Below are 57,671 nucleotides of genomic sequence, written 5' to 3'. Positions count from 1 at the left end.
TTCCACGGCTGACACGATCGTGGCCGGGTTGTCGTCGGCAAGGACGAGATCGGCCGCCTGGCGGGCCACCTCAGTGCCGCGCCGCCCCATGGCGACACCGATGTCGGCGTGGCGCAGCGCCGGGCCGTCGTTGACGCCGTCCCCGGTCATCGCCACCACATGCCCGGCGCCACGCCACGCCTGGACGATGTCCAGCTTCTGCTCCGGGGTGGTTCGGGCATACACCCGCACGCCGGTCAGCTCGCCCGCCGTGTTCTCCCGGATCCTCTCCCCCGTGGTGACGTCCTCGTCCCGGGCAGCGATCCCCAGACGCCCGGCCACGGCACGCGCCGTCATGGGGTGATCGCCGGTGATCAGCACGGGGACGATCCCGGCCCGCTTGCAGGCGGCGATGGTCGCCTTCGACGCGCTGCGCAGCGGGTCCAGGATGCCGACAAGGCCCAGCAGCGACAGGCCCGACTCCCACGTTCCCCGCGGTTCCACCGCCTCGTCGTGGTCGGCCGAGGCAAGTGCGAGCACCCGGTACCCCTCGCGGGCCAGCACCGCTGCCTGAGCCACCGCACGGCGGACCAGGGCCGGCGGATCGGCCAGAATCTGCGGCCGGAGCAATGCTTCCGGGGCCCCTTTGCAGGCGACCCGCACTCCTCCCTCAGGACGGCGATGCACGGTCGTCATCAGCTTTCGGCCGCTGTCGAACGGAATCTCGGAGACCCGCGGCAGTTCGCGGTCCAGCGTTGTCCGGTCCAACCCGAGGCGGGCTCCGGCCACGAGAAGGGCGGCTTCCGTGGGGTCCCCCAGCGCGCGACACTCCTGAGAGCGGTCCGACGGAGGTTCCAACGCCGCGTCGTTGCACAGCATCGCAACACCGAGCAAGGCCGCCAGATCGGGCGCATCGCCTTTTGTGATCGTCTCGCCACCGCGGATCACACGGCCCTCGGGCTCATAGCCGGCACCCTGGACGACGGCCTCCCCGTACGGCGTCCACAGTCGTTCGGCCGCCATCCGGCCCGCGGTCAGGGTGCCGGTCTTGTCAGTGGCGATCACGGTCACGGAGCCCAGAGTCTCCACCGCCGGCAGCCTGCGAACAATGGCGTGCCGGTCCGCCATCCGCCGTGCCCCCAGTGCCAGAGCGAGCGTCACCACGGCAGGCAGTGACTCCGGCACGGCGGCGACGGCGAGGCTGATCGCCGCCACGATCATGAGCTCCACGGGCGCCCCACGCGCCAGCCCCAGAGCGAGGACCAGGGCACACAGCACCACGATGCCGACGGCCAGAACCCTGCCGAAGTTCGCCAGGCGACGCTGCAACGGTGTCATGCCCGGCGCCGAGCCCATAAGGGACGCGATCTGTCCGAGTGCGCTGTCCGCACCCGTGGCCGTGACCCCTATGCGCCCCCGCCCTCGGACGATCACCGTGCCCGCCGAAACCGTGGCATGCGACGGATCACGGTCGGGCGCCTTGTCCACGGGCACAGACTCACCTGTGAGCGAGGACTCGTCCGCCAGCAACATCGCTGCGGCCACTACGTCTCCGTCCGCCGGGACGATGTCGCCCTCGCCGACCAGGACCAGGTCACCGGGCACCACATCGGCGGCCCGAATCGAGCGTTCCTGCCCGTCCCGCACCACCCTGGCCGAGGGGGCACTCAGCTCGGACAGTGCCATGACCGCCTGTTCCGCCCTTACCTCCTGCACCACCCCGACCACGGTATTCACGGTGATCACGAGAAGGATCACAGCGGCATCGGAGAGATCACCGGTGGCGATCGTCAGAACCGCGGCCACCAACAGCACCAGGATCAGCGGATCGCGCAACTGCTGCACGACCCGTCGCCACACCGAGGCCCGCGGGGCCGGGGGAACCTCATTGCGCCCGTAGACCGTGAGGCGACGTGCCGCTTCGGCCGACGACAACCCGGCCGGAGATGGTGTCGCGTCCGGGAGTCCGCCCGTGTACGCATCAGGGCGTCCCCGGCCCCTCCGCTGCTCGCTCACGCGCCCGAAGGAGCTTGTCCGCTGTATGCCATCGCCACTCCCGTCGCGCACAGACCCGTGGGCAGGACCCATTCGCCAGGATGCCACCGCGACGGCCGACCGGCGGCGCTCGGACGCCAACACGGTCAAGGACGGCACGCACGACCGCGCTCGACGACAGACCGCTTCACTCGCCCCTTCTCTCAAGGCAGTTGGCGAGTGAGCGAACCGCCCGGTCTCAGTCTCGCTGCGGCACGACGGCCACCGGGCACGCGGCGTGATGCAGCAGGGCATGGGCGACCCCGCCGAGTTGGAGACCGAGGTGATCGTGCTTCCGCACCGCACCCACGACGACCACGTCGGCGTCGGACGAGGCGTCCAGGAGCACCTTGTGAGCGGGGCCCTCGATCGTGCGGCGCTCCACATCGACCTGAGGATGCTCCTCCACGGCGTCACGCAATGCTTCGCCGAGGAGCGTGGAGGCCCGTTCCTCGTGGGCGTGCGCACCGTCGTCCACGATCAGGGGACTGTCCGCGTGTTCGTGGGCGGGGCGGCGCCAGGCCCGTACGGCGTGCAGGACGCAGCCGCGCGCTTCAGCCTCACGGAAGGCGAACCGGACGGCGGCCGAGCCCTCCGTGGAGTCGCCGACACCCACCACCACCCGCCCGAAGGAGCCCTGCCGATTCTGCTCCCCGCCACGGACGACGATGACCGGGCACACCGCACGCGCGGCCACTTTGAGGCTGACGGAGCCCAGCAGGAGCCCGGCGACCTCGCCGCGCCCGCGCGAGCCCGTGACCAGAGCGAAGGATTCATGGGCCGCGTGCAACAGCGCGCTCACAGCATCCTCGGGAAGCGTCTCGCCGGACACCTTCACCCCTGGGTTGCGCAGCGCGGCACGTTCTGTGCCGGACGCGATGATGTGCTCGGCCATGACCTCTTCGGCCGGACGGTCGGTACGGAAGGACGGGCGGCTTCCCTCGTACCGCTCCCACAGCGAGGCATAGACGAGTCGCAGTCGCAGACCGCAGCGCGCCGCCTCGTCCACCGCCCAGTCCACGGCCTGAAGGCTGGATTCAGATCCGTCGACACCCACGACCAGCGGGAGCTCCATGGTCTGTACCGCCCTTCTCCCCGAACCTACGAGAACCCTCTGGAAACACCGTCCCATCGCCCCGGATCCATCGCGACATGTGGACGGATCCTCAGAAGAAGGTCCCGGCCCAGGTTGCGCGGTGCCCGTTCACGACGATCGTGGAGTCATGCGGCCCGAACGCCGCACCGGGTGCCGGCGGGCAACGGCACCGACTGGGCTGGGTCCGAAGGTCCTGCCGGCGACATCCGGCTCAAGGGGGTCCCGGCGAAACGTCGCGGGCGTCCGAATACTGCTCGCCCGGAAGGCCGGGAATTCCGCTTGCGCCCCGACGCACCGCGGGAACGCGCTTTGCCGCAGGGTGCTCAACGGCCCGTCCGGGGGGCCGAGACCGCTCGCAGCTGTTCGCCCCGGAAGGGAGAGACGTCATGCACCACCGTACGGTCGGAGACCTCATGACCCGGGATGTCGTGCGAGCACGGCGTGACATGCCGTTCAAGGAGATCGTGAGGCTGCTCGCGGAGAACCATGTGACGGCCGTACCCGTGGTCGACGAACTCGACCGCCCCATCGGCCTGGTGTCCGAAGCCGACCTGCTGCGCAAGTCCTCCGACCAGACCGATCTGTCCGGCCTGACACCGATTCCGCATCCCGAGGCCTGGGAACGCGCCAAGGCCGAAGGCGCCAGGGCCGAGGAAGTGATGTCGGCTCCCTGCGTGTGCGCCCGTCCGGAATGGACCGTCGTCGAGGCGGCTCGCCTGATGGCGGTGCACGACGTCAAGCGACTGCCGGTCGTGGACGAGGCGGACCACTTGCAGGGGATCGTCAGCCGAGGCGATCTGCTCAGGATCTTCCTGCGCGGTGACGACGCGATTCATGACGAGATCACCGAGGACGTCCTACGCACAACGCTGGGTCCCGCTGCCGCGGATGTCACGGCCGAGGTTCTGGAAGGGCAGGTGAGACTCGGAGGATCCGTCGAGACGAAGACCCTCATCCCGGTGATCGAGCGGCTGTGCCAGAGTGTTGACGGCGTAGTCTCCGTCTCCCAGCACATCGTTTCGCGGTCAGAGGACTCCCCGGGTTCCGCCGCCGGCCGGTGAAGGCTTCGCAGGATCCCGGCTCGGAGCCCGAAGCCGACCGTACGTCGTCCCCGACCGCCTCCGCCGGGGTCTCAGCGCCCACGCGACGACACGCCGTTCCGACCTGGGGGAGGCACGGCCGGCGCCGGACCTCACGGTCGAGGGATGCGGCGTCGTGAGGGCGGTCCCCCGTTGCGGCCACGCCTCTCACCGAGGCGGCGAGTGTGACCGAACGCGTTCGGCGGTGGGCCCCGAAACAGGGACGACCGGCCCCTGGCGTGCACTCGTGGTGCGGCGCTGTTATGAAGAAAGTCCGACCCGAGATTCATAACCCCCGGCACTCAGGTATGCCATGAATGACCGACCGTGCCCAACGGCACGACCACGTCACTCGATCGCGGCGGGTGCGTCGCCGCGGCTCGAACCCGTCCTGCTGACCGTCACCGCGGCCGCCCTGATCGCCGGTGGCATCGCCTGGCTCATGGGAGCCGGCAACCTGGCCGACCTCTTCTGGGGGCTGGGAACCCTCTTTGCCCTCGTCCCCGCGGTGGGATGGGTGGTAGTCGCGCTACGGCACGGACGGACAGGTGTGGACGGCATCGCCGTACTCGCGCTCGGTGGCACCCTTGCCGTCCACGAGTACCTGGCCGGTGCCCTGATCGCACTGATGCTGGCCACCGGCCGTGCCCTGGAGGCGGCAGCCCAGAGGCGCGCCTCGCACGACCTGCGTAGCTTGCTGGCACACGCACCACGCTCCGCACGCCGCCGCACTCACGGCCAGGTGACCACGGTGCCGCTGTCGGAGGTCGCCGCCGGTGACCTGCTCGTCGTCGGCCCCGGCGAGGTGGTCCCCGTCGACGGCCGCGTGGAGAACACCCCCGCGGTCCTCGACGAGTCGGTGCTCACCGGGGAGCCCCTGCAGGTCGAACGGGCAGGCGGGGAGACCGTGCGCAGCGGCGCGGTCAACGCCGGAGGCGCTTTTGAGCTGCGTGCTACGGCCACCGAGCAGGACAGCACGTACGCCGGGATCGTGCGGCTGGCCCAGCAGGCCGGCGCCGAGTCCGCGCCGGTCGTGCGGCTGGCGGACCGGTACGCGGCCTGGTTCCTGCCGCTGTCCCTGGCGGTGGCGGGACTGTCGTGGCTGATCAGCGGCTCGGCCGTACGAGCGGTAGCCGTCCTGGTGGTCGCCACCCCGTGCCCGCTGCTGCTGGCGGCCCCGGTCGCCATCGTCTCCGGTCTCTCCCGCGCTTCCCGCCTCGGAGTCGTCATCCGTGACGGCGGCGCCTTGGAGAATCTGGGCCGCGCCCGCACCCTCCTGCTCGACAAGACCGGCACCCTCACCCGAGGTCGGCCCCGCGTTCTCGACGTCGTCGCCGCCCCCGACGTCAAGCCTACGGAAGTCCTGCGCCTGGCGGCCTCCCTCGACCAGTACTCGCCCCACGTACTTGCCCAGGCCATCGTCGACGCCGCCCTGGCTCGCAAGCTGGAGTTGTCGATCCCCTCCGACGTCGCCGAGGAGCCGGGCCGGGGCACCACAGGCAACGCCGATGGGCACCAGCTCGCCGTCGGCCGTATCGGCGCTGACGTTGACCGGCCGGCCTGGGCCCGGGCGGTCGACAAGCGCGCCCTTCTCGACGGCGCGGCCGTCGCCTGGCTGACCCTCGACGGACACCTGGCCGGCGCCATCCTGCTGCGTGACCCGCTGCGTCCGGACGCACCGCGCACCCTGCGCCACCTGCGGGGGGCGGGCTTCGCACGGCTGCTCATGCTCACGGGTGACCGAACCGCCCCTGCCCGTGAAGTCGCCACCGTCCTCGGTCTGGACGACGTACGCGCCGAACTCTCACCCGCCGACAAGGTCGCCGCCGTACGGGCCGAATGCGAGCACGCGGTCACGGTGATGGTGGGCGACGGTGTCAACGACGCCCCCGCCCTCGCCGCTGCCGACATCGGCGTCGCCATCATGAGCGCACGCGGGTCCACCGCGTCCTCCGAAGCCGCCGACATCATCCTGACCACCGATCGCGTCGACCGCCTCGCCGACGCCGTCGCCATCGCCCAACGAGCACGGCACATCGCCGTCCAGAGCGCCCTCGGCGGCATGCTGATGTCTCTGGCGGCCATGGCCGCGGCCGCGGCCGGCCTGCTTCCGCCCGCCGCCGGCGCGCTGCTCCAGGAGGGCATCGACGTCGCTGTCATCCTCAACGCCCTGCGCGCCCTGCGAGTCGGCCAGGCCGCGCGGCCGGCCCTCGCTCCCACTGCCGAAGCCCTCATACACCGTTTCGCCGCCGAACACGAAAAGCTTCAGGACGTCCTCGAATCCGTCCGCGACACCGCCGACCGCCTCTCCGACCCCCCTGGCCCCGAAGACCTGAAAGCCGTCGAGGAGACCCACCGGCTGCTCATCGAACGGCTCCTCCCGCACGAGTACGCCGAGGAGCACGAGCTGTACCCAGCCCTCGCGCCGACGCTCGGCGGCCCGGAGGCCACCGCCACCATGAGCCGTGCCCACACCGAAATAGAACGTCTCTCCCGCCGCATCGCGACCCACCTGCAACTTGCCCACGAAAGCGGGGGCCTGCCCGCCGAGCAACTCGACGACCTGCGCTCCTGTCTCTACGGCCTGAACACGGTCCTGCGCCTGCACTTCACCCAGGAGGAGGAGAACTACTTCTCCCTCGCTCCCTGAACGACTGCATCATCGCGATCCTTGTCCCGCGCCGGTTCCCTGAGGAAGGCGAGAGCGGCGTCGCGGCGGCGCACGGCCTCCTCGGCGACCGGCTGGAGCGCGTCGAGTCGGGCCAGGGTCACCATCGTCCGCGGATCGAAGGCCCGTCCGGCGGTGCGGTCGCCGTCGGCGCGAACGACATCGGCGGGGGCCTCGCGAACCTGGGTGGCCGGCCCGGCGCCGGACGCCGGAAGCGGGTCCACCACAGGCCGGCGGGCAACACGGGTGCCGAGTGGCCCACGAGCGAGGCCGAAGGGCCCTTGGTGTCCCCGCCCGGCCAAGGCCCACCATGAAGCGAGAGGGTGCTGTTCGAGACCTCGTAGAAGGAGGTGGGCCCTGATGTACTGGAACGGCGGCTGGGCCTGGATGGCATTCATGCCCGTGTTGTGGATCGCACTGATCGCCCTCGCCGTCTGGGCCGTGATTCGCCTGACGCACGGCGCGTCCGACAGAACTGCAGGTCGCACCGGCGGCTGGGCAGACAGCAAGCCCCGGGAAACCCCGGAGGAGATCCTCGACCGACGCTATGCCTCGGGAGAAATCGACACGGACACCTACACCGAAGCGCGCGAGCACCTCTCCGCCCACCGGCCGAGGCCACGGTGACCGGACTTCGCCGGCGCTGCCGCTGGCTTTGTTCGCCACGGTCGCCACGTTGATCGCCGGCACTGGGCCACAGACGGTGGCGCGCCGGGCAGCAGCAGTCGCCGGCGCCCGGCCACGGCCGGGGCCTTCGGCCCGTGTGGGCGGGGCACTCGACCGGAGAACGGACTCGTCAGGACACGGCGCACGGAGAGCGTGCTCAGTCGTGAGGAACCACGGCGACCGGGCAGCGCCCATGATGGACGGCGGCCTGCGCCACCGGACCGAGATGGGGCGCCAGACCGGCACGGCGCCGATGTCGGCCCACGACCAGCAGTGAGGCGCCCTCAGCAGCTTCTACCACGGCCTCGGCGGGGTTTTGGAGACGGAAGCTGTCGGCCACTTCCACCCGCGGGTACTTCTCCCGCCACGGGTGCAGCGCTTTGCTCAACTGCTCGTGCACGTCCCGGGCCGTCTCCTCGCTGAATCCGTGATCCACTCCCCAGGGCGTGCGGGCGCGAAGCGGCACGCTGCGGCCGTGGACGACGAGGACGGGCACGTCCCTGGCCGCAGCGGTATGAAAGGCGAAATCGAGCAGGTCGTCCGAAGATCCGTGCAGCTTCAAGGCCACAACGACACGGCTCGCGGCCGTGCCTGATCTCCCCTGGTCCCCGTCCCGGAGTTCGGCGCGCACCAGCACCACGGGCCGCTGGGCCCGGGCCACGACGGGCATGCTGACGTCCCCGAGGAAGTAGCTCTCGACGGACTGGAGTCCCACGGAGCCCAGGACGACCATCTCCGACTCGGATGCCGCTTGGAGCAGGGCGTGCTGGGCATCGTCGGCGACCAGGTCTATGCCGACGGCCAGGTGCGGGTGGCGTGTCCGAAGTTCTGCCTGCACTGCTTCGACAAGCAGCTTCGCCCAGTAGTTCTGATCGACTTCTGGGGGGAGACAAGCCGGTTCCGGGGCAAGCGTCGGCCACGCGTGCAGCAGGCGGAGACTGAGCTTTCGCCACTCGGCCTCGTCGGCGGCCCAGCGTGCGGCGGCCAGACTCGCGGCCGAGCCGTCGAGGCCCACGGTGACGACTGGTTGCATGGCGGCGGTCTCCGTCTCGTAAGAAGCTGGAGGGGACGGCGAACGACTCCGATCGCGTGGACGGTCCTCAGGCCGCCTGCATACGGGGAGCGACGAGTTTCTCCCCTTCGAGGATCTCCCGTTCCTCGCCACGGCGCATGTGGACCCCAGGGGCGGAGGCGAAAGCGGGGCGTGTGGCAGGAGAGAGACACGCGCGGTGACGATTCCCCTGCCGTGGGGGCGAGTTCGGTTGCCGGGCCCTGAGGGCGGTGATCTACTCGAATGAGCGGGTCCGGCCGTATGGAGCAACCGGCCCGACAGCCGACGAGGCAACGGGAACGGTGCAGCCCGTCGGCCCCCGAAAAGGGGAGCCGGGATCGCTTGACGACGGCCGTCTGCCGTGCGGCCGAGGATCTGGGTCTCCGTGCTGGAAAGGAACGCCGTAATGGCCTCTGCAGCCACCAACAACCGTCCCGGGCAGCGTCTGCATCATCAAGTCACCGGTGTGGCGTCGACGATCGGTAAAGCCGCAGTGGCGACAGGCAAGGTCACCGCGGACGCCGTGCGCCACCCGGGAGCAGCAGCCGAGCGCGTCCGAAAGACATCGCAGGCACTGCCCTCGATGTGGCAGTCGGTCAAGCCGATGCTGACCGGCCACGTGACCGACTGGCGCCGGGAGTACGCCTACACGCTCGGAGAGCAGGCCTTCGTCTACGGATTCCCCTACATCTACAACGCCGGGCTCCGCCACCGGTGGGTGACCCAGGAGCCCGACACCGACGCGACGCCGTACGCCCCCGTCAACCACTTCTGGCACGCCCGGAAGCTCTTCGACGCCTCCGACCGGCAAGGTCTGTGCCCCAACAACGACACGCTGTACTCGTTCGCCTGGGTGAACCTGAGCGAGGAACCCGTCGTCCTCTCGCACCCGGACATGGGGAATCGGTACTTCACCTTCGAACTGGTCGGCATCACCTCCGACAACTACGACTACGTGGGCGGGCGCGCCACCGGCCCGAACGCCGGTGATTTCGCCCTCCTCGGGCCTGGATGGAGCGGAGAGCTCCCCGAAGGGGTGCGTCGTACGGCGACCGCACCCAGCCCCTGGATCCTCATCGTCGGCCGGACCCTCATCGAAGGCGAGCAGGACCTCTCCAGCGTTCATGCACTTCAGGATCAGTACCGATTGGTCCCCCTCCACCTGTTCGGCACCACGGGAGCGCAAGTGCCGGCGCGGCGTGACGTGCTGGAACCGATCGACGCGGCACAAGACCGTCTCGGGCCGTGGAAGACCCTGAACGCCATGCTGGCCGAGAATCCGCCACCACCGCACCACGAGGTCCTGCTCAAGCAGTTCGCGGAGATAGGCATCGGACCCGGGATCGATGTCGAAGCCCAGCCCGAATCCGTCAAGCAGAGCCTGATCCGGGCCGCGGCCACCGGGGCGGCCATGCTCGAACAGCAACTGCTCAGTGGCGAATGGGCCCATCTCGTCAACGGCTGGCGCTACCCACCACCGCAAATGGGACGGTTCGGGGACGATTTCCTGCGGCGGGCCGCGGAGCAGTCCCTGGTCGGTGTCGCCGCCAACGATCCCGAGGAAGCCGTCTACCTGGCCGCCTTCCACGACTCGGACGGCGCCACGTTGTCCACGGGCCGCTACGAACTGAGCTTCGGGCAGAACGCTCTCCCTCCGGTCGACGCGTTCTGGTCCCTCACCGTCTACGGCGAGGACAGGAACCTGGTCGCCAACCCGATCGACCGATACTCCATCGGCGACCGCACCCCCGGACTGGTCACCGACGCGGAGGGAAAGCTGACCATCCGCCTGCAGCCTGACTCCCCGGGATCTGCCGAGGAGCCCAACTGGCTCCCCACACCGGCGCAGGTCACATGGTTCGTGGCACTGCGCATGTACCTGCCACGAGACGAAGTCATCGACGCACGCTGGGAGTGCCCTCCGATCGACCGCGTCGCCTGACGACACTGCGGAGCGTGCACGGCGCCGTCGAGACCGACGTGCGCCGTGCGGGGGCATGACCCCAGGAGCGGGTGCAGGTCAGCGGGACAGGACGACCTCGCCGGGCATGGGAACCACAGCTGCACAGCCCAACTCGTCGTCGATGCGGTCGTCGCGACGGCGGCTTCCCCGCCGGGCCGGTCCCGCAGGATCGCGAAGGCGGCTTCCCCGCCGGGCACGAGGAACGTGGCGCGTCGAATCGCCGAATCGCGGGCAGGATCAATGATCTGGGGCATCGGTCCGGAATCTGGTCCTCACCTGCGAGCGGAGGGACCAGGCCGCGTCCCGGTCGAAGGGTTCGGTGCTGGGTGTGAGCATCGCTGCGGCAGCTGTGGCCACCCCCAGCGCGCAGGCACTGACGGGATCCTCTCCTGCGGCCAGCCGCGTGGTGAGGGCGGCGACCATGCTGTCCCCCGCTCCGGCGTCGCTCAGCGGCTCGCCGGGCAGCGGCGGCGCGTAGAGCTCGGTGTGGCCGTGGCCGGTCGAGCACAGTGCGCCCAGCGCTCCGAGGGTGGTGACGGCGATCTCGGCGGCTCCCGTGGTGAGTAGGTGCTCGTTGATGGCTCGGGCGTCGTCGAAGCCGCTGATGGCCTGACCGGTCAGGCTCTCGGCCTCTGTCCGGTTGCATCTGAGCAGGAACACGCCCTCCTCGAGTGCTCCGCGAAGCGCCGGCCCGGATGTGTCAAGGATCAGCCTGGATCCGGCTTCCTTGACACGGCGGGCGACGGCCGCATAGAAGTCGTCGGGCAAGCCGCCGGGCAGACTGCCGCTGGCCACGACGTACGGGCAGCTGCCAACGGCCTGCTCCAGCACATCCAGGCACCGCCGCCCCTCGCGGTCGTGCAGTCGCGGGCCGGGGGGCACGATGTGATAGCTGCGGTGGGATCCGGCCTCGAACAGCACGAGCGCTTCGCGGGTTTCGCCGTGGATGTCGACGGCGACATGGTCTACGCCCTCTTCGTCCAGCAGCCGGTTCAGGCGCAGGCCGACCTCGCCTCCGGCAGTGTGGACGGCGGTAGCCCGTCCTCCGAACCGCACGACATGACGGGCGACGTTGATCCCTCCGCCCCCGGCGGCCACCGACCTGACCCGGGCGCGGTTCTTGCCGACACCCTCCAGGTACTCGACCTCCCAGCACAGATCGACCGCGGGATTCATCGTCAGGGTGAGGACCATCGGCCTGGCCGCACTCCCCGATCCTCCTGCGCCATCGGTAGTCCCGGCTGTGACGGGGTCCGGCGCCGCGGCCCTGTTCATCGCGGTGCCCTGGTCGTCGTGCAGCCCCCTGCGCGGCGCACCGCCCGCCGGGCACGGCCCCGCACGTGACGGCCTGAGGAGACCGGGGCCTGTTCCCGCGCGCTGCGGTCGATTCCGATCCCGGCCATCGCCAGGGACAGCTTCGGCTCCCGACCACCGGGCGGGGCGTCGAGCGCGTGGGGCCCGGCAACGCCCGCTTTCCTCTCGTGCAGGCTCACGGAGGCCCTTCTCCACCCCGTGCCGTGGCTGCCTGAGCCGCGGGAACGGTGATCGTGAACACTCCGTCGGCCAGGGCCGCACCGACGTCCTCGGTCTTCACTCCAACAGGGAACGTAGCCCGGCACCCGAATCGACCAGGCCGACGTGTGCCGCGACCGTGACACACCGAGGAATTGGTGCGTGCGGCCGAAGAACTCGTCCAGCTCCACCGGTCCACCGGTCCGGCGCCGCACGAAAAACGTCATCGCGCTCACCTCTGTGGACAGCGACACGTCCGACCTGACTTCCATACTGAAACAGCCTGACGTCACGTGCACACCGGCTCACGGCACGGTTCTGTCTCTCTGGTCAGCGTCCGGCCGGCTGAGGTGCCCGCGAGGTGCAGCGCGGCCTGGTAGGCGATCGCGAGCTGGTCCGTTCGCGTGGCCAGGCCGCGCCACCGCTCGAGGCGGTTGATGCACCGCTCGACCGTGTTCCGCTGCTTGTATGCCGCGCCGTCGAAGCCGGGCGGACGGCGGAGGCGACCTCGCCGCAGGCGGTGTCCGACTTGGCCGGAAGCCTGTGGGACGACCGCGCGGATGCCCCTGCGCCGCAGGTGGTGGTTGCGGATGGCGAGAGGCCTGACACCTCCGTCCGCGGCCAGGCGGACCTTGGGTGTTCAGCCCGCCGCGGGCTGTCCGGGCGCGTGATCGGCCGCCTCTCCGCAGCGGGCCGCCCTCGCCCTGGACGGGTGCGAACTGCTGTGCACGGCGCGGATGTTAGCTTCTCTCCCATGGTGCAACACCAGGACGAGACCAGCGCGGCCTACGACGGTGTCGTCGAGCTCTACGCGTCGATGTTCGCTGACCGGCTGGAGACGCAGCCGTTCGCGCGGGCCATGGTCGGCACCTTCGCCGAGCTGGTGCGCGGGACGGGGAACCTGCGAGCAGCCGACGTCGGGTGCGGGCCCGGCCATCTGACGGCCATGCTGCACGACTTGGGGCTGGATGCCTTCGGGCTCGACCTCTCCCCCGCCATGGTCGACCACGCTCGCCGGGCCCATCCGGCGCTGCGGTTCGAGGAGGCACGAATGGAGGCCCTGCCCGTCGAGGACCGCGCGCTCGGCGGAGTGCTGGCCCGCTACTCGATGATCCATACCCCGCCCGGCGAGCTCCCCGCACTGCTCGCCGAGCAGGTGCGTGTCCTGGCACCAGGGGGCCTGCTCCTGGTCTCGCTCTTCGGGACCGAGGGACCGGAACCTGTCCGCTTCGATCACAAGGTGGCACCCGCCTACAGCTGGCCGGTGGACCGCCTCACCGAGTTGCTGGCCGGGGCCGGGCTCGTCACGGTCGCTCGGCTGCTCCACGACCCGGCCTCGGAGCGGGGCTTCCTCGACACCCACGTACTGGCCCGCCGTCCCTAGAGCGTGCACCGTGGCCTGGGAGGGGGTCGTGCAGCTCGTCCGCGTGGATGAAGATCGTCTGAAGTAGGGCGTCGATGTGGTCAGGGTGGTCTACCTCGATCTGCTCGGCACCGACCGCGCCCGCGACGTCCTGCTGGACCATCTGCCGACGGCCTGCGACCACGGCCTCGCCTTCTGCCGGGCCGTCCACCACACCAGCCCGCAGGGCGATGTGGCGGCCGTCGCGGGCGGTCTGGAGGCCGGACTCCCGGACGTGACCGTGCACCCCGACGTGTCCAGGCAGTGAAGGAAGTGGCCCGCCACGAAGGCAACTTGGCCACCTTCATGGCAAAGCCCTTCGGCGGCGCGGACCCAGCGGGGTGTCCGGCCCGTGCGTGGCCGGACGAAGACGCCCGGTCGGGGTCAGCGGAGCATTACGGTGGGAGGCGAGGGCCTCCTGCGGTCGGCGTGCGGATGTCGCAATCCCCACCGAACCCAGAAGGCCCTCACGCGTTCAAACACCCAGCACGCGCGTCACCGACGTCCTGGGTCAACACACTTAGCGCAGTCCGGCGAAGAGGTCGTGTTCGGGCACCGCCGCGCCCGTGGTGTCCTGGACACGTACGAAGGTCTCGACACCCATCAACTCGGTGAACCTCTCCTGGCCCATCCTGAGGAAGAAGATGTTCTCGCCCTGGCTGGCGTGCGCCGCCAGCGCGTCGAACTTCTGACTGCCGAACGCGGTGGTGTCCACCCAGGTGGTGATCTCCTCGTCGGGGAGTCCTATCTCCGCGATCGCGGCGGCCTCAGCGGGATCCGGCTCCTGACCGTCCGCACCGAACTCGCGCATGACCTCGCCGAACCGCTGCATCATCGAGCGTGGCGCCGTCGTCCAGTAGACCTTCGGCGTCATCTCGGTCATCGCCAGTGCCGCCATCGTGATGCGGTTGGCCTGGATGTGGTCGGGGTGGCCATAGAAGCCGTTCTCGTCGTAGGTGACGACCACATCGGGCTGATAGAGCCGCAAAAGCTCCGCAAGTCGGGCGGCGCCCTCCTCCACGGGCGTCTGCCAGAAGGATTCGGAGGCGTCATTGGTCGGCCAGCCCATCATCCCGGAGTCGGCGTAGTCCAGCATCTCCAGATGACTGACCTTCAGGACCTCGCAGCTGGCTTCGAGTTCTTGACGCCGCATCGAAGCGACCGCCGCCGCGTCGTGGCCAGGATCGCCCGGCTTGACACCACCCGGTCCGTCACCGCAACCGCCGTCGGTACACGTCACAAGGACCGTGCGAATACCCTCCGCCGCGTACCGGGCAAGGACACCTCCCGTTCCAGTGGCCTCATCGTCGGGGTGGGCGTGTACCGCCATGAGCGTCAACGGCCAGTCATTCATGAAGCATTCCTCCTGTGTGAAAGGGCCAGGCCTCGGTCCGAGCCTGCGGCAAGCGTATGAGCATTTGCCTCTCGACATATCGGTTGATGACCGGGCATATCGTGCCCTTGAGGGCGCCTGGAGTACGTCGGGACGGCCTGATGGCCTGATGGCCTCCGTGTTCTCCGTCCGTGCGGCGCCGGTTCCCTGCCTCTGCAACAGTGTTGACCGGCCGGGCTGTTCCCGCCGTCGGCGATCAAGACTGCCGGAGCGTCGGTGTTGAAAGCCTGCCAGGTGGAGGCGAGATCGAAGGCACTCCCAGGAGCGACGGAAAGAATCCGGAGGCCGGCAGCGGTCCGTCCTCGCGGCGGCCTACGTTCGACCGTTCGACCGGGCCTTCAGGAGTGCCTCTCCCCCGGCCCCGGCACGACGCCGATGGCGGCACCGGCATCATGGCCACCTGATCCCCAATGGCGCAGCACAACTTCGCAGACGGCGCGGCGGGCTACCAGGCACCGCCACAACCCGCCCCGCCGGCCCGCACGCTCACAGACCGGACGGCCGGGGCCCGCCTGCACCCCTGCCGACCCCTGCGCGCGCGGCCCGGTAGCGCCGTCCGCCGTCCGCGCTGTCGGGCGGACGCGCCGTAGCGATTGCTAGCGCGCCACGCGGTAGTGGAGACAGACGACTCTTGAGCTGAAGGTGCGGGTCTCGACGAGTTCGAGATCCGCCCGGCGCTCGTGCTGCGGAAAGAACGGAATGCCACCGCCTACCAGCACCGGATGGACCCTGATCCGGTACTCGTCGATCAGATCCAACGCTGCCGCCTCGGCGGCGAGAGTCGCGCCGCCGATCGCGATGTCACCCTCACCCGGCTCGGCTCGCAACCTCTCGATTTCCCCCGCCAGGCCGCCGGTAGCCAAGCGGGCATTACCCTGCACCGCGGACAGCGTCCTGGAGAACACCACCTTGGGAAGCGGCTTCCAGAGCGCGGCCCACTCGAGCGTCGAGTCGTCGAGCGACGGATCCTCGTCGGCGGTCTCCCAGTACAGCATCGTCTCGTACAGCCGTCGTCCCAACAGGTGAACGCCGACCTCTCGGATCTCGTCGATCCAGGAGCGAAAGATCTCCTCGTCGGGCCCCGTCCAGTCGAAGTCGCCGTCCGGCCCGACGATGTAGCCGTCAAGTGAGACGTTCATCGAATAGGTCACGCTGCGCATCACAAGCCCTCCTCGGTAGCGGGTTCGACAGTACGACCGCCGGACACCGCAGGACTCATCGCCGCTCGCGAGATCCCTTCAGATCTCCTCGCTCCACGGGAAGAACATCGCCAAGGCCGCGCTCTTTCAAAACACGGTCCAGCTGGGTTTACGGGACACGACAGGAACAAACGATCCCACCGCCCCTGCACCGCCGTGTGCGGCCTCGCGGAACTCCTGGCCCATGCACTGAGCGACGGAGGCCGCCAGGCCGAAGGCGAGCACCCACACCGCCACCTGCCGCGTGTCACCACCATGCACGGCGGCAGGTGACATCTCGCCCGCCTACGCCGGCCATCGGATCCGCTACTTGAGTTCACGCTCGGTGTAGTAGCCGCTCGCGACCAGCACACGCCGGTAGTTGGTCTTGTCGACGCCCTCCGGCTGGAGCAGATACGCGGGTACGACCTTGGAGCCGTTGTTGTAGGTGCTGGTGTCGTTCACGTTCGGCTCCCGGCCGTGGAGCAGGTCGTCGGCCATCGCCGCGGCCACCTCCGCCAGGTGCCGCAGGTCCTTGTAGACGGTCTGCGACTGCCCGCCCGCGATGATGGACTTGACCGAGGCCAGCTCCGCGTCCTGGCCGGTGACAACCGGGAGAGGTTTGGCGGCGGAGCCGTAGCCGTCCGCCGCGAACGCGGCCAGGACACCGATGGAGATGCCGTCGTACGGCGACAGAACGGCGTCGACCCTGCTCCCTGCGTACGAATCGGCGAGGATGCGGCCCATACGCTTCTGTGCGGTGGCGCCGTCCCATCGCAGGGTGGTGACCTCGTCCAGTTTCGTCTGCCCGGACCGGACGACCAGCAGCTTCTTGTCCAGATACGGCTGAAGGAGCTGCATCGCTCCGTCGAAGAAGTACTTGGTGTTGTTGTCGTCCTTGGACCCCGCGAACAGCTCGATGTTGAACGGGCCCTTGCCGTCCTCGATGCCGAGCTTCTCGATGATGTAGCGGGCCTGGAGCCGGCCGACCTGTTCGTTGTCGAAGGAGGCGTAGTAGTCGACGTTCTTCGTGCCGAGGATGAGCCGGTCGTAGGAGATCACCGGTATCTCCGCGTCGGCGGCCTGCTGGAGCACCTTTCTCAGCGACCTGTTGTCGATGGCCGCGACGATGAGGGCGTCGACGTGCTGATCAATCAGATCCTGGATCTGCTCGACCTGCTGCGCCGGGTCGTCATCCCCGTAGACCAGCCGAGTCTTGTACCCGTTGCTCTTCAGGTCCCTGACGATGGTGTTGCCGTCCGTGATCCAGCGCTCGGACGCCCGCGTGGGCATGGCGATGCCTACGGTGTCGCCCTTCGCGGAGTCCCTCGGATCGCTGTTGCCGCAAGCCGACAGGGCGAGGGACACGGAGGTGACCCCAGCGACGACCAGGAGGACGGTTCTTCGGTTGTGCACGGTGATCGTTCCTTGTTCTTCTCGTCGTTGAGAAAACTGACAGGCAATCAGGGCGGGTTCGGTGCGCAAGGCGCGATGGGGCGGTAAGCGGGTACACGGACTCAGGGCCAGTCGGCCGTACCCGTATCTCCGGCTCCGATCCCGGAGTTGCGGCGCAGACCGTTCTCCGGCGCCTCCCCCGGCCGGGACCTCAACCAGGGCGGCATTCGCGCGTCGGGCGGCTCGGCAGCCTCACTCGTCCCTACGCCTGTCGAGATCGTCAGGATGTTGCTGCGCTGCACTGCGGGAGCCGGCCCCTATTCACGTCAACTGCGTTGCCACACCAAGCTGTTGCTCACTAAATGTTCGAAATTTCGTCACACGTTCGAATCGCTGGCGTGACCCTAGGAGTCCGAGTGCAGGGTGTCAACCACGGTGACAGACAGCAGCTTCCGAACCCCTGGTCGCGACGCGCGGTAGATCAACGGCTCGACGCGTCGGTGCGCCGCACGCGACGACGACACAGGCACGCGCGTATGCGCAACGCTCCCGAGGTAGTGTGCCGGTGGCAGATCACACGGGCGGGGCAGCTTGGACGCGGTGAGCGAGACCGTCGATCCGATCGAGGCGGCGTGGGACTTTCGGGCGCGTGCGGCCGAAGCCTGGGACGTACGGTCCCGAACCTCCACCACTACGTGGGTCCACCCATCCTGGCTGTCCTGGTTGCCAGGATGGGTGGAACAACACGCTGGGGCCGGTTCTACCCGTACACCAGCCATGCGGCGCTTGCGTTCAGCACCGGACCTCGTCACTGGCTCGGCGAGGGTGAGGTTCTGCCGGTGGCCACCGAACTCGTTCCTGAGGTGTCCCGCCAATGGGACCGTGCCAACATGAAGCAGCTGGTCGGCCTGGCGGCGTGGCAGGGTTCGTGGGTGCTCGTGCCGGTCGGGTGCGTAGGTGTTCGCGATCCCAGCCGGCCCGGACCTCGTCTCGTGAGCCGTCGTTCAGCACCGTGTGCGTGTCAGGTGACGGATGCTCAGCGATGGCTGGGACCGCCGGTCAGTCGATGCCTTCGATGATGCGGAAGTCTCGCTCGACACTGTCGGAGAGGGCCACCAGCGCCTTCTGGTATGCCTCGCTCTCGTATGCCGCGACGGCCTGTTCAAAGCTGTCGAACTCGACCAGCACGACGCGTTGCGCGATTCCGGCCTCGTGGGCGACGACTCGACCGCCACGGGACAGGACGCGCCCGCCCCCAGCCTGGACAGCCGGACCGGCCAGCGCGTTGTAGGCAGTCAGCCTCTCAGGGTCGGAAATGGCGCGGTAGACACTGACCCAGTAGCCCTTGGCCATGGAAACCTCCTGCGTTCGGCCGGACACGTCCGACTTCGAATTGACACTCAGATCGATCGATCCCGGCGACGGATCACCGGGCATTCGAGAGGACGCGCCGATCAGGCCTGGTTCGGGTCCGCCGGCCGCGGCTGCCGGTTCGCGTCCCGGCGAAGTCTTCCTCAGCGCCCCGGGCGCCTTCGGCGAGGGGGGAATGCGCCGGAGACGGAAGCGAAGTCTTCGGCCAGGGCGCGGCGCACGGCGACCGTCGTCTGGTGCGCCGGGTGCGGGGCTGGGGCACGGCGTCCCGAGATACATAAAGAATTCATATAAATATTGTATGCTTCGCGCATGAGCCGTCAAGACGCCACTCGTGGCGCATCCACTGCGATCGGGTCGGCCCTCTACGGGCTGGCCACCCGGGCTGTGAGACGCCTTCCGCGTGATATGAGCATCACGTCCGCCGCCACCCTGGCCACCCTGCACAGGACCGGCCCGCGACGCATCACCGATCTGGCCGTGATCGAGGGTGTCACCCAGCCCGCGATGACCGTGCTGGTCCGGGTGATGGAGGAGTCCGGACTGGTCGAGCGGAGGGGCGACGCGTCCGACAAGCGGGTCACGCTGGTGTGTCTGACCGAGGCCGGCGCGTCGTACGTTCAGACGCGGCGCCAGGCGGGCGTCGATGCGTTCGCGCGGCTCATCGACGAACTCGCCGACGACGAGGTCGAGGCCCTGGTGGCGGCGCTTCCGGCGCTGGCGCACCTGGCAGAGCTCGAAAGCCAGGACCGCGAAGGGCCGAAGCGGTGACGGGGCGCACCCCGGAGCGCTCCGAGGCGCGGCTGCTGGTCCCCGCCCTGATGTTCATCGCCCTGGTGGTGGCGGCGGTCGCCAGCCTCGGGACGCCGCTGATCACCAGTGTGGCGACCACGTTCCACGTCTCGCTCGACAGCGCGCAGTGGACGCTGACCGTCGCACTGCTGAGCGGCGCCGTCGCCACGCCCGTCCTCGGCCGGCTCGGAGCCGGCCCGCACCGACGGGCCACGATCCTCGCCACGCTGGCGATCGTCGTCGTCGGCAGTGCGCTGACCGTGCTGCCGCTGCCGTTCGCGGGGCTGCTCATCGGCAGGGCGGCCCAAGGCGTCGGGCTCGGTCTGACGGCGCTGATGATGGGCGTGGCCCGGGACCATCTTCCCGAGGAGCGCAGCACGGCGACGATCGCCCTGATCTCGGTGGTCTCGATCATCGGCGCCGGCGTCGGCTACCCGCTCACCGCACTGCTCGCCGAGATCGGCGGCGTAAGGGCCGCCTACGGCTTCGGTCTGTTCGTCACCGCCGTCGCCTTCCTGACCGCGTGGCGTTCCATACCCGCGGCTCCCGAAGGCCGCTCCGCTCACGTGACCGTGGCGGGCGCGCTCGTCCTCGCGGGCGGGCTGTTCCTCGTCCTGTTCCTGGCCGGCCAGCGGAGCCTGTGGAGCCGTCACCTCGCCGTGGCGGTGATCCTCGCCGTCGTCGCCGTGATCCTGCTGTGCGTCTGGACCGCCTCCGAGCTGCGCAGCAAGGCGCCCCTGGTCGATGTCCGGGCGGTACGGCACCCGGCGGTCGCCGGAGCGAACATCGCCATGTTCGTCGGCGGGAGCGGCATGTACCTCCTGCTCACGCTCATCACGCGGTACGCGCAGACGCCGCACAGCGCCGGCTACGGCTTCGGGCTGACCACCTTCGTCGCCGGGCTGGTCCTCGTCCCGTTCTCGGTGCTGGGGTTCGTCGCCGGCAAACTCACGCCCCGGGTTCGGACGCTGATCGGCGCACCCGTGCTCCTGGCCGGCAGCGCCGTCATCGTCGGCGGCGGGTTCGTCCTCTTCGCCGCGGCCCGGTCGAACCTGGCCGAACTGCTCATCGCGATGGGTGTGCTGGGCTTCGGCGTCGGCGGCTTCTCAGCCGCCATGCCCGGCGTCATCCTGGCCGTCACGCCCAAGAGCGAGACGTCGAGCGCGATGAGCTTCAACTACGTCGTCCGCAGCGTCGGGTACTCCCTGGGCAGCGCGATGGGCGGCCTGGTCCTGGCCGTCGGCACCGACACCGGTCATCTCTTCCCGAACGACCACGCCTACACCACCGCAGCGCTGGTCGGCATCGCCGCGATGGCGGTCACCGCCCTGACCGCCATCGCTCTCGCCCGCCAACGCCCGCCCGAGATCAACCCCACCGTAGCCACGGCCGGCGTGCCGGGTCAGGGCGGGTCGAGCCGATGACCGGCTCGGCGGAAGGGCGGCGGCCCCGTCGCCCTGGTCGGCGCCGAGGAGATCACGGACTCAACTGGACGGCGTGACAGGGTTCCGCATACCGAGCCACTGCTCGGTGCCCCAGGCCTCGAACCGCTCCACCTCGGTGAACCCCAGCTTCGCCGCGAGGCGCATCGAGCCGACGTTGGCGGTCTGGGTGGTGAGCACCACCGGTTCGCCGGGGAGCGCGCCGGCAAGCCAGCGGAGTGCCGCCGCGCATGCCTCGGCGGCGTACCCGCAACCCCACGCCCGCGGCAGGAACAGGTAGCCGAGATCGGCCTTGCCCGCGGCAGCCGGGCGACGGTGCCCGGTCGCTCTCCTGAGCAGGATCTGGCCGATCATCGCCCCGTCGAGATCGACGACGAAGCTCCCGGGCCAACGCTCGGACACCTCAGGCATCTCTCGCTCGAGCTCGTCACGCGGTCGAGGCCCGCCGAGGTAGGTGTGCACCTCTGGCGAGGCGAGCAGTTCGATGAACGCCGCACGGTCCCGGGACTCGGGCTCACGGAGCACGAGCCTCTCGGTCCTGATCGGCGCAGGCGGCCAGGCCACTGGTCCCAGATCGTCCATCCGCGCACGCTAACAGGTGGTCACACCAACCGAACGGCAAACGCCTGGCTTGCCCGCCCGCGGAGGCGGCCCAGCCGTGCCCGGAAGGAGCCGCTCAACGGTTACCGGCCGGCGCAATTTGGTGTGGGGGTGTTCGTGGCGTGGGTGTTGTGCCTGACGCAAGCCGGGAAGGAGGGCCTGGGCGTCGCTGCGGTTGACGGCGTGCGGGGTGTCGGCGTCGCAAGCGCATGGTGCAAGCCTGGTGCAAAAGCAGCCGGGACGCTGTAGCCGGGTCATTTCGGTAGGGCCGATGTCAGGCGAAGCTCGCGACACCCGACCGGCCGAAGTGATGTGCGCCTGCCCTCACGACACGAGACAGCGCCCCCCTTTCAAGGTTCCACCAGTCACACCACTGCGGCTGCTGCCGGACCGGGTTCATGACGGAGCCCGCCACCTCGGGTCCGCGCAGCCGCGAGGAGTTCGAGATGCGCAAACTTTCGTCACTGTCCATGGCCACCGCCCTCGTTGCCGTTGTAGGCGCCACGGTCTTCGCCGCACCGGCCGGAGCGGCGCCGACGCCGCGTGGGACCACACTCGCCGACGGTTCCGCAGGGGCGTCCGAGCATGCCTCGCAGGACACGGTGAAGCTCATTCAGGGCTTCTACGCCGCCTTCGCCAAAGGCGACATTCCCGCCGCGCAGAAGTTCGTGACCGACGACTTCATCATGCACGTGCCGGGGAAGGGCCTCAACGCCGGGGAGTACTGGGGCAAGGAAGGCCTTCGCGAGTTCATGGGCCACATCCTCGGCTACAACGGCGGCACCTTCGAACTGAAGGTGCCGCACTTCGCGGTGAACGGCGACACCGCCTTCACCCGCGAGATCGTGACACTCAACCGCAAGAAGGATCCGGCGAAGATCTGGACGCTGCGCTTCACCATGCAGTACAAGATCAAGGACGGCCGGGTCTCGGAGGCGTGGACCATGCCCGAGGAACAGGACGCCTACGACGCCTATTGGACACCGTCGCTCGACACGCCCCGCGGCACACCGGCCTCCTCCCAGCCGGCGCCGTCCCTGCCGGACGGCGCGCACGCCGTCGCCCCCAGGAACACGGGCTTCCTGAACACCTTCTACAACACGTTCTGGAGCGGGGACCTCGACGGGATCCACCGCATGGTCTCGGACGACGTCGAAGTACGCATCCCCGGACACTCCGACATCTCCGGCGTGTACAAGGGGTGGGACGGCTTCCTCGAATTCCGTGAGCGGGTGATGGCCACCGTCGGCAGCCGATACAAGTTGGATGTGTCCGCGATGGCGGGCGACAGTGCCGGGGGCTTCGCGCGCGAGTTCATCCGGATGAACCGCCCCTGGGATCCGGAGGTCAAGTCGGTCGACGTGACCATGTACTACACCGTCCGCCACGGAAAGATCGTGAAGATGGAGGACGTTCCGGTGGACACCAACGCCTGGCAGGACTTCTTCACGAACCCGCACAAGGGGAAGTAACCGCCCGCCGTGCAGCGTCCGGGGCCGGCAACACAGTTGCCGCCCCCGGACATTGAGGCCTGAAGGAGCTTGCCGCGGCGGGGCGCATGTCGTGGCCGGCCGTCGGACGCCACACCCGCCGGGCGGGTCGTGCGACCTGGGCATGCGACCCTGCCCGGGGACAGCGGGCCTGTGCGCGGGCGATGAACCGAGCCATGACCTCCCCTGCGAGGCCGGCCCGGCTCAGCGCCGGCAGCGACCCGGGCGGGCCCCCAGCAGTGCTTCTTTTCGGCCTACCGGGCAGCCGCCGCGCCCGCAGGCAGGAGTGTCGGCCCGGCCGCACGACGAGGTCCCGATATGTGGCATGCATGACCGCTTGGGGCAGCGACCGTGCAAGGCCTACGAGCTAGATTCGGCGATACAGCGTCCCAAGGCGGTACGGCCGACAACACCCCATGGGTCGTGGCGGACGCATCAACGACTGCCCGGCCACTGCCCAGCCGCGGTCATGCCCTTGGACTCCGCCCGCCTGCCGGGGTTCTGCCCGGCAGAGATCGCAAGTCCCCCCCCAGCAGAACGTCGTCATTTGGACGTCGTCCGCACCGTACATACGAAGGACCCGCTATGCCCGCCGTAACCGTCGAGGATCTCCTGGTCCTCCCCCGCCTCCCGCGCCCTGACGCGACCGCCACCGACCGCCCCGTCCGCCACGTGGTCACCGCGCCCCAACAACGGGAAGGGGCCGGCTTCATGGTGCGCCGCCCGTTCCCGAGCGCTGCGTTGCCCGACGCGGACCCGTTCTTGCTGCTCGACCACGTCGGTGAGACCGTCCACCAGCCCTACGAGGCCAAGGGCGCCCCCTGGCACCCTCACCGCGGATTCGAAACGGTCACCTACGTCATCGACGGCACGGTGGTGCACCACGATTCCAACGGTGGCGGAGGCGTCATATCGGATGGGGACACGCAGTGGATGACCGCGGGGTCGGGGATCCTGCACGACGAAGTCCCCAGCGAGGAGGCCCTGGCCAAGGGCGGCCTCAGCCACGGCATCCAGCTGTGGGTGAACCTGCCCCGCACCCGCAAGTGGGCGCAGCCGCGCTACCAGGACGTCCGGGCGGACAGGCTCCGGCTGCTCACCTCCGATGACGGCGGGGCTCTGATACGCCTGATCGCCGGTGGTCTTGGCGGCTACCGGGGACCGGGCGTGACCCACACCCCGATCGTCTATGCGCACGCGAGTCTGCTTCCCCAGGCGCGGGTGCGGACGGGGTGGGATCCGCAGTTCAGCGCGATGGCCTACGTCCTGCAGGGAGCGGGGAGCGTGGGCCCGGACAGGCGCCCCGTGAGGGAGGGCCAACTGGCGGTGTTCGGTGCGGGCGATGTCGTCACTGTGCAGGCGGGGGCCCATCAGCGTGGCCGCACCGGCCGCTTCGAGGTGCTGCTGCTGGGCGGCGTGCCGCTGAGGGAGCCGATCGCCCGCTACGGCCCGTTCGTGATGAACACCGAGGCGGAGATCCGGCAGGCCGTCGAGGACTATCAGCAGGGCAGGATGGGCCACATTCCCGCAGCCCACCTGGGCACGCCGTAGGGGTGCGGCAGGGGGGCCGACGTCCACTACACCGGGGCCGACGCGGCGCCGTCGTTCGGTGGGCACGGCAGCGCCCGCCGATGGGGTGAGGCAACGGCGGGCGCTACTGGGGGTGTTGCCGCCGTCAGCGGGAACGGACGTAGGCGGTGAGGCCGGCGCGCAAGGGGGCGGGCACCGCTCGATACAGGGCTGCGTGGAGCAGCTCGCCGACGAAGGTGAGAGCGTCGCCGTCGGCTGTCAGGAGGCCGACGCGGAGGGCTTGTTCCACCTGCTGGGCTGTTCTCCAGCCGTCCGTGCCCGCGGCTTTGAGCAGTTGCTCGAAGCGAAAGGTGGGGCCGATGAGAGCCGCGGTGCGCAGCAGGTGCGTCATCGGCTCGCCGACGTGGTGGACCAGGTCGAGCGCCGCGTCGATCAGTGTGCCGGGCAGGTGGTCCGGGTCGTCCAGGGGGGCGCCCTCGCGGGCGGCTTGGAGGGCAGCCAGGACCAGGGCGGGGCGGCCGGCGGTGAGGTGGTGGACGCGGTGTGCTGCTTGTGGCACGTCGTGGCGGGCGGCCAGCTCGGCGACGGCGTAGGGCCCCAGCGGTTCAAGGGGCAGCTGGGTGGAGTGGGGCAGATGTCGTGCGATGCGGTCGGCGCCGTCCTCCCGCGCGCCGAGGACCACCATCATCCGGTGGCCGGCGGCGTCCTGGGACAGGTGGTGGAGGGTTTCCAGGGTGCGCGCGTCCGCGCAGTGGGCGTCGTCGACGGCCAGCAGCACGGGGTGGTCGGTGGAGAGTCTGCGCAGGAAGATGGCGGCTGCGTCGGCGTGTCCCTGCGCCGGCGGCCTGGCGTGCTCGTCGCCGTGGTGGGCGGGCCCGGTGATCGCGTCGACGTGCGGTATGACAGCCCGCAGCCGGTGCGCGATGCCGTCGGCCGCGCGAGTGACCTCTTCGGGCCGTGCGGTGCGGCAGAAGTCCTCGATGGTCTGCTCGAGCACAGGGATGTCCAGGAGGCGCTCCGGCCCGGGGCAGCGGGCGGCAAGGACGGTGGCGCCGTGGTGGTGGACGTGGCGGCACAGTGCGGACAGCAGGGCGGAGGTGCCGGCTGCGGCCCCGCCGCGCAGCACGACGGTGGTGGGGTGCCCGGTGAGCGCCAGCCGCCACCCTGCCTGCAGCTGGTCGAGTTCTTCGTCCCGGCCGGTGAGGTGCCCGTGGGGTGCGTCCGCCGGTACCGCGGGCCGCGGCCGCGCGGGGGTGGGGGTCGGCCGGCCCTGGAGGATGGCTCCGTGCAGGGCCGCGGTGCGCGGGTCGGGGTCGGTTCCCAACTCGGTGCGCAGGGTGCGGCGCAGCCGGCTGAAGGTGTGCAGGGCGGCGCCGGCCGAACCGAGACGGTACTGGGCGGCCATCAGGGCGCGCCATGCCGGCTCGTCGTAGGGGTCGTCGTGCGCCGCTGCCGAGGCCAGGCTCGCGGCCTGCCGGTGGTCGTGCAGGTGTTCCGCGGCCTGCCAGGCAGCTTCGCGGGCACGGCGCAACAGCAGCTGCAGCGTCCGGTCGAGGTCCGCGCTCCAGACGGCGGGCTGGAACTCCTCGACCGCGCGGCCCGCACCGAGCAGGCCCAGTGCCCGGCGGGCGGCGACATCCGCGAACGCGGGTTCACCGGCGCGCAGATGCCGCTCGGCCGCCCGGGTCAGGCGGGCCGCCTCGTCCACGTCGACCTGCCAGCCCGTGGTGTTGAGCCGGTATCCGGAACCTGCGCGCTCCAGACAGGTACCGACGAATTTGCGCAGCCGGCTGACGAGGGAGGCGACCGTCTGCGGGGCGGTGGGCGGGGCGTGGTCGGGCCAGAGCGTCTCGATGATGATGTCCTTGCTGACGACCCGGTTGCGGTGGGCGGCCAGCAACGCGAACAGCAGTACCGCGCGTCCCCTCGGGAGGCTGGGCGGGTTGTCGGACCTTGCGCCCGTCAACTCCAGCGGCCCGATGAGCCGCAGGTGGACGGGGTCTCCCAGGATGAGTGCGTTCGTGCAGGACGGCATGCGGGTGGTGCTCTTTCGTGGCGCTGGGCAATGACTGGCATCCAGCCTCGCCGCACCGCACGCCTGCCCGCCAGCGGCCGGCGGGACGACAACCCCTCGGTTTCGGCCCGTGCCCTCACCGCGCGCGCTGCTGGCGGGCGGCGTTTCAGGGCCGGCTTCGCAGCGCGTGGTGGACCGCGGCGCGCAGAGCCGTGAAGGAGTCGGCGAAGCGCTCCAGGCCTTCCTTCTCGAGGGCGTCCATGACCTCGTCGTAGGCGATGCCGGCGGCCTGCAGCCGGCGCAGGACCTCGGCGGAGTCCTGATAGGTGCCGTGCACGTCCTGGGGCGGAAAGGCGGCATGATCCGCGACCGCGTCGAGCGTGTTGCGGGGCATGGTGGTGATGGTCCCCGGTGCGAGCAATCCGGTCACATAGCGGGTGTCGCTGTAGTGGGGGTTCTTGGTGGCCGTGGATGCCCACAGGGGCCGCTGCGGGCGGGCGCCGGCGGCGTGCAGGCGCCGCCAGCGTCGTGTGGAGAACTCCGTTTCGTACAGGTGGTAGGCCAGGCGGGCGTTGGCGAGTGCGGCCCGTCCCTGCAGGGCGGCCTGGGTGGGGCTGCCCTGTTGGGCGAGTCGAGCGTCGACGGCGGTGTCGACGCGGGAGACGAAGAAGGAAGCGACCGAGGCGATCGGGGCGAGGGGGCGTCCCTGCGCCCGGGCACGTTCCAGTCCGTCGAAGTAGGCGTGGATGACCTCTCGGTAGCGGCGCAGGCTGAACAGCAGCGTCATGTTGACGCTGATCCCTTCCGCGAGCAGCAGGGTCAGGGCGTGCACCCCTTCCACCGTGGCCGGCACTTTGATCAGGACGTTGGGCCGGTCGACGAGCCGGCGCAGCCGGCGTGCCTCGGTGAGTGTGGCGGCGCTGTCGTGGGCCACCAGCGGTGAGACTTCCACGGACACATACCCCTCGATGCCGTCGGAGGCCTCATAGGTGGGGCGCAGCAGGTCACAGGCCTGCCGCACATCGTGCGTCGTCAGGGCCTGCAGCGCCTGGTCCACGTCCGCGCCCGCGCGCCGCAGGTCCTCCAGTTGCCCGCGGTAGGGCCCGCTGCCGTCGCCGATGGCCGCTTGGAAGATCGTGGGGTTGCTGGTGATGCCGGTGACTTTCCCGGCGTGGATGAGTGAGGGCAGTTCGCCCGACTCCAGGTCGCGCCGGTTGAGATCGTCCAGCCACACGGCGACGTCGTGCGCGGTGAGGTGGGCGAGAGGGTCGCTCATGGTTGTCGCTCTTTCGTTCCGGGGCCGGCGTACCGCAGGCCACCTGGGTGTGGGGTGAGCCTGGAGTGCGGCGTTGCAGCCGGATTGCACCGCGCGGCCGGTCGGGCGGGGTGCCGGCCGTGCAAGCGCGGTGCAAGGCGTCGCACCAGTGTGGGCAGCGCGTCTTCGCCCCGCCGGACTCGTCTGCCCGGCGGCCCCTGACACACCGTCGGTACCGGGCGGCGGAAACGTCCCGCACCGGCGGCCGTGGCCTGATCCGTGGGACACGCGGCCGTCCGCGTGGACATGCCGCCGGCCCAGCGCGGGTTGACCCACACCCCGGGCGGACCGGTGCCCTCGCGGGAGAGGGCCGCACGGGGCCGTGGACGGGACGCACAGACAGCCGGTGGCGCACGTGCCAAGGCCGGCTGTCCCGTCGGTACGCGTGTGGTCACGCGCTGATCAGGAGGATGTTGTGGGAACACAGAGCAGGCGCGGCTGCAGCCGGCACGACTGGCCTGCGTGGCTGAGCGAGTTCGCCTCGACCGCGATCCTGCTGCTGGTGATGGTCACCCTGTTCAGGCACCTGTTCGGCGCCGGGGGTCTACTGGGACACGCCCTCCCCTCGCAGGAGAGCCGGCTGGTCGCGGACGCCGTGGTCAGCGGTATCACCGTCGGGCTGCTGATCGTCTCGCCGTTCGGGCGACGTTCGGGCGGCCACATGAACCCGGCCGTCTCGCTGGCGTTCTGGCTGATGGGTGCCCTCCCGGGGCGGGACGCTGCGGCGTACGCCGCAGCCCAACTGGCCGGTTCCCTCACGGGGGTAGCGGTCGGCCGGCTGGTGTGGGGCGAGCAGACGGCCCATCGCGCCGTCGGCTACGCCGTCGTCCGGGCGTCCGACCGCATCCCGTGGACGGCCGTGTTCGCCTCCGAGGCCGCGGCGACCGCCGTGATGCTCGCCGCAGTGACCTTCGTGGCGGCGCGGGCCCGCCTGGCCATCGTGCTGCCGGCGGTCGCCGGGTCGGTGATCGCCGCACTGATCCTGCTGACCGGCCGATGGACGGGCGGAAGTTTCAACCCTGCCCGGCAGTTCGGGCCGGAGCTGTTCTCCCACGACCTGGCGTGGCTGTGGGTGTACCTGATCGCCCCACTGGTGGGTGGCGGGCTCTTCGGCCTGGTGCGCAGGTGCCTGCCGCACGCGCCTGCGCTGCCCACCTCACCGGCACCGGCACCGGCTCCGGCACCGGGGGTGGCACCGGCACCGGCACCGGCTCCGGCTCCCGGGGTGGCTCCGGAGGTGGCGTGCCGGCCGCACGCGGGCTTGTGCGATGGCCCGATCCGTGGGGAGTACGGCCCAGAGGCCGGACATGGCGGCCCGCGCACGACGGGTTGAAGGCCCGTGAAGGCGCTGATCAAGCGCCGTGATCCTGACATCCGGATCGTTCGAGAAAGGCCCTGTGATGATCGACTCGACTGCCTCGGAGCGTGTGCGATGACCGCCTCATCGTCTCTGGCCGCCAAGCAGCGGCCGGAGTTCCTGGTTGCGTTGGCGCTGGCGGCGGGCCCAGTGGTGGCGCTGGGCTTCACCCGGTTCGCCTATGCGCTGCTGCTGCCGGCCATGCGCGAGAAACTGCACTGGAGCTATGCGGCGGCGGGCGGGATGAACACCGCCAACGCGCTCGGCTACATCATCGGGGCCGCCACGGCGGCCTGGTGGTCTCGCCGCTTCGGCTCCCGGAAAGCGTTCGTGTGGGGCATCGTCATCAGTGCGCTCGCCCTGCTCGCCTCCGGGGCGACCGACAACTTCGCCGGCCTGACCGTCCTGCGGTTCATCGGCGGCCTGAGCACCGCGGTGACCTTCGTGGTCGGCTCGGCACTCGCCTCCCGCGTCCACAGCGGCGGCCAACAGGCCCGTTCGGCCTCCCTGGTCGGGATGTACATGGCCGGCGTCGGCATCGGCGTGGTGCTCTCCGGCTTGGTCGTCCCCGCGGCGCTCACCGCCTGGGGCGCGTCCGGTTGGCAGGCCGGTTGGCTGCTGATGGGCCTGCTCGCCCTCCTCGCCATCGGACCCGCCGCCTGGGCCGCACGCCAGGTACCCGAGCAGGCCACCAGCGGCGCCGCCCACAACGGCCGCACCGGCCTCAAGCCGCTGACGCCCCTCTTCGTCTGGTACGTGCTGTTCGGCGCCGGCTACGTGTCCTACATGACCTTCGTCATCGCCCTGCTGCACAGCCAAGGCATGAAGGTCTGGGGAACCGGCACGTTCTTCATCGTGCTGGGCGTAGCCTCCGCAGCGGCCACGCTGCTGGTGTGGGGTCGGGTGATCGGCCGGCTGCGCGGCGGCAGGGCCCCCGCGCTGGTCTCGGTCGTCGTGCTGATCGGTGTGCTGCCCGTGCTGCTGTGGCATGGGATGGGCGCCGCGATCGCCTCGGCGATCATATTCGGCGGCTCGTTCATGGCCGGGCCCACCGCCGTGACCGTCCTGGCCCGCCGGATGCTGCCCGCGCACGCCTGGACCTTGGGCATCGCCCTGCTTACGGTCGCCTTCAGCGTCGGCCAGGCCGTCGGCCCCCTGATCTCCGGCCTGCTCTCCGACTCCTCCGGCGGCATCGCCAAGGGCCTGTGGCTGTCCGTCGTACTGCTCGCCATCTCCGCCGCCGTCGCCCTCATCCAGCGCGAACGGACGGCAGAGCACCACCACCAGGAAGCGACGACGGCCGCCCCCGCCCCGAGCGCCGTCCAACGCTGACCCCACCCCCTCAAGGAGCAAGATCCCCATGTTTCACCGCATCCTGGTCGCCGTCGACGGCAGCCCGGCCGCGCACAGCGCGATCCGCACCACCGCCGAACTGGCCTCCCTGACCGGCGCACAGGTCCGTGTGCTGCACATCGACACCTCCGACGTGGTGTACGACACCGTGGTCGGCCTGGAGGACGACTCCACCGCCCACCAGGTCCTGGACGCGGCCGTGACGACCCTGCGGCAGGCCGGCGTCCAAGCCGACGGCGAACTCCTGGACGGGCTGGTGTCCGATGTGGCGCAAGCCGTGCGGGAGGCCGCCGAGGGCTTCGACGCCGATCTGATCGTCGTCAGCCCGCACCACCGCAGTCGTCTCGCCGGCTGGTTCTCCCCCAGCGTCAGCACCGCGATCGCCCACAACAGCAACACCGCCGTGCTCCTGGCTCCCGGACAGGGCTGAGATTTTCCACCGCACGGTGCAGGTCGAACAACCAGTCGTCACTGTCGCCGGCTCCTGACAAGCAAGGCGGCCCCGGCACCCCTCGGCCCTCCCGGGCCGGCGGGCGCCGGGGCCGCGAGAAAGGCATCATGGCAGTGCCCCAGCAGCAGATCATTCTCGTCCGGCACGCGGAGACGGCCTGGAACCGCTCCCGCCGCTACTACACCGGGCAAGACGACCCCGACCTGACCTCCGCAGGCAGGCGCGAGGCCGGCTTGCTCGTGCCGCATCTCGAGGCCTACCAGGACGCCCACGTGCTGTGCAGTCCGGCACTGCGAGCCCGCCGCACCGCACAGGCGGCGGGCCTGACCGCGGACATCGACCCCGGCCTGCGGGAGTGGAGCTACCAACTGCCCGACGGCCACACGGTGGACGAGCGCTGCCAGATCGGGCCGTGCCGCCACGACATCTGGGACGACGCCCTGCACACAGAAGCGTGCACGGGCGAATGCCTGTCGGAGGTGACCGTCCGGGCGGACCATGTGCTCGACCGTGCGCGCCGCCTCACCCTCACCGGCAGGCCCGTCGTCCTCGTCTCGCACGGCAACCTCATACGGCTGATGACCGCCCGCTGGCTCGGCCTGTCCGCAGCGGCGGGGGCACACCTGGCGCTGCGCACCGCCTCCATAGGACGCCTGGCCCAGTACGACGGGCGTCCCAGCCTGCTGGGCTGGAACTTCAGCCCGTCCTTCGACGACCGGCTGCTCGCCCGCCCTCCGGCAGCCGTCGACGCCCCACCGCAACGTCCCTGAACCCCGCTCCCCCGGCCCCCTCTCCTGGAGGATTCGTTGGACACCCACTCGCCCGTACACCTGGATCCGCAGGCCGAGCGCTTCCTGGCACAGCTGGCAGCGGCCGACTCGCCGCCGCTGGAAAGCCAGTCGCCCTCCGATGCCCGGGCCGGCGCCCTGGATGCCCAGCGCGCCGCCCAGGCGGTGCTCAAACCCGTCCACATCCACGAGCAGCACCTGCCCATCGGACCCCGTGGCACGGTGCTGGTGCGGATCGTGCGGCCGGAAGGTTCCTCGGGCCTGCTGCCCGCGGTGGTGTATTGCCACGGCGGCGGCTGGGTGCTGGGCGACCGCACCTCCTACGACCGCACCACCCGCGACCTGGCCCACGCCGGCGGCATGGCCGTGGTGTTCGTGGAGTACACCCGCTCGCCCGAGGCCCGTTATCCCGTCGCGCTCGAAGAGGTCTACGCGGCCACCGCCTGGATCGCCGAGCACGGGCAGGAACTCGGCCTGGACGGGTCCCGGCTGGCGGTCGCCGGGGACAGCGCGGGCGGCAATCTGGCCACGGCCGCCGCCCTGCTGGCCAAGCGCCGGGGAGGCCCCCACCTGCTGCAGCAGGTGCTGCTCTACCCCGCGCTGGACGCCGGTTTCGACACGCCGTCCTATGAGCAGTTCGCGGACGGCTTCTTCCTCACCCGCACGCAGATGCAGTGGTTCTGGGACCACTACGCCCCCGACCGCTCGGTGCGTACCGAACCGACGGCCGCACCGCTGCGGGCCACCGCACAGGAACTGGCCGGGATGCCGCCGACCCTGGTGATCACGGCCGAAGCGGACGTGCTGCGCGACGAGGGCGAGGCCTATGCCCGCCGGCTCACGCAGGCAGGTGTCCCGGTTGTCGCGGTCCGCTACCTGGGGGCGATCCATTCGTTCACCGCGCAGGACGCGCTGGCGGCCTCTCCCCTCACCCAGTCAGCGATCAACCAGGCCGGGCAAGCACTGCGGCACGCTCTGACCGCACCCCGAGCCGAGACGGGGGGCCGCTGATGTCGACGGCCCTGGTGCTCGGCGGAGGCGGCGTGACGGGGATCGCCTGGGAGCTGGGAGTGCTCCAGGCGCTTCAGGAAGCGGGGGCGGACGTTACGGCCGCCGACCTGGTGGTGGGCACCTCGGCCGGATCGGTCGTAGCCGTCCAGGCCACCAGCGGCATCAGCCTTCACCACCTCCTCGCCGACCAGCTGGCGCCCGCCGGCACCTCACTGGAGGTGAAGGCCGTCTTCGACCCGCAGGACACGGCGGCCGCCCTCACCAAGCTGATGGAGGGCGCCCGCGACGAACGGGAGAGCAGGGCCCGGATCGGTGCCATGGCCCTCGCGGCGCACACCGTCTCGGAGGCCGAGCGGATGCGGACCGTCCGAGCCCGACTGCCCGTCGACACCTGGCCCGCCCGCCGGCTGCTCATCACGGCGGTGGACGCACACACGGGCGATCTTGCCGTGTGGGACGACACCTCGGGCGTCCCGCTGGCATCCGCCGTGGCGGCCAGCTGCGCCGTTCCCGGCGTCTGGCCGCCCGCCACCGTCGCCCGACGCCGCTACGTCGACGGCAGCGTCCGCTCCGCGACCAACGCCGACCTCGCCTTGGGCCACGACGTGGTGGTCGTCCTCGCCCCCGACACCGGCCCCGGCCTCAACCCCGCATCTCAGGGACTGGCCGGCGAGGTGCCGCTGCTGCGCGCGCACAGTCAGGTCCTGGTCATCGCACCTGACGACGCCGCACTCGACGCGATCGGCCCCAATCCGCTGGACCCCGCCCGGCGGCCCGCCTCAGCCCGCCAGGGCCAGCGGCAGGGACAGGCGCTGATCCGCGCCGTGCGAGAGATCTGGCCCGCCGCCACCGCCCGATAGCCGCATGCGATGACCGGGCGGGCCGTCGGCGGTCTCCCTACCCGTGCGGCCACCCTGCGGCGTACCGTCGAAAGGTGCTCCGGGAAGAAGCCACCGGCTCCGCCACCGCGCCCTCGGACCGCCGCCCACTGCACGGGCTCGCCGACGCGGCCTGGGAGTTCGTACTGACTTCCGTCCTGCTGTACTGCGTGGTCACCGCCGTCCGCTGGCTGACATCACCGGACTCGCCGCTCGCCGTGAACAGCAGCCGCGCGGCGACAGCCGTCGTGGGGGTGTTCGTCGGCATCCTCCTCGTGGTGCTGATCATCTCCCCGCCGGGACGCTGCTCCGGCGCCCACATGAACCCCGCGATCAGCGTCGCGCTGTGGCTGATGGGTGCCTTCCCCGGCCGCTACGTGCCCGCCTACGCCGCCGCGCAGCTCGCAGGCTCGGTGGCGGGCACCGCGCTGGGGCGGTTGTGCTGGGGTCCGGTGGTGTCCCGGCCCTCGCTGCGCTATGCCGCCGTGCACCCCAGCCCAGCGTGGGGCACAGCCGCGCTGGTGGTCACGGAGGCCGGCTGCCTCATCCTCGTGGTCGTGATGGTGGGGTTCTTCCTGGCCCACCCCTCCATCAGCCGCTGGCTGCCCTACGCCGTCGGCGCGGCGACGGCCCTGATCATCGCCGTGCTGGGGCAACTGAGCGGAGGTTCGGCGAACCCGGCACGCCAGCTGGGTCCCGCGCTGCTGTCCGGTGGCACGCAACTGCTGTGGGTCTACCTGGCCGCCCCGCTGGTCGGCGCATCGATCGGGGCCGCGGTCCACTGCCTGTTCCAGCGTCGCCTGGGCGCCCCCACACTGTGCACCTACCGGCTGTGCGGGAGCGACGCCGCCGTGCGAAATCGAGCCCGCCAAGTGGCCTGAGGTGCGTACGCGACGGGTTGGTCGGCCCAGCCGCCATCGCTCACCGCCATCCTGCGGATCGTTCACTTCGGCCGCGGCGCCCTCAGCTCCTCGGGGTCGAGCGGGACAGGCGGATCGCCGAGACGAGGAAGAAGATCCCGCCGAGCGTGGCGTAGCCGGCGAGGCTGGTCAGCGAGGGGTCGTCCTGTGCGGCGCTTCGGATGAAGGTCCCGCCGGCGAGGACGGAGATGCCGCCGCTGAGGATCATGGCCCACTGGCCGCCCATCGGCCGGCGCGCGACGCCCACGAGGAGCTGGATGAGGCCGGAGACGATCGCCCACGCGCCCCAGACGCGCAGCACGTCGGCGACGCCCGAGGTGCCGGCGATCGCGATACCGACGGCGGCGAGCACGCTCGTGGCCATGTTGGCGTAGAGGCCCTTGACCGGCCCGGTGGCGCGCGCCGACCTGGCGTCGACGACGGCCGCGGCCACGTCGAAGGCGGGATAGAGGACCAACAGCAGCTTGGCCCCGACGGTGAGCTCTGAGCCGAACAGCAGCAGGAGCGCGGCCCACGCGGCGGCGAAGACGAAGCGGATGACGTACAGCCGGCGCAGGGCAGACGTGGCGCCGATGGGCTCGGCGAAGGCAATGGATGCCATGGGGTCCTCCAATGGCTTTGCAGTAGAGAGAACGATCTTTCTTGTCTGCAGCCTGGCACACCTGTTCCGCGAAAACAAGAGAGAGCGTTCTACCCGCTAGGATGGGCGGCATGACGAAGACGGAAACCGGCACAGGCACCGGCAGGCGAGTCTCCGAGGCCCGGGAACGACTCCTGAGGACCGCCGGGCAGCTCTTCTACGCGGAGGGCATCCACACGGTGGGCGTCGACCGTCTGGTCGCCGAGTCGAAGGTCACCAACGCCACCTTCTACCGGCACTTCCGCAGCAAAGAAGATCTTGCCGTCGCCTACATCGAAAGCGTCGACCAGGCGATCCGCACCCAGATCGGCTCCCTGACGGCCGCGGACGTGCCGGCCGACGGCATCCTGCGCGGAATCGGTGCGTCCCTGGTCGAGCAGATCCGGTCGCCCGGATACCGCGGATGCGCCTTCCTCAACGCGGCAGCGGAATTCCCCGATCCCGAGCACCCGGTGCACCGTGCCGTCGTTCAACACCGCGAATGGTTCCTTCAGACGATCACCGCACTGTTCGCCGAGATCACGACCGCACAAGCCGAGCACGCCGGGCGGCACTTCACCATGCTCCGCGACGGTGCGATGAGCGCCGGCTATCTCGGCGACCCCGTCCTGGCCGGCGAGACCTTGCTGCGCGGCATCGATGGACTGCTGCGGATCCATACCGCCCGTGGGCTCGACGAGCGCGCCGCCTCCGAACCCGGCCAGGCCCCCTCGGCGGCCACGACGGTCTCCGACATCGACTGCTCGCCGCCCAGCGCGTAACCGCGGTCGGGGCGTGCCCGGCCGCGTTGCGCGCCCGGCGGGCCGAGGCGCGGTCCACTGCCGCAGTGGCGCGCAGGAACCCCGGGGCTGCGGTGCGGAGCGCAGAGGCCGGTCGGGCTGGCTCCACACGAAACGGCGCCGGGCACTGAGCTCGCCGTTTGTCGTCCAGCGTCGAGTACAGAGCCTTGCTTGGGCGTCAGTCCCATGCGTTGAAGAGCACTCCGCCCAATGTGGTGATGCCGTAGAGGCGAACCACACGCCACTCGCTCTGGGTCAGGACCGAGGTGTCGACGTCCGAGAGCGGCAGAGTGAGTTGGACGCGATCAAGCACTACGAACCCCAGGTCGACGAAGGCATGGGCCCACGGTGGCGGTGCGAGGAACTCCTCCGTGTACCAGTCCCGGTGTTCCTGGGCGAATGCGATCCAGGGGTGGTGGGCGTGACACAGGATGACGTACTCGCCTGTGGCCTCGACGACCGTTGCGGTGTGGAACGTACGCGGGTAGGTCTGGTCCTGCAGCTCGCCCGCGCGGCCCTTGGCCGCGCGGGCGGCTGCATACAGCGCTGCGCGGAACGTCCGCCGGTCGGTTTCCGGTAGCGGCCCGTCCTTCGGCTGGAAGAAACCCGTGGCGCCTCGCGGAAGTGTGAACGCTGCGTCCTTGCCTACGGCCATGTGCCTCATTGTGCCGAAGAGGCCGAACTCGGCCTCAGCCGTTCTCCCTCACCCGACGAAGTGAGGGCCGAAAGCGTGGAAAACAGGTCCGAAAGCACGGCCATGCCCGCACAGGAGCACCCGGTTGTGCCCTGTGTAGCGACGGATCCTCCGTCACACCGGCACCTTCGGAGATCGCCATGCTGTCCCGTCCGCGTCATCCACAGCCGACACTTCCCCAGGGCGTACGGGCCGTAGAGGCCCCGCGCCGGACGACGTCGCCTGGGGCAGGTGCCGCTCGGACGGCCGTGCTGGCGCTGCCCGCCGAGCCGGCCAGCGTGAGCGTCGCCCGTCACTGGAGCACCGACGTGCTCACCCGGTGGGGAGTGAGCGCGGACGACCTCGATGCGGCCGCACTGATCATCAGCGAACTGGCCGCCAACAGCGTCCGTTACGGTCACGCGGAGATGACCATCCGCCTCCTCCAGCAGGCGGACCGGCTGTACCTGTGTGTGACGGACTCCGGAGTTCCTTTGGCGGCCCACCGCCTTGTCATCCCGCAGGAACTGGCCGAGCACGGTCGCGGCCTGGACATCGTCGAGGCACTGGCCGAAACGATCGAGGTGACCCGCGAGCCGGAGGGATGGCGTGTGGGTGCGGTGCTGCGTATGACGACGGCCGGGAAACCGACGGCGCAGTCCACCGCCGACGTGGCCGGACGGTAGGGAACCAGACCGGGCGATGGCCGCCCTCTTACACGGTGAGGCCTTGATGTACGAGAGACGGTGCCGTCGGCAGATGGCCGGCTGTCCGACTCCGCGGTCTCACCGCTGCCGTCACAGCCCCGACGCCGCACGCCAGGCCCCGGCTGCGCTCCGTCACAGCGGGCTTGGGGCCGTCGACGAACCGGCCGCCGTCGTCATACACGTACGGGTTGGCCGTGCCCCCTTGAGCCCCTTGATCTGCCGCATGATCACCGAAGCCGGCGAGCCGGGCTCCTGTCGCGTTACGGACTCGGTGACATGCGAGCACCAGACGGTCAGAAGCCCATGGCGGGCGCGGCGCCGGATGCCGCGGGTGTCTCCCCGTCGCCGGCGGGTGGAGTGCCGTCGGACGGCCGGCAACCGGGGTCGGTGGGGTGGGAGGAGGTCATGGGACAGTCCGGCTGCGTGCTGCGAAAGCGTGCGCGGTAGGCGCCGGGGGTGATCCCCAGCTCGCGCTGAAAGGCACGGCGGAGCGTTTCCGCCGATCCCAGTCCGCTCCTGCGGGCGACCATGTCCAAGGGGTCGGTGCCCGATTCGAGCATGCTCTGCGCCGCTTCCAGACGGATCTGCTCGACGAACCGGGCGGCGGTGGTACCGGTCTCCTGGCGGATCAGTCGGGTGAGGTGGCGCACGCTCACACCCGCCCGCGCCGCCAGCGCGGGCAGTTTGTGGTCCGCCTGGGGAGCGGCCGTCACGGCGTCCAGTACCGCCCGCACACCGGCGCTGCGGCAATACCGTGCGCGCAGCCGGACACTGAACTGGGACTGCCCGCCCGGCCGGGCCATGAAGACCACCAGGTCCTTCGCCGCAGCGCGCGCCACCTCCGGGCCCAGGTCCTCCTCCACCAGCGACAGCGTCAGGTCGATGCCCGCGGTCACGCCCGCCGAGGTGATGATCCGTCCGTCACGGATGAACAACGCATCACGATCGACATGCACCGACGGGAAGCGGGCGGCCAGTTGGTCGGCCTGCCGCCAGTGGGTGGCCACGCGGCAACCGTCGAGCAGACCCGCGGCCGCAAGCGGGAAGGCCCCGGCGCACAGGGAGGCCACCCGACCCGCCGAGCGCGCCAGCCGCGTCAACTCCCCGATCAGCCCGTGGTCTTCCACCGGTACGTGCCAGTTGGGGCTGCCGGGAACCATGAGCGTCCCGATCCGCCCGGGCCACTCCTCAAGCCTCCCATCGGCGGCAAGCCGCAACCCGGACGTGGTCCGCACCTCCTTGCCGCCGGGAGACAGCGCAACAATCCGGTAGCGGCCCCCGTGGTCGTTGGCGGCCGCCAGGACGTCCAGCGGTCCGGTGACGTCCAGCGCCTGCACCCCGTCGTAGAGGACCATCACGACGAGGTGGGTACGCGGACGCCTGTCAGCGGCGGCCTGACGGTTCGAGGTGACCATGACTGCCAGGGTCAGGCCAGGCCTCACGGCGGGGCAAGGACCGATACCCCTCGCATCCGGCCATCGCCGGGAGGACGGCCCTGACGGGGCCCGGCCGGGCAGCCTGCTGGCATCGGGCGGTCGGGCCGCCCGGCGCGGCATCACCGCCGCCCCGACCGCGACATCGGCTGCCACTGCCGTCCAGGCCGGCAGACCCGCGCCGGCTCGGTAACCGTACGGCGGGACGCCATTGCCTCGCTCCGGGCCGTCCCTGTCCTGCCGACAGGCCAATTCCCGGGCAGGAGACCTCTCTTCGCCGGTCAGGGCCGGTGCCTGCCCCTGCCTCTCCGCGGCCTGCCGCCGCGGGTGGCGGGGCCGGGATCCCCGGCGTACCCGCCCCGCCGTGGGTGGACCTCCGGTCTCCTCCGGCAGGCGCAGGCGCACCCCGCCCTCCCCCACAAGGGTGGGACCGAGGGTGGTCCAAGTGACGGACGTCTTTCGCCCCGGCGGCATCGAGGCTGGTGACGCGCCCATTTCCCTGCGCAACCATCCTTCCTCCTGGAGCAGCCATGACCCATGACACCGCCGCCGCTGCCCGCCCGACACGCCATCGCGGCAGGTGGTTGGCCGCCCTCCTGTGCGCCGCGAGCGTGACCGGAGCCGTCCTTGCCCCCAGCGCCACGGCTTCCGGCGGCGGCCACGGCTCGACGCCCTCCCCCATGTCGGTCCACCACACGGCACCGGCCCACCCCTGGGCCGCCGAGCGCGCCGCCCGGCAGGCCGTCCGTCGGGTGACCAGGGCGGGACTGCCCGGGGCGATCTCTCTCCTCCGGGACCACGGCCGCACCGCGACCGCCGCGGCCGGCTACGCCGATGTGGCCGCCATGCGGCCCATGACGAGCTCCGACCATCTGCGGATCGGCAGCAACACGAAGGTGTTCACCGCCACCGTGGTGCTGCAACTGGTGGCCGAGCACCGGCTGAGTCTGGACGACACCGTGCAGCATGTCTTGCCCGGCATCATCCACGGCGGCGGCCCCAGCCCCAGCCCCAGCCCCAGCCCCAGCCCCAGCCCCAGCCCCAGCCCCAGCCCCAGCCCCAGCCCCAAGAACGATGCACCCCAGGTGCCCCGGCCCGCATCGGGTCGGGGCACCTCGCCGTGACGGACCCGACCGCGCGGCCGGGGATGAGAGGGGCGCTGTCTCCTCCCTGCGGCGGAGGGTGGAAACCGCCCGTGAGACAGAGGGAAGGACCGCCGGGCGAAACCACCATGGAAAGCGAAGCCGGGCGGGCCGCAAGGGGCCCGTCCGCACGTTGAAAGGGCGCAGCATGCCTCACAGTTCATCGACCGGCGACCGCGTTCGGCCCGTCACCCGGCGTCGCACGCTCGCCGTGATCGGGGCGGCGCTCGCCGCCGGCACGGTGGTGGCGACCGGTACGGGGGTCCAGGCCTTCACCGGCGATCCCTCCCCGGCGCACAGGACCCTCTCGAGGCAGCCCGTGATGCGGACGCTGACGCCGCAGGTCCGTGCTCAGCTCGACCGCGCCGTCCAGCACGTCCTGAGGACCACCCACACACCCGGGGTGACGGTGGGTCTGTGGGCGCCGGGCAAGGGCAGCTACGTCAGGGCTTTCGGCACCGCCGACAAGGCGACGAGGCAGCCGATGTCCCCCGGGTTCAACATGCGCATCGGCAGCGTCACCAAGACCTTCACGGTCACCGCGCTGCTGCGTCTGGTCGACCACAGGCAGGTGAGCCTGGACGATCCGATCTCCAAGTACGTTCGCGGCGTCCCGAACGGCCGTCACATCACGCTGCGTCACCTCGCGGAGATGCGCAGCGGCCTGTTCAACGCCCTCAACGACGAGGACTTCGCCAAGGCCTTCATGGCCGACACCGGCCGCACGTTCACCGACAAGGAGCTGCTGGCATACGCCTTCAAACACCCGGTCGCCTTCCCCGCGGGCAGCCAATTCCAGTACAGCAACACCAACACCATCCTCTTGTCGATGGTCGTGGAGAAGGTGACCGGGCAGCCCTTCGACCGCTACCTGACCCGGCATGTGCTCAAGCCGGCCCACCTGAGGCACACTTTCGTGCCCAAGGGCGCCGAATTCCCCGCCCCCCACGCCCACGGGTACACCGACCAGGCGTCGAACGACGGGTCGATCACGGACGCGACGAACTGGGCCCCGCCGGGCGGCGCGTCCGGGGTGATGATCTCGAACCTGCGCGATCTGCGGTCCTGGGCGTCCACCCTCACCGAGGGGACCCTGCTGTCCAGGGCGACCCAGGCCGAACGGCTGAAGATGCTTCCGACGGACCGGGAGGGCCTGAGTTACGGCCTGGGCATATTCGACGTCAATGGGTGGATCGGGCACAACGGCTCGCTGCCCGGCTATCAGACGGTGATGGTCCATCTGCCCAAGGCCAAGGCCACGCTCGTGGTGCACACCACCAGTGACATCAATGTCGAGGGCAAGTCGCTGACCACGAAGTTCGCCAAGGCGGTCACCGACATCGTGACCCCGAAGAACGTCTACGACATCCCCACGTCCTAGCCCGTTCCTCACGGCCTCCGGTGGTGTGCCCGGCCCGCGACGGCGGGCCGGGCACAGGCGTGAGGCGTCACCCTGGATCGGGCTCCACCGCGCGAGTGCCGGCGCCGCCGTCCGCCCGAGGAACGCGGTGTCCCAGCGGGTTGGAGGCGACCGCCCGAGCCTCCGCCTGCTGATCCGGCCCATTGGGGTCCGGCGACGAATGCGAGGTGCCCATCTGGTGCTCAGCGACGAAGACGGCCGAGGTCCGCCGGCTGGATGCTCCTCCGCATCCCTCACCGCCACGGTGAGCTGCTGGAGGCTTCTCATGAGACTGCACGGATCCAAAACAGCGATGTTGTGTGTGATCGCGCTCGCCGTCACGGCCTGCTCCACAGGCGCCTCGCGCTCAGGCACCGGGACGCAGGGCGCCTATCTCCGCGACGGCACATTCACGTCGACCCTGTCGCAGGACCCGGGCAAGCTCGACCCGTACCACACCGTTGTCGCCGCGGCCAACAACCTCCTGTCCTTTGCCTACGACCCGCTGGTCACCCTGGACGACAAGGGCAACCCGATCCCAGGCATCACGACCAAGTGGGACGTCACCCCCTCGTCGGTCACGCTGACCCTCCGCAAGGGCGTCACATGCTCCGACGGCTCGGCGGTGACCCCGAGCGTCGTCAGCAAGGACCTGGACTATCTCAAGGACCCCAAGGCCTCCTCGCCGCTGCTCGGCATCGTGCTGCCAGGCCCGGACTTCACCACGAAGGCCGACGACGCCGCGGGCACCGTGACGATCACCACCGGCAAACCCGATGGCCTGCTGCTCCAGTCACTGGCCGCCTTCTTCGTGGTGTGCGGCCGCGGCACCGTCGACCCCACCGCACTCGCCAGGACCACCAGTGGATCGGGCCCGTACAAGCTGACCGAGGCCGTCCCCGGCGACCACTACACGCTGGTCCGCCGCGACGAATACGCCTGGGGACCCGACGGCGCGAGGATCGACGTGCCCGGAGCCCCGCAGAAGATCGTCCTGAAGATCGTCAACAATGACACCACCGCGGCCAACCTCCTCACCAGCGGCAGCCTCAACGGCAGCATCGTCAACGGACCCGACCGGGAGCGGCTGGCGGGCAGCATGAAGGAGTACCGCTTCGAGGACGGCGGGACGCTGGCGGTGTTCAACCAACACCCGGGCCATCCCGGTGCCGACCCTGTGGTCCGCAAGGCGCTCACACAGGCCCTGGACCGCAAACAGATCGCGGATGTGCTCACCGACCGGCAGGGCAAGATCGGTAACACCACGATGGGCGTGCCGCCCCAGATCTGTGACGACTCCGGCGCTGCGGCGGGCATCCCCGCGTTCGACCAGGCGGCGGCAGCCGCCGCGCTCGACGAGGCGGGCTGGCGCAAGGGCTCGGACGGGATCAGGTCGAAGGGTGGCAAGCGCCTGGAGCTGACCGCGATGTACTCCTCCGAACGGCCGAACGCGTCGGCGGGCATGGAGCTGTTCTCGGCCGCGTGGCAGGAGCTCGGAGTCGACGTGAAGGTCAAGAGCCTGAACTCGGCCGCCTTCCTCAAGGCGGTCTTCCAGAGTGACAACTGGGACGCCGCCCCGGAGATCAATCTGGCCACCCAGCTGCCGTCACAGAGCGTCAGTTTCTTCTCGGGTCCCGGTGCTCCCAGGGGATCCAACTTCGCAGGCATCCACAACACGGCCTACGAGCAGCTGGTCGCCCAGGCGGTGCAGACCCCCGGCCGGCCCGGCTGCCGGTTGTGGACCGATGCCGAGAAGGCGCTCTTCGCCCGAGCCGACGTCGTGCCCATCGCCCAGCGGTACGTCAGCTACTTCGGGCGCGGCGCGACGTTCGAGATCTCCGGCGAGATGCCGCTCCCGACCAGCATCCGTCTGCGCGCCAACTGAGGAGACGTCACCTCATGGCTCAGCCATCCCCGGGCCCCGTGACGGTCCCGAGTGACGGTTCCCGGGCATTCGTCGCTGGCGAGGGGGAGGACGTCCGGCGCTCCTCCCCCTGGGCAAGGTTCTTGATCCGACGAGCGGTGCCCCTGGCGATCTCGCTCTTCGTGGTCGTCACGGCGTCGTTCCTGCTCGTCCATCTGGTCCCGGGCGATCCGGTGCGCGCCGCTCTGGGCGCCACGGCCGACCCCGCTGTGGTGGCGGCCCGCCGAGCCGAGCTCGGCCTGGACGAGCCCTTGCTGACGCAGTACCTGAACTACCTGGGGGGCGTCTTCAGTGGAAACCTCGGTACCTCGCTCACCAGCGGCGATCCGGTGTCGTCGGTCATCGCCACCCGGCTGCCGGCGACCGCGGAGCTGGCAGGTCTGGCGTTCCTGCTGACCGCGCTGGTGGCCGTCCCCGTCGGTATGTGGGTGGCCGTGGCGACGCACGGCGGGCGGCGCCGCGGCACGGATCTCGCCTTCACCGGCGTGACCGGGATCTGCACCACCGTCCCCGACTTCCTGATCGGCGTGGGCCTGGTCTTCGTCTTCGCGGTGACCCTCCCCTGGCTGCCACCCGCCGGCGCCGACACATCCGCCTCCTACCTGCTGCCCGCCCTCGCTCTGGCGCTCGGTCCCAGCTGCCAGCTCGCCCGCATCATCCGCACAGAGACCACCCGTGTCCTCGGTCAGGACCACATGCGGGTCGCCCGCAGCAAGCGCCTGCCCGCGCGACTGCTGTACCTGCGCCATGCACTGCCCAACGTGCTCACCGCGGGGCTCACCGTCGGCGGCATCCTGTTCGCCTCGCTGGTCGGTGGCAGCGTCCTGGTCGAGAACGTCTTCGCCTGGCCGGGACTCGGCAGCACCGTGGTGGGCGCGATCGTCGCCCAGGACTATCCACTGGTGCAGGCGATCGTCCTGCTCCTGGGGGCGGTGGTGCTGGCGGTGAACCTCTTCGTCGATGTGACCCTCGGTCTGCTCGACCCCCGCTCGACCCTCACGAGGAGTTGAGGAACGGTGACCAAGCAATGCAGCCGGTACGCCTCCCGGATCGGCCCCACAGGGATGATGGGCGCACTCGGCCTGCTTCTCCTTCTCTTCCTGGCGGCCTGTGGCCCCGGCATCTGGGGCGTCGATGCCTGGCACCTGGATGTGGCCGCGGCCCGGCAAGGACCCTCCGCGCAGCACCTGCTCGGCACCGACAGTCTGGGCCGGGACATGTTCGCCCGTGTGATGTCGGGGGCCCGTCTCTCCTTGATCCTCGCGGTGCTGGCGACCGCCCTGGGGTCGGCGGCCGGCGTGCTGCTCGGCGCGTTCCCCACCGTCCTCGGCCACCGCGGCCGCCGAGCATGGGAGTCGGCGATGAACACCGCGATCGCGTTCCCCCCGCTGCTGCTGGCGTTGTGCGTCGCGACCGTGGCCGGCGTCGGCGCGAAAGGGGCGGTTCTGGCCCTCGGTATCGCGACCGCACCCAATTACGCACGCCTGACGTACACGCTCGCCTCGTCGGTGTCCGGTTCGGACTACGTCTCCGCCGCACGGATGCTCGGCGTGTCCCGATCACGCCTGATGCTGCGTCATGTCCTGCCCAACATCGCGGAACCGCTGATCGTGACCACGACCCTGCAGGTCGGTGGCATGCTCATCGCCCTGTCCGGGCTGAGCTTCCTCGGGCTGGGTGTCCAGCCGCCCTCCTACGACTGGGGCCGTCTGCTCAGCGAGAACGTCAACCGCATCTACACCGCCCCCGCCGCGGCCCTCGGACCCGGCGTCGCCATCGTCATCGCCGGCCTTGTCTTCAATGCCCTCGGCGAGACCGCGGCCGCACTCGTCCGGGACGACGCGGCCGCCTCCGCCCGGGACGCCCGTCCGCGCCGGTTCGGTGGGGCACGGAGCCGCACCGCCGCGGGCCTGCCGCAGCCGGGGGCGGCCGGGCAGGAGACGGCCGTGGCCGACGCCGACGCGTACGCCCTGCGCATGCACGACCTTCGGATCGCCTTTCCCGGACCGGCGGGGCCGGTGCACACCGTCCGGGGCGTCACCCTGGACGTCCGGCGCGGCGAGACGGTCGGCATCGTCGGCGAGTCCGGCAGCGGCAAGACGCTCACGGCCATGGCGATCGCCGGGCTCGTCCCGGAGCCGGGCCGAGTCACCGCCGGCCGGATGGAGATCGCCGGACGGGACGCCGGGACGCTGCGCGCACCTGAGCGACGCAAGCTGCTGGGTTCGACGACCGCCGTGGTCTTCCAGGACCCGCTGAGCTCCTTCAACCCCGCACTGAAGATGGGGCGTCAGCTCACCGAGGCCAGCGAGGTCCATCTAGGTCTGCCGCACGCCGAGGCGATGCGACTCGCACAGAACCGGCTCAACCAGGTACGTGTGCCCAGCCCCGCCATCAGGATGGCCCAGTACCCGCACGAGCTGTCCGGCGGCATGCGACAGCGCGCCATGATCGCCATGGGGCTGATGGGAAGACCCGAACTGATCATCGCCGACGAGCCGACCACCGCGCTCGACGTGACCGTGCAGGAACAGATCGTGCGGCTCCTGGGCAGGATCAACGAGGACACCGGAGCGGCGGTCCTGATGATCTCGCACGACATATCGGTCGTGACCTCGTTGTGCCGGCGGGTGGTGGTGATGTACGCAGGACGGATCGTCGAGGACGTCGGCGTCGGCTCTCTGCTCGACGGCCCCGCCCATCCGTACACCGAGGCGCTCCTGGCTGCCGTGCCTCACATGGGCAGCGACCGGGATCAGCCGCTGGCCACCATTCCCGGTCGGCCCCCGCAGTTCTTGGAGCTGCCGCCCGGCTGCGCCTTCGCACCGCGCTGCCGCTTCGCGTCGGACAAGTGCCATGGCGAACAGCCGCCCTTGGAGTTCCGGGACGGGCGGCGGGTCGCCTGCTGGCATCCGCGTCCTCCGCTTCCGGCGGACCGTGCCGACACGACGACCACCGAGGCGGGGCCGGCATGACCGGATTGCGGATCGAGGGATTGACGGTACGGTTCGGGCGGGGTCGCCGAGCCATGACGGCCGTCGACGACGTCAGTCTCACCGTGCCCCCCGGAAAGATCGTCAGCCTGGTGGGTGAGTCGAGCTCGGGCAAGTCGACCGTCGCCCGCGCCGTCGTCGGACTCGTTCCCGTCACCGCGGGCCAGGCCTTGCTGGACGACGAGGACATCGCCTCGGGCACGGCGCGCCGACGGCGGATCCAGATGGTGTTCCAGGACCCGTACGCCTCGCTCAATCCGCGGATGACGGTCGGGGCGACCCTGGACGAGGCTGTACGGGCCCGCGCCGGTACATGCCCGACACGCGAGCAGCGCGGCCAGGAGATCGGCCGGCTGCTCGATCTGGTCGCGCTGTCCCCGGAGCATGCGGGCATCCTCCCCAGGCGTCTGTCGGGCGGCCAGCGGCAGCGGGTGGCGCTCGCGCGGGCGCTCGCGGTGCGCCCCGACGTCATCATCGCCGACGAGATCACCAGTGCCCTCGACGTCTCCGTGCAGGGCGCGGTACTCAACCTCGTCCGCGACATCCAGGCCCGCTCCGGCACCTCGATGCTCTTCATCTCGCACAACCTCGAAGTGGTCCGGTACGTCAGCGACTTCATCGCTGTGATGTACCTGGGCCGCATCGTGGAAGCCGCGCCGAGGGAGGAACTCCTCGCCCGGCCGCACCACCCCTATACGCGGGCCCTGCTGGCAGCCGTGCCCCGGCTGGGCCGGTCCTGGCGGAAGACCGACGCGCCGTCCGGGGATCTGGACGCCCCCGATCCCCACCACCCTCCACGAGGTTGCCGTTTCCACCCCCGCTGCCCCGTCGGGCCGCGCACGAACGCCTCCCGTGAGGTGTGCCTGACCCTGGACCCGCAGCTCGGCGCCGCCGGACGGCCCCACCGGGCCGCCTGCCACTTCGCCGAAGAACCCGACGGCCCGTCGAACGGTGTGCACGCCTCGCCCGCCGCGGTGGCCACCACCGATGAAATGACCGCTACGAAGGAGCGACGTTGACACTGGACCAGGCAGAACTGGGACGACGACTCGACGGGCTCGCACGTGAGTACCGCGTGCCCGGCGCATCCCTGGCCGTCCACGCGGGCGGCCGGACCGTTCTCGCGGCGGCGGGTGTGCTCAACCGGGATACGGGAGTGGAGACCACGACCGACTCGCTGTTCCAGATCGGTTCCATCACCAAGACGCTGACCACCACCCTTGTGATGCAACTGGTGGACGAGGGACTGCTCGATCTCGACGAGCCGGTGGTGAAGGTACTGCCGGAGTTCAAGGTGGCCGACCCGGACGTGACCGCGTCGGTGACGATGCGCCACCTGCTCACCCACACCAGCGGCATCCAGGGCGACGTCTTCACCGACGTCGGCCGCGGGGACGACGTGCTGGAGCGGTTCATCGCCCGGTGCGCGGATCTCGGCCAGTCGCACCCCATCGGTGCCACCCAGTCGTACTGCAACACCGGCTTCGGCGTCGCCGGCCGGGTCATCGAGGTGCTCACCGGCAAGCTGTGGGACACCGCCCTGCGCGAGCGTCTCCTCGCCCCCCTGGGCATGGACCGCGCCTTCACCCTGCCCGAGGACGTGCTGCGCTTCCGGGCGGCCATGGGGCACCTGCCGGTGCCGGACGGCGGACCTGACGACTGGCCGCGACCCGCGCCACGCTGGGACGTCCCACGCTCGGCCGGACCGGCGGGCATCGTCGTCGCCACCGCCGAGGACCTCGTCACCTTCGCGCGTATGCACCTCGCCGACGGCGCGGCAGCGGACGGCACCCGGGTGCTGTCGGCCACTTCCGCACGCATGATGCGCGAGCCGCAGGTGACAGTGCCGGACCGCTGGACCATCGCCGACCACTGGGGCCTGGGCTGGTTCCTGCCGACCTGGGAGGGCCGTGCCCTGTACGGGCACGACGGCGGCACCATCGGACAGAGCGCCTTCCTGCGCGTCCTCCCCGACCGGGACGTCGTCATCGTCCTGCTCACCAACGGCGGACGCACCCGTGAGCTCTTCCGGGCGGTCGCGAACGAGGTGCTCCCCGAGACCGCCGGGCTGCACGTGCCCGGTCCGCCGCAGCCGCCCGCGGAGCCCATCCCCGTGGATCTCACCGACTGGTACGGGAGCTACGAGCGAAACCACGTGCGCATGGACCTCGCCCCTTCCGAGGACGGCACACCGGAACTCACCGTGACCTTCACCGAGGGACTGGCCGGCCTCGACGAGCCACCGCACCGGCTGCCGCTGACCGCCGTCGATCCGGACGCCGGCCTCTTCGTCACCCGGGAACAGGACTTCACCGCGTGGACGCCCGTCGTTCGCTACACCCTGCACGACAGCTCCCGCTACATCCACTTCGGTGGTCGCGCCACGCCGAAGACCGGCTGAGCGCACGGCTCTTGTACCGGTTCCCGAGCCCAAGTCGGACAGTTGATCAGCCGGTGCCGAGCAGCCGTCCGACGAGCGCCGCCATGAGCGCCGCGCGCTGCGGCATCGCGGACAAGTCGGCGTACTCGCCCGGGGCGTGAGCATGATCCCCGACCGCGCCCAGCCCGTCCAGGGTGGGCACCCCGAGCCCGGCGGTGAAGTTGCCGTCCGAGCCGCCGCCGACCGCAACGCCGCGCAGGGGGGCCAGCCCGAGCTCCGCGGCCTCCTGCGCGGCCGCGCCGAACAGGTCCGCCGAATGGGAGGCCTCCAGCGCGTACCGGTTGACGCCGCCGTCCAGTTCCAGGGCGGCGCCGGCGGCCACGGGTTCCAGTTCGCGCAGGGCGGCGTCCACCCGTGCCAGCTCGGCCGCGGTCCATGCCCGCACGTCCACCTGCACCGAGGCCTGCTCGGGAACCGTGTTCATGGACGAGCCGCCCGACAGCACGGTCGGGGTCACGCTGGTGCCCACGGTGGAGTCGCCCAGCGCGGCGATGCGCAGCACCTGGTGGGCGAGTTCCACGGTCGCGTTGATGCCTTTCTCCGGCTCAAGTCCCGCGTGCGCCGCCCGCCCGCGGACGTCCAGCCGGTAGGTGCCGATGCCCTTGCGTGCGGTCTTCAGCGCCCCGGCCGCGCTCGGTTCCGGCACGAGCACGGCGCGGCAGCCGCGGACGGTGTCCTCGATCAGTTTCCGTGAGGACGGGGCGCCGATCTCCTCGTCGCTGGTGAGCAGGACGGCGACGCCCTCCGTCGACGGCAGCAGCCGCAGGGCCGCGAACATCTGAACGATGCCTGCCTTCATGTCGAAGACACCGGGGCCGGTCGCCAGATCGCCGTCCACCGTGAACGGCCACCCGGCGAGCGTGCCCGTCGGCCACACCGTGTCGAAGTGGCCGAGCACCAACACCTCGCGGTTACCCGAACCAGGCCACAGCAGATGAGGCCGGCCGCCCGGCTCCAGCCGCCTTGGCGCGCTTCCCAGCGCCCGTGCGCCGAGTTCCGCGACCAGGTCCGCACATGAGTGCAGGGCCGGCAGGTCCGAGGAGAAGGACTCCTGCTCCACAAGTTCGGCCAGCTCTGCCCTCATCCGTGGCGCCTGCGAAGCGGCCGCAGCGAGCAGCGAGGCGTGCTTCATCCCGCCACCGCCGCTCCGGCGGCTCGCTCGCCATGGCCGGCACGCAGCACGCGACCGCGCCGCTCACCGGTGAACTCCCCGGAGTCCACCACGACGTCCCCGGCCAGCACCACGTACGGGATGCCCGTCGGCCTTGCGTCGGGTACGGCGTAGGTGCCGTCATGGCCGACCTTCTCCGGGTCGATGACGCACAGGTCGGCGACGGCTCCGGGCCCCAGCCAGCCACGTGCGGCGAGGCCGAACCGGGCGGCGGTCGCCGAGGTCGCCTTGCGGACCGCCTCCGGCCAGTCCACCACTGCCTCTTCCCGCACGTAACGGCCCAGGAAGCGTGGGAAGCAGCCCCAGGTGCGCGGATGATCCAGCCCGGTGGGCATGCCATTGTCCGAACCGATGCCGATGAGCGGATCGGCCATCATCGTCCGCATGTCCGACTCGGCCATCATGGTCGGCACGATCATCGCGTTCACGTCGGCCGTGATCAGCGCACACAGGGCCTCCCACGCGTCGCCCTCGCCGCTGACCTCCTCCAGGGTCCGACCGGCGACTCCGGCGTCCCGGTGGCGGTTGATCAGTACGTCGGTGGGCGCCACCTGGCGCCAGAGCCCCGCCGCCATCGCCTGCGCCGGGTCCTCGGCCCTGGCGCGCAGCCGCGCGCGTTCGGCCGGATCGGTCATGCGGGCCAGCAGCGCCTCGGCGCCTCCGGCGAGCGCCTCGGGGGGCAGCATCGCGTGGAGCATGGTGCCTCCGGCGAGGTACGGGTACAGGTCGCCGCGGACGTCCACGCCGGCCACCCGCGCCGCGTGCAGCTTCCCCAGCAGCATCGAGGACTTGCCGTGGTTGGGCCGGCCGGCCGCCTTGCAATGGGAGATCTGCACCGGGATGCGCGCTCGTCGGCCGATCTCGATCGCCTCGTCCAGCGCGGCCTCCAGGGCGTCGCTCTCGTCCCGCATATGGGTCGCGTACGGGCGTCCCCATCGGTGGGCGACCTTGCCGAGTGCCACCAGTTCCTCGACGTCGGCATACGCCCCTGGTGTGTAGATCAGACCGCTGGAGAAGCCGACGGCCCCCGCGGCGAATGCCTCGTCCGCCAGCGCGCACATGGATGCCAGCGCCTCGGGGGCCAGCTGCCGGCGCATGCCGTTGGCGGTCAGCCGCAGCGTGTGGTGACCGACCATCACGGCCAAGTGGTTCGTGGGGCCGGCGGCCTCTATGTCGTCGAGGTACGTGCCGAAGGAGCGCGCCGTGTACGCGGCCCCGGCCGCGAGGTCGCCGAACAAGGCCCGGGCCTCCTGCGCGGCCGCGTCGTCCATCGGGGCGGCGGAGTAACCGCAGTTGCCGGCGATCTCGGTCGTCACACCCTGGAACAGCTTGAAGGGCTGTGGATCGGACATCATCGGGACCATGTCCGAGTGGCTGTGGGGGTCGATGAACCCCGGCGCGACCGCCATCCCCGCGACGTCGATCTCCCGCCGGGCGGGCCCCAGGTCACGGCCGACCGCCATCACACGGTCGCCCGTCACGGCGACGTCCGCCCGCACGCCGGGGGAACCCAGGCCGTCGTGGACGGTTCCCCCACACAACTTCAGCTCGTACACGCCATGTCTCCTCACTTGGTTGCCCGCGCACGGCAGTCTCGCCGGAGGCCCGCAACCTCACCTCGTCCTCCGCGACCAATCCGGTGCGGCGATCATGTGCCCCCGCACATGTCCGCGCAGGATGCGGCGTGCGATCGTAAGCGGCATTGGAAGGACGGAACGTGACGACCCCTTACGCACATCCCTCCCTTGCGCGGATAGTCGACCTGCTCGGGACTTCCGCGGCCCGCCTGCTCGCCGCGCCGGCAGGATGTGACAACCCGGTGACCGGGCACAGCGTCCTGGACGTCACCGAAGAGGAGGGGCCGGCCCACCGAGGGGCGATCCTGCTGGCCGTCGGTATGCGTCCCGACGCCGCGGCCCTCCTCGACGCCCTGCCCGCGCTCGGCCGGGCGGGCGCCGCGGCGATTGCTCTCAAGACCCGCGGGGCGGACACCGGCCCGCTGGTGGAAGCCGCCACCGCCGCCGGGGTCGCCGTGCTCGCCGTCGCCGACGTCATTCCCTGGCGGCATGTCGACGCGCTGCTCGCCGCCGCCGCGGGCAACGCCGGGCAGGACGCGCCGGGCTTTCCCTCGGCCGCCGCGGTCGGCGACCTGTTCGCCCTGGCCAACGCCGTGGCGGCGATGGTGGGCGGCGCCATCACCGTCGAGGACCCCCAGCAGCGGGTCCTCGCCTACTCCAACCTCCCCGGCCAGCCGATCGACGACGCGCGCCGCGACACGATCCTCGGGCGCCAGGTACCCCTGGACGACCACTACATGCGGATCTACCGACGGCTGTGGCGTGCCCCTGGCGCCATCCGCATCGGCGACGCCTCGCCGCTGGCCCGTCTCGCGGTGGCGGTCCGGGCGGGTTCCGAACTCCTCGGCTCCATCTGGGCGGTGGAGTCCGGCACCCCGTTCTCTCCCGAGGCCGAGCAGGCACTCGCCGAAGCCGCCGCGGTGGCCGCGCTCCACCTGCTCAGGCTGCGCCGCGCCACGGAGCTGGAACGCCGGGCCCGCGGCGAACTGCTCCGCTCCCTGCTCGCCGGCAAGACCCCGGCCGCGGCCAGGTTCGGCATCGACTCCGGCCGGATGACCGTGCTCGCCCTCGAACTGCCCTCCTCGTCCGGCACTCCGGCCAACGTCCTCGGGCTGCAGGTCGCGGACCTGGTGACCGCCTGCGCCGAGACGTTGACCTCCGCCGCGTCCTGTGTGGTCGAGGGACAGGTCGTCTACGCCCTGCTCCCCCTTGCGGACGACGTGCCGCAGGCACGGGTGGCAGCACTGGCCGAGACCGTCATCACCCGCTCCGATGAGTCGCTGCACACCCGGCTGCGGGCCGGCATCGGATCCGCCGTGGCAGACTTCGCGGAGGTACCACGCTCGCGCCAGGAGGCGGACCGGGTCCTGGCGGTGCTCGCCGCCGAACCACACCGCACCCACGTCGCGTCCATCGACGACGTGCGCTGCCAGGCGATCCTGCTGGAACTCGAAGAGACCGTCGCCGACAACCCGCGGATCCGACTCGCGTCCGTCACCGCCATGCTGAGCCACGACGCCGAGAAGGGGACCCGGTACGCCGAGACGCTCCTGGCGTACCTCGACGCCTTCGGTGACACCACCGTCGCGGCGGACCGCCTGCACATCCACCAGAACACCTTCCGGTACCGCATCCGCCGAGTCGGGGAGCTGTTCGGCGTGGACCTGGGGGATGCGGACGAACGCCTGGTGCTCTGGCTGCAGTTGCGGCTCATGGTCTCCGAGGGACGAGCAGCGACCACCGCCGGAGGCCTCCACGTCGTCGGCCCCCACCAAGTCCCCGGCCGGGATTGATCTGCTGCGACGAAGCACTCGCCCACGGATGCAAACAGAGTGAGGGGGTGGCTACTTCACCTTCGACCGCCCTCACGGGCGCAGCACCCGACGCGCCGGACCGGGCGGCGGCCGCCGCGACGGCGGCCCAGGCCCGTGCCCGAGTCGATGTGCGGGAACTCACCGACATCCCCGCTCTGAGAAGCGCGGTCCTCCTGTTCGCGGACATCTGGAACACCGACCGGCCCCCGCTCAACACCGATGTCCTGCGGGCACTCACCCACGCGGGGAACTACGTGGTGGGCGCCTTCGACGGCGACGAACTTCTCGGCGCGTCCGTTGCCTTCCTCGGTCTGCGCGACCGGCCGACCCTCCACTCCCACATCAGTGGCGTCCACGCCGGTGCACAGGGCCGCAGCATCGGGTTCGCGCTCAAACTCCACCAGCGCGCCTGGGCGGCCTGCCGCGGGATCGAGAGCGTGACCTGGACCTTCGACCCGCTGGTACGGCGCAACGCCTATTTCAACCTGGTCAAACTCGGTGCCCGGGCGACCGAGTACCTGACGGACTTCTACGGCGACATGACCGACGGAATCAACGCAGGCCAGCACAGCGACCGGCTCCACCTCACCTGGCCACTGCTCGCCCCTCACGTCGTCGATCTGCTCGACGGCAGGCCGGGCCGCCGGACCGCGGAACCGGATGTCGCCCACGCCGAGCCACGGCTGGTGCAGGGCCCGGACGGCGGCCCCGAGCCGCACCCCACCGACGCCGAGGCCCAACTGTGCTGGATCCCCCCGGACATCGAGGCCGTGCGGCGCGAGGACCCCTCCCGTGCCGCGCAGTGGCGGCTCGCGCTGCGCACCGCCCTCACCGGCGCCCTCGCCGAGGGCTACGAAATCCGGACCTGCACCCGGTCCGGGCACTACCTACTGACTCGGAGGAACCCGTCGTGAAGATCACCGGATGCGAACTGCGGCGCGTGCGGCTGCCGCTCGTCGAGCCGTTCCGCACCTCGTTCGGCACCGCGCACGCCCGCGAGTTGCTGCTGCTTCGCGTGGTCACCCCCGACGCGGAAGGCTGGGGCGAGTGTGTGGCGATGAGCGACCCGTTGTACTCGGCCGAGTACTGCGACGGTGCCGAGCACGTCGTCAAGCACTTCCTCCTGCCCAGGCTGGCGGCGGTTCCCGAGGTGACGGCCGCCCATGTCGCGCCGCTGCTCGCACCGGTCAAGGACCACCGCATGGCGAAGGCGGCCGTGGAGATGGCCGTTCTCGACGCCGAACTGCGCGCCACCGGCATGCCCTTCGCCCGCTACCTGGGCGCGGTGCACGACCAGATCCCGGCCGGTGTCTCGGTCGGAATCATGGACTCGACCGACCGGTTGCTCGACGCCGTGTCCGGCTACCTGGATGCCGGGTACCTGCGCATCAAACTGAAGATCCAGCCCGGCTGGGACGTGGGACCCGTCCGGGCCGTGCGGGAGCGCTTCGGCGACGAACTGCTGCTCCAAGTGGACGCCAACACCGCCTACACCGTCGCCGACGCACCGAGGCTCGCCCAACTGGACCCGTTCGGGCTGCTGTTGATAGAGCAGCCACTCGCCGAGGACGACGTCCGCGGCCACGCCGAACTGGCCAAGCGCATCCGCACACCCGTCTGCCTGGACGAGTCGATCACCTCGGCGCGCGCCGCGGCCGACGCGCTGGCCATCGGGGCCTGCTCCATCGTCAACATCAAGCCCGGTCGAGTCGGCGGCTACCTGGAGGCCCGGCGCATCCACGACGTCTGCGCCGCCGTGGGCGCCCCGGTGTGGTGCGGGGGCATGCTCGAGACAGGGATCGGCAGGGCCGCCAACGTGGCACTCGCCGCGCTTCCCGGCTTCGTCCTGCCAGGCGACACGTCGGCGTCGGCGCGCTACTACGCCCAGGACATCACCGCGCCCTTCGTCCTGTCCGACGGGCACCTGCAGGTGCCCGACGCACCCGGTCTCGGTGTCGACGTCCAACCCGACGCGCTGGAGGAGGTCACGGTCTCGCGCGAGTACGTGAACCTGGAGTCCATGCGGTAGGCCCCGGGACGCGGGCCCGAAAACCGCCGGCAGCCGGATCCAGAGGGTCCGGCTGCCGCGGTGCTCGCTACGGGTCGGCGTACGACCGCACCCGAGCGTCGAGCGACGCGTCGAGAGGTCAGCCAGTCGGCTGCGCCGCCCGGATGCAGTCGACGGCGGCGCGTGCCACGGTGCCGATGACGGCATCGGCCGGAGGGTTCGCGTACGCCAGCGAATCGGGGCACGTGAAGACGGCGACGGCGTACCGGCCGCCGTCCGGGTACTCCACCACGCCGACCTCGTTGCGGACGAACGGCAGAGTCCCGGTCTTGCCCGCGACGGCCACCCTGTCGTCCGGGAAACCGCTGCGCAGCCGGTGCGGCCAGACCTGCAGACCGAGGATGCGGCGCATCGCCGCGCAGGCCTCGGGCGACGCCGCCTGGTCCCGCCAGATCATCGAGAGGAGGGTGGTGATCGAGCGGGGTGTCCCACGGGTGGCGGTCGGGATCTGCAAAACGCGAGAGGCTCGCAGCCGTGCGACTTCCGTATCACTCAGGTCGAGCACGTCGGCGCCGCCGAGTTCTTCGTCGAATGCGTCGTAGATGTCCCTGCACGTCCCTTCCAGCCGGACCTCCTTCAGTCCCAGGCCACTCATCCTGGCGTTGACGGCGTCGAGGCCGAGCAGCTCGCACAGGACGTCCGTCGCCGCGTTGTCGCTCACACTCATCATCCAGTAGGCCAGGTCGCGCAGGGAGACGTCGGCCGGGTCGAGCATGACCGACAAGCCGGTCGGCCCGGGCGACCGGCCCGTCGCCTGTACATGCACACGGCCGCTCAGGTCGACAGTGCCCTCGTCGGACCGGGCGTACAGCTCGACCAACACCGGGATCTTGCAGACACTGGCCAGGACCACCGGCGTGTCCGCCCCGTACTCGAACTGCACACCGTTGTCGATGTCGACGGCGTGGACGAAGCCGCCGGATCCGGCCGCCGCGAACGCCTCGGCAACGGTGCGCCGCACCTGCTCCGGTTCGGTCTGCGCCCTGTCGCCTCCGCCGGGCGGCCTGCCGACCTTCGTCCTGCTCTCTTCCATGGCCGTGACCCCTTCCAGAACGTCATGTTCACTCCGAAGCGCCCCACCCATGTCATCCGTACCGGAAACGAGCAGAAGGAGGGCGCGGAAGCAGCATGGGCACCGAGGGAGGATCGCGTCTTCGTCGACGGCCACAAGGTCGGCGGTTGCGATGCGGTGGGTCTGCCCATGGCGCCGGTCGCATCCGCAGGGGCAGGGAGAGCGAAGGTGCGGATCCGGCTTTGTGCGCGGGCAGCGCTGCGACCGGGCAGGTTCGCCGGGGCAAGGCATGGCCCTGCCCCGGAAACGCAACACGCATGCCGGGGAACCCTGGGACGGTGACGTGCGGGTGTCACCGAGGGTCGGGCGACACCTGCCGCCGGGAAAGGGACAGCCTGCGCCGCACTCGGTCGACCTCCGTGACCACGACCGTCACCTCGTCGCCGACCTCAACGACATCCTGTGGACTTGCCATCGGCGTCCAGCGCTGTGCGAGCGGCACTCGTGTCACGTCCCGGTCCGCCCGACGGCGGCGCAGTCGTGGCCGTGTCCCCGCGCCGACCCTCGCGGCCGATGGCCGGAGCCGAGGGCTCCATGGCCCGTCGACCGGCCATAGGCGCCCATGACAGGGCGTGGGGCCGGCTCATCGGCCGGCTGCGTGGCGGCGCGGCCCCGGCGCTGGTGTCCGTCGTCGTCCTGGTCGGTGTGCTGCCGATCCTGCTGTGGCACGGCACGGTCGCCGCGATCGTCTCGGCGGTCGTCTTCGGCGGCTCGTTCATGGCCGGGCCCACCGCCGTCACGGTGCTCGCCCGCCGGATGCTGCCCCAGCACGCCTGGACCTCCGGCATCGCGCTGCTGACCGTCGCCTTCAGCGTCGGCCAGGCGGTCGGCCCGCTGATCTCCGGCCTGCTGTCGGACTCCTCCGGCGGCATCGCCAAAGGTCTATGGCTCTCCGTGGTCCTGCTGGCCGTCTCTGCCGTGGTCGCCCTCGTCCAGCGCGAGCGCGGTGCCGCCGAGCACCGGCACCAGGACGACCCCACCTCCCTCCCCGTTCCCGCCGACCGGTCCGCCGTACGGGGCTGACCGGTCCACACATCCAAGGAGTCCCCGCCATGTTCGACCGCATCCTGGTCGCCGTAGACGGCACCGCTGCATGCCACAGGAACTGACA

General features: G+C 70.6%; 50 protein-coding genes and 2 pseudogenes (2 of these 52 cut by a window edge). 31 read left to right on the top strand and 21 right to left on the bottom strand.

What is annotated here, in order from left to right:
* Both H305_RS0109715 and H305_RS0109710 read right to left on the bottom strand, forming a co-directional pair.
* Positions 1-1,995 carry the 5' portion of a cation-translocating P-type ATPase gene (locus H305_RS0109715; protein WP_028800215.1) on the bottom strand. It extends 624 nt beyond the left edge of the window, so 1,995 of the gene's 2,619 nt are visible here — the first part of the coding sequence; its start codon is at positions 1,993-1,995; its stop codon lies beyond the left edge, outside the window.
* A 217-nt stretch (positions 1,996-2,212) separates the two neighbouring features.
* Positions 2,213-3,088, bottom strand: a complete 876-nt coding sequence (locus H305_RS0109710) for a universal stress protein (protein ID WP_028800214.1) — start codon at positions 3,086-3,088, stop codon at positions 2,213-2,215.
* A 407-nt stretch (positions 3,089-3,495) separates the two neighbouring features.
* Between H305_RS0109710 and H305_RS0109705 the strand changes: the two genes are divergently transcribed.
* Positions 3,496-4,170: a CBS domain-containing protein gene (locus H305_RS0109705; RefSeq protein WP_028800213.1), complete on the top strand. Its 675-nt coding sequence runs from the start codon at positions 3,496-3,498 to the stop codon at positions 4,168-4,170.
* 331 nt (positions 4,171-4,501) lie between these two features.
* Positions 4,502-6,838, top strand: coding sequence for a heavy metal translocating P-type ATPase (locus H305_RS0109700; protein WP_028800212.1), 2,337 nt, complete (start codon positions 4,502-4,504; stop codon positions 6,836-6,838).
* On the opposite strand, the gene H305_RS45225 is transcribed toward H305_RS0109700, so the two are convergent.
* Entirely contained in the window at positions 6,817-7,083 is a 267-nt protein-coding gene (locus H305_RS45225) for a hypothetical protein (protein ID WP_028800211.1), read from the bottom strand. The two genes, H305_RS0109700 and H305_RS45225, sit on opposite strands and share 22 nt — an antisense overlap.
* Positions 7,084-7,216: 133 nt before the next feature.
* On the opposite strand from H305_RS45225, the gene H305_RS0109690 reads away from it, so the two are divergent.
* The gene (locus H305_RS0109690) at positions 7,217-7,483 is read left to right on the top strand and encodes an SHOCT domain-containing protein (protein WP_028800210.1); all 267 of its coding nucleotides are present in this window, start codon (positions 7,217-7,219) and stop codon (positions 7,481-7,483) included.
* 196 nt (positions 7,484-7,679) lie between these two features.
* Here the strand turns inward: H305_RS0109690 and H305_RS0109685 are convergent, their stop codons facing one another.
* Complete coding sequence (locus H305_RS0109685; protein WP_028800209.1) at positions 7,680-8,555, bottom strand: universal stress protein; 876 nt, start codon at positions 8,553-8,555, stop codon at positions 7,680-7,682.
* Positions 8,556-8,979: 424 nt separating this feature from the next.
* Between H305_RS0109685 and H305_RS45220 the strand changes: the two genes are divergently transcribed.
* The gene (locus H305_RS45220) at positions 8,980-10,515 is read left to right on the top strand and encodes a DUF1254 domain-containing protein (protein WP_078628956.1); all 1,536 of its coding nucleotides are present in this window, start codon (positions 8,980-8,982) and stop codon (positions 10,513-10,515) included.
* 258 nt (positions 10,516-10,773) lie between these two features.
* Here the strand turns inward: H305_RS45220 and H305_RS0109675 are convergent, their stop codons facing one another.
* The 3 genes and pseudogenes from H305_RS0109675 to H305_RS50410 form a co-directional block, all read right to left on the bottom strand.
* A complete protein-coding gene (locus H305_RS0109675) occupies positions 10,774-11,730 on the bottom strand; it encodes a 1-phosphofructokinase family hexose kinase (protein ID WP_028800208.1) in 957 nt (318 codons plus the stop codon).
* A gap of 295 nt (positions 11,731-12,025) precedes the next feature.
* Positions 12,026-12,196 carry an Hsp20/alpha crystallin family protein gene (locus tag H305_RS55735; RefSeq protein WP_267880790.1) on the bottom strand — a complete coding sequence of 57 codons (171 nt, stop codon included), beginning with the start codon at positions 12,194-12,196 and terminating at the stop codon, positions 12,026-12,028.
* Positions 12,197-12,337: 141 nt separating this feature from the next.
* A pseudogene (locus tag H305_RS50410) lies at positions 12,338-12,719 on the bottom strand (hypothetical protein); the annotation flags it as partial.
* A gap of 83 nt (positions 12,720-12,802) precedes the next feature.
* On the opposite strand from H305_RS50410, the gene H305_RS0109670 reads away from it, so the two are divergent.
* Together H305_RS0109670 and H305_RS0109665 are read left to right on the top strand one after the other, a co-directional pair.
* Positions 12,803-13,432 carry a class I SAM-dependent methyltransferase gene (locus tag H305_RS0109670; protein WP_028800207.1) on the top strand — a complete coding sequence of 210 codons (630 nt, stop codon included), beginning with the start codon at positions 12,803-12,805 and terminating at the stop codon, positions 13,430-13,432.
* Positions 13,433-13,517: 85 nt separating this feature from the next.
* Positions 13,518-13,706 (top strand): annotated as a pseudogene (locus H305_RS0109665) (glutamine synthetase); the annotation flags it as partial.
* A 264-nt stretch (positions 13,707-13,970) separates the two neighbouring features.
* On the opposite strand, the gene H305_RS0109660 reads toward H305_RS0109665, so the two are convergent.
* From H305_RS0109660 to H305_RS0109640, 4 genes are all read right to left on the bottom strand, one after another.
* Positions 13,971-14,804 (bottom strand): PIG-L family deacetylase, encoded by an 834-nt coding sequence (locus H305_RS0109660; RefSeq protein ID WP_028800205.1) that lies wholly within the window; start codon positions 14,802-14,804, stop codon positions 13,971-13,973.
* A 635-nt stretch (positions 14,805-15,439) separates the two neighbouring features.
* Entirely contained in the window at positions 15,440-16,003 is a 564-nt protein-coding gene (locus H305_RS0109655; RefSeq protein ID WP_028800204.1) for a dihydrofolate reductase family protein, read from the bottom strand.
* Between the two features lie 345 nt (positions 16,004-16,348).
* Entirely contained in the window at positions 16,349-17,437 is a 1,089-nt protein-coding gene (gene chvE / locus H305_RS0109645) for a multiple monosaccharide ABC transporter substrate-binding protein (protein WP_028800203.1), read from the bottom strand.
* A 1,038-nt stretch (positions 17,438-18,475) separates the two neighbouring features.
* Positions 18,476-18,769, bottom strand: a complete 294-nt coding sequence (locus H305_RS0109640; RefSeq protein WP_028800202.1) for a DUF1330 domain-containing protein — start codon at positions 18,767-18,769, stop codon at positions 18,476-18,478.
* 426 nt (positions 18,770-19,195) lie between these two features.
* On the opposite strand from H305_RS0109640, the gene H305_RS0109635 reads away from it, so the two are divergent.
* Together H305_RS0109635 and H305_RS0109630 are read left to right on the top strand one after the other, a co-directional pair.
* Entirely contained in the window at positions 19,196-19,558 is a 363-nt protein-coding gene (locus H305_RS0109635; RefSeq protein ID WP_028800201.1) for a MarR family winged helix-turn-helix transcriptional regulator, read from the top strand.
* Positions 19,559-19,608: 50 nt separating this feature from the next.
* Positions 19,609-21,003 (top strand): MFS transporter, encoded by a 1,395-nt coding sequence (locus H305_RS0109630; RefSeq protein WP_078628968.1) that lies wholly within the window; start codon positions 19,609-19,611, stop codon positions 21,001-21,003.
* Positions 21,004-21,063: 60 nt separating this feature from the next.
* On the opposite strand, the gene H305_RS0109625 is transcribed toward H305_RS0109630, so the two are convergent.
* Positions 21,064-21,603, bottom strand: a complete 540-nt coding sequence (locus H305_RS0109625) for a GNAT family N-acetyltransferase (protein WP_028800199.1) — start codon at positions 21,601-21,603, stop codon at positions 21,064-21,066.
* Positions 21,604-22,019: 416 nt separating this feature from the next.
* Between H305_RS0109625 and H305_RS0109620 the strand changes: the two genes are divergently transcribed.
* A complete protein-coding gene (locus tag H305_RS0109620) occupies positions 22,020-23,093 on the top strand; it encodes a nuclear transport factor 2 family protein (RefSeq protein WP_028800198.1) in 1,074 nt (357 codons plus the stop codon).
* Positions 23,094-23,696: 603 nt separating this feature from the next.
* A complete protein-coding gene (locus H305_RS0109615) occupies positions 23,697-24,662 on the top strand; it encodes a pirin family protein (protein WP_028800197.1) in 966 nt (321 codons plus the stop codon).
* A gap of 124 nt (positions 24,663-24,786) precedes the next feature.
* Here the strand turns inward: H305_RS0109615 and H305_RS0109610 are convergent, their stop codons facing one another.
* Together H305_RS0109610 and tal are read right to left on the bottom strand one after the other, a co-directional pair.
* A complete protein-coding gene (locus H305_RS0109610) occupies positions 24,787-26,676 on the bottom strand; it encodes a BTAD domain-containing putative transcriptional regulator (protein ID WP_028800196.1) in 1,890 nt (629 codons plus the stop codon).
* A 145-nt stretch (positions 26,677-26,821) separates the two neighbouring features.
* Complete coding sequence (tal, locus tag H305_RS0109605) at positions 26,822-27,931, bottom strand: transaldolase (RefSeq protein ID WP_028800195.1); 1,110 nt, start codon at positions 27,929-27,931, stop codon at positions 26,822-26,824.
* A 454-nt stretch (positions 27,932-28,385) separates the two neighbouring features.
* On the opposite strand from tal, the gene H305_RS45215 reads away from it, so the two are divergent.
* The 7 genes from H305_RS45215 to H305_RS45195 all read left to right on the top strand — a co-directional run bounded on the left by H305_RS45215 (position 28,386) and on the right by H305_RS45195 (position 34,689).
* Entirely contained in the window at positions 28,386-29,303 is a 918-nt protein-coding gene (locus H305_RS45215; RefSeq protein WP_051370481.1) for an aquaporin, read from the top strand.
* 99 nt (positions 29,304-29,402) lie between these two features.
* On the top strand, positions 29,403-30,659 hold the full coding sequence (locus H305_RS45210) for a YbfB/YjiJ family MFS transporter (RefSeq protein WP_051370480.1): 1,257 nt from the start codon (positions 29,403-29,405) through the stop codon (positions 30,657-30,659).
* Between the two features lie 28 nt (positions 30,660-30,687).
* Positions 30,688-31,110, top strand: a complete 423-nt coding sequence (locus tag H305_RS0109590; protein WP_028800194.1) for a universal stress protein — start codon at positions 30,688-30,690, stop codon at positions 31,108-31,110.
* 128 nt (positions 31,111-31,238) lie between these two features.
* Positions 31,239-31,901, top strand: a complete 663-nt coding sequence (locus H305_RS45205; protein ID WP_051370479.1) for a histidine phosphatase family protein — start codon at positions 31,239-31,241, stop codon at positions 31,899-31,901.
* Positions 31,902-31,937: 36 nt separating this feature from the next.
* A complete protein-coding gene (locus tag H305_RS45200) occupies positions 31,938-32,930 on the top strand; it encodes an alpha/beta hydrolase (RefSeq protein ID WP_107439987.1) in 993 nt (330 codons plus the stop codon).
* Complete coding sequence (locus H305_RS0109575; protein WP_028800193.1) at positions 32,930-33,790, top strand: patatin-like phospholipase family protein; 861 nt, start codon at positions 32,930-32,932, stop codon at positions 33,788-33,790. Before H305_RS45200 ends, H305_RS0109575 begins: the two co-directional genes overlap by 1 nt.
* A 74-nt stretch (positions 33,791-33,864) precedes the next feature.
* Complete coding sequence (locus tag H305_RS45195; RefSeq protein ID WP_234020697.1) at positions 33,865-34,689, top strand: MIP/aquaporin family protein; 825 nt, start codon at positions 33,865-33,867, stop codon at positions 34,687-34,689.
* Between the two features lie 82 nt (positions 34,690-34,771).
* On the opposite strand, the gene H305_RS0109565 is transcribed toward H305_RS45195, so the two are convergent.
* Positions 34,772-35,329, bottom strand: a complete 558-nt coding sequence (locus tag H305_RS0109565; protein ID WP_028800192.1) for a membrane protein — start codon at positions 35,327-35,329, stop codon at positions 34,772-34,774.
* Between the two features lie 101 nt (positions 35,330-35,430).
* Between H305_RS0109565 and H305_RS0109560 the strand changes: the two genes are divergently transcribed.
* The gene (locus tag H305_RS0109560; RefSeq protein ID WP_028800191.1) at positions 35,431-36,129 is read left to right on the top strand and encodes a TetR/AcrR family transcriptional regulator; all 699 of its coding nucleotides are present in this window, start codon (positions 35,431-35,433) and stop codon (positions 36,127-36,129) included.
* A 196-nt stretch (positions 36,130-36,325) separates the two neighbouring features.
* Here the strand turns inward: H305_RS0109560 and H305_RS0109555 are convergent, their stop codons facing one another.
* A complete protein-coding gene (locus H305_RS0109555) occupies positions 36,326-36,802 on the bottom strand; it encodes a hypothetical protein (RefSeq protein WP_028800190.1) in 477 nt (158 codons plus the stop codon).
* A gap of 287 nt (positions 36,803-37,089) precedes the next feature.
* Here H305_RS0109555 and H305_RS0109550 point away from each other — a divergent pair, with 287 nt between their 5' ends.
* Complete coding sequence (locus H305_RS0109550; RefSeq protein WP_028800189.1) at positions 37,090-37,506, top strand: ATP-binding protein; 417 nt, start codon at positions 37,090-37,092, stop codon at positions 37,504-37,506.
* Positions 37,507-37,820: 314 nt separating this feature from the next.
* On the opposite strand, the gene H305_RS45190 is transcribed toward H305_RS0109550, so the two are convergent.
* Entirely contained in the window at positions 37,821-38,942 is a 1,122-nt protein-coding gene (locus tag H305_RS45190) for a GlxA family transcriptional regulator (protein ID WP_063611298.1), read from the bottom strand.
* A gap of 548 nt (positions 38,943-39,490) precedes the next feature.
* On the opposite strand from H305_RS45190, the gene H305_RS55990 reads away from it, so the two are divergent.
* The 7 genes from H305_RS55990 to H305_RS0109510 all read left to right on the top strand — a co-directional run bounded on the left by H305_RS55990 (position 39,491) and on the right by H305_RS0109510 (position 48,819).
* The gene (locus tag H305_RS55990) at positions 39,491-40,084 is read left to right on the top strand and encodes a serine hydrolase (protein ID WP_028800188.1); all 594 of its coding nucleotides are present in this window, start codon (positions 39,491-39,493) and stop codon (positions 40,082-40,084) included.
* A 166-nt stretch (positions 40,085-40,250) separates the two neighbouring features.
* Entirely contained in the window at positions 40,251-41,483 is a 1,233-nt protein-coding gene (locus H305_RS45180; RefSeq protein WP_063611297.1) for a serine hydrolase domain-containing protein, read from the top strand.
* A 304-nt stretch (positions 41,484-41,787) separates the two neighbouring features.
* Complete coding sequence (locus H305_RS0109530) at positions 41,788-43,386, top strand: ABC transporter substrate-binding protein (protein WP_028800187.1); 1,599 nt, start codon at positions 41,788-41,790, stop codon at positions 43,384-43,386.
* A gap of 122 nt (positions 43,387-43,508) precedes the next feature.
* Complete coding sequence (locus tag H305_RS0109525) at positions 43,509-44,435, top strand: ABC transporter permease (protein ID WP_234020695.1); 927 nt, start codon at positions 43,509-43,511, stop codon at positions 44,433-44,435.
* A gap of 6 nt (positions 44,436-44,441) precedes the next feature.
* On the top strand, positions 44,442-46,400 hold the full coding sequence (locus H305_RS0109520; RefSeq protein WP_051370475.1) for a dipeptide/oligopeptide/nickel ABC transporter permease/ATP-binding protein: 1,959 nt from the start codon (positions 44,442-44,444) through the stop codon (positions 46,398-46,400).
* Between the two features lie 53 nt (positions 46,401-46,453).
* Positions 46,454-47,437, top strand: coding sequence for an oligopeptide/dipeptide ABC transporter ATP-binding protein (locus H305_RS45175; RefSeq protein ID WP_063611295.1), 984 nt, complete (start codon positions 46,454-46,456; stop codon positions 47,435-47,437).
* A complete protein-coding gene (locus H305_RS0109510; RefSeq protein ID WP_028800184.1) occupies positions 47,434-48,819 on the top strand; it encodes a serine hydrolase domain-containing protein in 1,386 nt (461 codons plus the stop codon). Before H305_RS45175 ends, H305_RS0109510 begins: the two co-directional genes overlap by 4 nt.
* A gap of 46 nt (positions 48,820-48,865) precedes the next feature.
* Here H305_RS0109510 and H305_RS0109505 read toward each other — a convergent pair whose 3' ends face one another.
* Both H305_RS0109505 and H305_RS45170 read right to left on the bottom strand, forming a co-directional pair.
* On the bottom strand, positions 48,866-49,942 hold the full coding sequence (locus H305_RS0109505; protein ID WP_037763241.1) for a M20 family metallopeptidase: 1,077 nt from the start codon (positions 49,940-49,942) through the stop codon (positions 48,866-48,868).
* A 44-nt stretch (positions 49,943-49,986) separates the two neighbouring features.
* Positions 49,987-51,585: an N-acyl-D-amino-acid deacylase family protein gene (locus H305_RS45170; RefSeq protein WP_051370474.1), complete on the bottom strand. Its 1,599-nt coding sequence runs from the start codon at positions 51,583-51,585 to the stop codon at positions 49,987-49,989.
* 161 nt (positions 51,586-51,746) lie between these two features.
* On the opposite strand from H305_RS45170, the gene H305_RS45165 reads away from it, so the two are divergent.
* From H305_RS45165 to menC, 3 genes are read left to right on the top strand one after another with little or no spacing between them, the layout of a single operon-like run.
* Entirely contained in the window at positions 51,747-53,399 is a 1,653-nt protein-coding gene (locus H305_RS45165; RefSeq protein WP_158690506.1) for a PucR family transcriptional regulator, read from the top strand.
* A 47-nt stretch (positions 53,400-53,446) separates the two neighbouring features.
* Complete coding sequence (locus H305_RS0109490; protein WP_028800182.1) at positions 53,447-54,334, top strand: hypothetical protein; 888 nt, start codon at positions 53,447-53,449, stop codon at positions 54,332-54,334.
* A complete protein-coding gene (gene menC, locus H305_RS0109485; RefSeq protein WP_028800181.1) occupies positions 54,331-55,449 on the top strand; it encodes an o-succinylbenzoate synthase in 1,119 nt (372 codons plus the stop codon). The genes H305_RS0109490 and menC overlap by 4 nt, the downstream gene beginning before the upstream one ends.
* Positions 55,450-55,567: 118 nt before the next feature.
* On the opposite strand, the gene H305_RS0109480 is transcribed toward menC, so the two are convergent.
* Together H305_RS0109480 and H305_RS50405 are read right to left on the bottom strand one after the other, a co-directional pair.
* Positions 55,568-56,521, bottom strand: coding sequence for a serine hydrolase (locus H305_RS0109480; RefSeq protein WP_078628951.1), 954 nt, complete (start codon positions 56,519-56,521; stop codon positions 55,568-55,570).
* Between the two features lie 331 nt (positions 56,522-56,852).
* Positions 56,853-56,975, bottom strand: coding sequence for a S1 RNA-binding domain-containing protein (locus H305_RS50405; protein WP_078628950.1), 123 nt, complete (start codon positions 56,973-56,975; stop codon positions 56,853-56,855).
* 98 nt (positions 56,976-57,073) lie between these two features.
* Here H305_RS50405 and H305_RS45160 point away from each other — a divergent pair, with 98 nt between their 5' ends.
* Together H305_RS45160 and H305_RS50400 are read left to right on the top strand one after the other, a co-directional pair.
* Positions 57,074-57,583 carry a YbfB/YjiJ family MFS transporter gene (locus H305_RS45160; protein ID WP_028800179.1) on the top strand — a complete coding sequence of 170 codons (510 nt, stop codon included), beginning with the start codon at positions 57,074-57,076 and terminating at the stop codon, positions 57,581-57,583.
* A gap of 70 nt (positions 57,584-57,653) precedes the next feature.
* Positions 57,654-57,671, top strand: partial view of an OsmC family protein gene (locus H305_RS50400; protein WP_234020694.1) — the start only. 468 nt of this gene lie beyond the right edge of the window; 18 of the gene's 486 nt are visible here — the first part of the coding sequence; it begins with the start codon at positions 57,654-57,656; its stop codon lies beyond the right edge, outside the window.

The sequence above is a fragment of the Streptomyces sp. 142MFCol3.1 genome, assembly GCF_000424945.1.
Classification (GTDB): Bacteria; Actinomycetota; Actinomycetes; order Streptomycetales; family Streptomycetaceae; genus Streptomyces; species Streptomyces siamensis.
The sequence above is the reverse complement of the archived record's forward strand: the minus strand, read 5'-3'. Positions and strand labels throughout refer to the sequence as shown.

Bases quoted from the DNA above. Each gene is read 5' to 3' on its own strand.
- H305_RS0109710 (WP_028800214.1), bottom strand. From the start codon at position 3,088: ATGGAGCTCCCGCTGGTCGTGGGTGTCGACGGATCTGAATCCAGCCTT.
- H305_RS0109705 (WP_028800213.1), top strand. From the start codon at position 3,496: ATGCACCACCGTACGGTCGGAGACCTCATGACCCGGGATGTCGTGCGA.
- H305_RS0109700 (WP_028800212.1), top strand. From the start codon at position 4,502: ATGAATGACCGACCGTGCCCAACGGCACGACCACGTCACTCGATCGCG.
- H305_RS0109690 (WP_028800210.1), top strand. From the start codon at position 7,217: ATGTACTGGAACGGCGGCTGGGCCTGGATGGCATTCATGCCCGTGTTG.
- H305_RS0109685 (WP_028800209.1), bottom strand. From the start codon at position 8,555: ATGCAACCAGTCGTCACCGTGGGCCTCGACGGCTCGGCCGCGAGTCTG.
- H305_RS45220 (WP_078628956.1), top strand. From the start codon at position 8,980: ATGGCCTCTGCAGCCACCAACAACCGTCCCGGGCAGCGTCTGCATCAT.
- H305_RS0109675 (WP_028800208.1), bottom strand. From the start codon at position 11,730: ATGGTCCTCACCCTGACGATGAATCCCGCGGTCGATCTGTGCTGGGAG.
- H305_RS0109670 (WP_028800207.1), top strand. From the start codon at position 12,803: ATGGTGCAACACCAGGACGAGACCAGCGCGGCCTACGACGGTGTCGTC.
- H305_RS0109660 (WP_028800205.1), bottom strand. From the start codon at position 14,804: ATGAATGACTGGCCGTTGACGCTCATGGCGGTACACGCCCACCCCGAC.
- H305_RS0109655 (WP_028800204.1), bottom strand. From the start codon at position 16,003: ATGCGCAGCGTGACCTATTCGATGAACGTCTCACTTGACGGCTACATC.
- H305_RS0109640 (WP_028800202.1), bottom strand. From the start codon at position 18,769: ATGGCCAAGGGCTACTGGGTCAGTGTCTACCGCGCCATTTCCGACCCT.
- H305_RS0109635 (WP_028800201.1), top strand. From the start codon at position 19,196: ATGAGCATCACGTCCGCCGCCACCCTGGCCACCCTGCACAGGACCGGC.
- H305_RS0109630 (WP_078628968.1), top strand. From the start codon at position 19,609: ATGTTCATCGCCCTGGTGGTGGCGGCGGTCGCCAGCCTCGGGACGCCG.
- H305_RS0109625 (WP_028800199.1), bottom strand. From the start codon at position 21,603: ATGGACGATCTGGGACCAGTGGCCTGGCCGCCTGCGCCGATCAGGACC.
- H305_RS0109620 (WP_028800198.1), top strand. From the start codon at position 22,020: ATGACGGAGCCCGCCACCTCGGGTCCGCGCAGCCGCGAGGAGTTCGAG.
- H305_RS0109615 (WP_028800197.1), top strand. From the start codon at position 23,697: ATGCCCGCCGTAACCGTCGAGGATCTCCTGGTCCTCCCCCGCCTCCCG.
- H305_RS0109610 (WP_028800196.1), bottom strand. From the start codon at position 26,676: ATGCCGTCCTGCACGAACGCACTCATCCTGGGAGACCCCGTCCACCTG.
- tal (WP_028800195.1), bottom strand. From the start codon at position 27,931: ATGAGCGACCCTCTCGCCCACCTCACCGCGCACGACGTCGCCGTGTGG.
- H305_RS45210 (WP_051370480.1), top strand. From the start codon at position 29,403: ATGACCGCCTCATCGTCTCTGGCCGCCAAGCAGCGGCCGGAGTTCCTG.
- H305_RS0109590 (WP_028800194.1), top strand. From the start codon at position 30,688: ATGTTTCACCGCATCCTGGTCGCCGTCGACGGCAGCCCGGCCGCGCAC.
- H305_RS45205 (WP_051370479.1), top strand. From the start codon at position 31,239: ATGGCAGTGCCCCAGCAGCAGATCATTCTCGTCCGGCACGCGGAGACG.
- H305_RS0109575 (WP_028800193.1), top strand. From the start codon at position 32,930: ATGTCGACGGCCCTGGTGCTCGGCGGAGGCGGCGTGACGGGGATCGCC.
- H305_RS0109565 (WP_028800192.1), bottom strand. From the start codon at position 35,329: ATGGCATCCATTGCCTTCGCCGAGCCCATCGGCGCCACGTCTGCCCTG.
- H305_RS0109560 (WP_028800191.1), top strand. From the start codon at position 35,431: ATGGGCGGCATGACGAAGACGGAAACCGGCACAGGCACCGGCAGGCGA.
- H305_RS0109555 (WP_028800190.1), bottom strand. From the start codon at position 36,802: ATGGCCGTAGGCAAGGACGCAGCGTTCACACTTCCGCGAGGCGCCACG.
- H305_RS45190 (WP_063611298.1), bottom strand. From the start codon at position 38,942: ATGGTCACCTCGAACCGTCAGGCCGCCGCTGACAGGCGTCCGCGTACC.
- H305_RS55990 (WP_028800188.1), top strand. From the start codon at position 39,491: ATGACCCATGACACCGCCGCCGCTGCCCGCCCGACACGCCATCGCGGC.
- H305_RS45180 (WP_063611297.1), top strand. From the start codon at position 40,251: ATGCCTCACAGTTCATCGACCGGCGACCGCGTTCGGCCCGTCACCCGG.
- H305_RS0109530 (WP_028800187.1), top strand. From the start codon at position 41,788: ATGAGACTGCACGGATCCAAAACAGCGATGTTGTGTGTGATCGCGCTC.
- H305_RS45175 (WP_063611295.1), top strand. From the start codon at position 46,454: ATGACGGCCGTCGACGACGTCAGTCTCACCGTGCCCCCCGGAAAGATC.
- H305_RS0109505 (WP_037763241.1), bottom strand. From the start codon at position 49,942: ATGAGGGCAGAGCTGGCCGAACTTGTGGAGCAGGAGTCCTTCTCCTCG.
- H305_RS0109480 (WP_078628951.1), bottom strand. From the start codon at position 56,521: ATGGAAGAGAGCAGGACGAAGGTCGGCAGGCCGCCCGGCGGAGGCGAC.
- H305_RS50405 (WP_078628950.1), bottom strand. From the start codon at position 56,975: ATGGCAAGTCCACAGGATGTCGTTGAGGTCGGCGACGAGGTGACGGTC.
- H305_RS45160 (WP_028800179.1), top strand. From the start codon at position 57,074: ATGGCCGGAGCCGAGGGCTCCATGGCCCGTCGACCGGCCATAGGCGCC.